The 57,671-nt window shown below is 50.6% G+C and carries 54 protein-coding genes, 1 tRNA gene and 2 pseudogenes (2 of these 57 cut by a window edge); 28 read left to right on the forward strand and 29 right to left on the reverse strand.

Annotated elements, in window-relative coordinates; translation table 11 throughout:
- Positions 1–604, reverse strand: the 5' portion of a protein-coding gene (locus JQN59_RS00285; protein ID WP_048216372.1) for a LysR substrate-binding domain-containing protein. The gene continues 341 nt to the left of window position 1, outside the view; only the first 604 of its 945 coding nucleotides appear in the window; it begins with the start codon at positions 602–604; its stop codon lies beyond the left edge, outside the window.
- Positions 605–750: 146 nt separating this feature from the next.
- On the opposite strand from JQN59_RS00285, the gene JQN59_RS00290 reads away from it, so the two are divergent.
- Entirely contained in the window at positions 751–1,527 is a 777-nt protein-coding gene (locus tag JQN59_RS00290; protein ID WP_149607907.1) for an SDR family NAD(P)-dependent oxidoreductase, read from the forward strand.
- Positions 1,528–1,566: 39 nt separating this feature from the next.
- Here the strand turns inward: JQN59_RS00290 and JQN59_RS00295 are convergent, their stop codons facing one another.
- Positions 1,567–1,857, reverse strand: coding sequence for a putative quinol monooxygenase (locus JQN59_RS00295; protein WP_162623446.1), 291 nt, complete (start codon positions 1,855–1,857; stop codon positions 1,567–1,569).
- A 16-nt stretch (positions 1,858–1,873) separates the two neighbouring features.
- Complete coding sequence (locus JQN59_RS00300; RefSeq protein WP_128316843.1) at positions 1,874–2,881, reverse strand: zinc-binding alcohol dehydrogenase family protein; 1,008 nt, start codon at positions 2,879–2,881, stop codon at positions 1,874–1,876.
- A gap of 104 nt (positions 2,882–2,985) precedes the next feature.
- Between JQN59_RS00300 and JQN59_RS00305 the strand changes: the two genes are divergently transcribed.
- Positions 2,986–3,888, forward strand: coding sequence for a LysR family transcriptional regulator (locus JQN59_RS00305; RefSeq protein ID WP_048215260.1), 903 nt, complete (start codon positions 2,986–2,988; stop codon positions 3,886–3,888).
- A gap of 36 nt (positions 3,889–3,924) precedes the next feature.
- Here JQN59_RS00305 and JQN59_RS00310 read toward each other — a convergent pair whose 3' ends face one another.
- From JQN59_RS00310 to JQN59_RS00320, 3 genes are all read right to left on the reverse strand, one after another.
- Positions 3,925–5,421, reverse strand: a complete 1,497-nt coding sequence (locus JQN59_RS00310) for a C69 family dipeptidase (RefSeq protein WP_149607906.1) — start codon at positions 5,419–5,421, stop codon at positions 3,925–3,927.
- Between the two features lie 342 nt (positions 5,422–5,763).
- On the reverse strand, positions 5,764–6,228 hold the full coding sequence (locus JQN59_RS00315; RefSeq protein WP_003827183.1) for a hypothetical protein: 465 nt from the start codon (positions 6,226–6,228) through the stop codon (positions 5,764–5,766).
- Positions 6,225–6,998 carry a winged helix-turn-helix domain-containing protein gene (locus JQN59_RS00320; protein WP_149607905.1) on the reverse strand — a complete coding sequence of 258 codons (774 nt, stop codon included), beginning with the start codon at positions 6,996–6,998 and terminating at the stop codon, positions 6,225–6,227. Before JQN59_RS00320 ends, JQN59_RS00315 begins: the two co-directional genes overlap by 4 nt.
- Before the next feature lie 577 nt (positions 6,999–7,575).
- Between JQN59_RS00320 and JQN59_RS00325 the strand changes: the two genes are divergently transcribed.
- Together JQN59_RS00325 and misL are read left to right on the forward strand one after the other, a co-directional pair.
- Positions 7,576–8,193: a helix-turn-helix transcriptional regulator gene (locus JQN59_RS00325; protein WP_149607904.1), complete on the forward strand. Its 618-nt coding sequence runs from the start codon at positions 7,576–7,578 to the stop codon at positions 8,191–8,193.
- 74 nt (positions 8,194–8,267) lie between these two features.
- Positions 8,268–11,072 (forward strand): intestinal colonization autotransporter adhesin MisL, encoded by a 2,805-nt coding sequence (gene misL, locus JQN59_RS00330; RefSeq protein WP_149607903.1) that lies wholly within the window; start codon positions 8,268–8,270, stop codon positions 11,070–11,072.
- Between the two features lie 137 nt (positions 11,073–11,209).
- Here the strand turns inward: misL and JQN59_RS27205 are convergent.
- Positions 11,210–11,362: pseudogene (locus JQN59_RS27205) on the reverse strand (SymE family type I addiction module toxin); the annotation flags it as partial.
- A 106-nt stretch (positions 11,363–11,468) separates the two neighbouring features.
- Positions 11,469–11,563 (reverse strand) — tRNA-Sec (locus JQN59_RS00335).
- 290 nt (positions 11,564–11,853) lie between these two features.
- Here JQN59_RS00335 and JQN59_RS00340 point away from each other — a divergent pair.
- From JQN59_RS00340 to JQN59_RS00380, 9 genes are all read left to right on the forward strand, one after another.
- Positions 11,854–13,236, forward strand: a complete 1,383-nt coding sequence (locus JQN59_RS00340; RefSeq protein ID WP_048215282.1) for a glycoside-pentoside-hexuronide family transporter — start codon at positions 11,854–11,856, stop codon at positions 13,234–13,236.
- A 10-nt stretch (positions 13,237–13,246) separates the two neighbouring features.
- Positions 13,247–15,565, forward strand: a complete 2,319-nt coding sequence (gene yicI, locus JQN59_RS00345) for an alpha-xylosidase (RefSeq protein WP_149607902.1) — start codon at positions 13,247–13,249, stop codon at positions 15,563–15,565.
- 456 nt (positions 15,566–16,021) lie between these two features.
- Complete coding sequence (locus JQN59_RS00350) at positions 16,022–17,575, forward strand: BglG family transcription antiterminator (protein ID WP_048215284.1); 1,554 nt, start codon at positions 16,022–16,024, stop codon at positions 17,573–17,575.
- A gap of 26 nt (positions 17,576–17,601) precedes the next feature.
- Positions 17,602–18,072, forward strand: coding sequence for a PTS sugar transporter subunit IIA (locus JQN59_RS00355; protein WP_128316420.1), 471 nt, complete (start codon positions 17,602–17,604; stop codon positions 18,070–18,072).
- 19 nt (positions 18,073–18,091) lie between these two features.
- The gene (locus JQN59_RS00360) at positions 18,092–18,412 is read left to right on the forward strand and encodes a PTS fructose transporter subunit IIB (RefSeq protein WP_003827230.1); all 321 of its coding nucleotides are present in this window, start codon (positions 18,092–18,094) and stop codon (positions 18,410–18,412) included.
- A 26-nt stretch (positions 18,413–18,438) separates the two neighbouring features.
- Positions 18,439–19,530, forward strand: coding sequence for a PTS fructose transporter subunit IIC (locus JQN59_RS00365; RefSeq protein ID WP_003827232.1), 1,092 nt, complete (start codon positions 18,439–18,441; stop codon positions 19,528–19,530).
- 11 nt (positions 19,531–19,541) lie between these two features.
- Positions 19,542–20,393, forward strand: a complete 852-nt coding sequence (locus tag JQN59_RS00370; protein ID WP_136391343.1) for a class II fructose-bisphosphate aldolase — start codon at positions 19,542–19,544, stop codon at positions 20,391–20,393.
- An 80-nt stretch (positions 20,394–20,473) separates the two neighbouring features.
- Positions 20,474–21,334 (forward strand): ketose-bisphosphate aldolase, encoded by an 861-nt coding sequence (locus JQN59_RS00375; RefSeq protein WP_003827236.1) that lies wholly within the window; start codon positions 20,474–20,476, stop codon positions 21,332–21,334.
- Positions 21,335–21,383: 49 nt separating this feature from the next.
- Entirely contained in the window at positions 21,384–22,061 is a 678-nt protein-coding gene (locus JQN59_RS00380) for a D-lyxose/D-mannose family sugar isomerase (RefSeq protein WP_149607901.1), read from the forward strand.
- 42 nt (positions 22,062–22,103) lie between these two features.
- On the opposite strand, the gene JQN59_RS00385 is transcribed toward JQN59_RS00380, so the two are convergent.
- On the reverse strand, positions 22,104–23,813 hold the full coding sequence (locus JQN59_RS00385) for an AsmA family protein (RefSeq protein ID WP_149607900.1): 1,710 nt from the start codon (positions 23,811–23,813) through the stop codon (positions 22,104–22,106).
- A gap of 121 nt (positions 23,814–23,934) precedes the next feature.
- The gene (gene xanP / locus JQN59_RS00390; RefSeq protein WP_003024026.1) at positions 23,935–25,326 is read right to left on the reverse strand and encodes a xanthine/proton symporter XanP; all 1,392 of its coding nucleotides are present in this window, start codon (positions 25,324–25,326) and stop codon (positions 23,935–23,937) included.
- Positions 25,327–25,551: 225 nt separating this feature from the next.
- On the opposite strand from xanP, the gene gltS reads away from it, so the two are divergent.
- Positions 25,552–26,757, forward strand: coding sequence for a sodium/glutamate symporter (gene gltS / locus JQN59_RS00395; RefSeq protein ID WP_003024029.1), 1,206 nt, complete (start codon positions 25,552–25,554; stop codon positions 26,755–26,757).
- Between the two features lie 42 nt (positions 26,758–26,799).
- Here gltS and recG read toward each other — a convergent pair whose 3' ends face one another.
- Genes recG through gmk form a run of 5 tightly spaced genes read right to left on the reverse strand, consistent with a single transcriptional unit; the run spans position 26,800 to position 32,667 of the window.
- Positions 26,800–28,881 (reverse strand): ATP-dependent DNA helicase RecG, encoded by a 2,082-nt coding sequence (gene recG / locus JQN59_RS00400; RefSeq protein WP_149607899.1) that lies wholly within the window; start codon positions 28,879–28,881, stop codon positions 26,800–26,802.
- Positions 28,882–28,886: 5 nt separating this feature from the next.
- Complete coding sequence (gene trmH / locus JQN59_RS00405; RefSeq protein WP_032945382.1) at positions 28,887–29,576, reverse strand: tRNA (guanosine(18)-2'-O)-methyltransferase TrmH; 690 nt, start codon at positions 29,574–29,576, stop codon at positions 28,887–28,889.
- Between the two features lie 4 nt (positions 29,577–29,580).
- On the reverse strand, positions 29,581–31,695 hold the full coding sequence (gene spoT, locus JQN59_RS00410) for a bifunctional GTP diphosphokinase/guanosine-3',5'-bis pyrophosphate 3'-pyrophosphohydrolase (protein WP_003024038.1): 2,115 nt from the start codon (positions 31,693–31,695) through the stop codon (positions 29,581–29,583).
- Positions 31,696–31,713: 18 nt separating this feature from the next.
- The gene (rpoZ, locus tag JQN59_RS00415; protein WP_000135058.1) at positions 31,714–31,989 is read right to left on the reverse strand and encodes a DNA-directed RNA polymerase subunit omega; all 276 of its coding nucleotides are present in this window, start codon (positions 31,987–31,989) and stop codon (positions 31,714–31,716) included.
- Positions 31,990–32,043: 54 nt separating this feature from the next.
- Positions 32,044–32,667, reverse strand: a complete 624-nt coding sequence (gene gmk, locus JQN59_RS00420) for a guanylate kinase (protein WP_003024042.1) — start codon at positions 32,665–32,667, stop codon at positions 32,044–32,046.
- A 261-nt stretch (positions 32,668–32,928) separates the two neighbouring features.
- On the opposite strand from gmk, the gene ligB reads away from it, so the two are divergent.
- The gene (gene ligB, locus JQN59_RS00425; protein WP_149607898.1) at positions 32,929–34,608 is read left to right on the forward strand and encodes an NAD-dependent DNA ligase LigB; all 1,680 of its coding nucleotides are present in this window, start codon (positions 32,929–32,931) and stop codon (positions 34,606–34,608) included.
- Here ligB and JQN59_RS00430 read toward each other — a convergent pair.
- The gene (locus JQN59_RS00430; RefSeq protein WP_003024049.1) at positions 34,605–35,222 is read right to left on the reverse strand and encodes a trimeric intracellular cation channel family protein; all 618 of its coding nucleotides are present in this window, start codon (positions 35,220–35,222) and stop codon (positions 34,605–34,607) included. The genes ligB and JQN59_RS00430 overlap by 4 nt on opposite strands.
- Positions 35,223–35,682: 460 nt before the next feature.
- On the opposite strand from JQN59_RS00430, the pseudogene JQN59_RS26855 reads away from it, so the two are divergent.
- Positions 35,683–35,934, forward strand: a pseudogene (locus JQN59_RS26855) (hypothetical protein); the annotation flags it as partial.
- Positions 35,935–35,947: 13 nt separating this feature from the next.
- Complete coding sequence (locus JQN59_RS00435; RefSeq protein ID WP_149607897.1) at positions 35,948–36,388, forward strand: hypothetical protein; 441 nt, start codon at positions 35,948–35,950, stop codon at positions 36,386–36,388.
- Positions 36,389–36,490: 102 nt separating this feature from the next.
- Here the strand turns inward: JQN59_RS00435 and JQN59_RS00440 are convergent, their stop codons facing one another.
- A complete protein-coding gene (locus JQN59_RS00440; RefSeq protein ID WP_003024052.1) occupies positions 36,491–37,354 on the reverse strand; it encodes a YicC/YloC family endoribonuclease in 864 nt (287 codons plus the stop codon).
- A 125-nt stretch (positions 37,355–37,479) separates the two neighbouring features.
- On the opposite strand from JQN59_RS00440, the gene rph reads away from it, so the two are divergent.
- Together rph and pyrE are read left to right on the forward strand one after the other, a co-directional pair.
- Entirely contained in the window at positions 37,480–38,196 is a 717-nt protein-coding gene (gene rph / locus JQN59_RS00445; RefSeq protein ID WP_003024054.1) for a ribonuclease PH, read from the forward strand.
- Between the two features lie 65 nt (positions 38,197–38,261).
- The gene (gene pyrE, locus JQN59_RS00450; RefSeq protein ID WP_020996052.1) at positions 38,262–38,903 is read left to right on the forward strand and encodes an orotate phosphoribosyltransferase; all 642 of its coding nucleotides are present in this window, start codon (positions 38,262–38,264) and stop codon (positions 38,901–38,903) included.
- 67 nt (positions 38,904–38,970) lie between these two features.
- Here pyrE and slmA read toward each other — a convergent pair whose 3' ends face one another.
- From slmA to coaBC, 3 genes are all read right to left on the reverse strand, one after another.
- Entirely contained in the window at positions 38,971–39,567 is a 597-nt protein-coding gene (slmA, locus tag JQN59_RS00455) for a nucleoid occlusion factor SlmA (protein ID WP_003827257.1), read from the reverse strand.
- A gap of 116 nt (positions 39,568–39,683) precedes the next feature.
- Positions 39,684–40,142, reverse strand: a complete 459-nt coding sequence (dut, locus tag JQN59_RS00460; protein ID WP_003827259.1) for a dUTP diphosphatase — start codon at positions 40,140–40,142, stop codon at positions 39,684–39,686.
- Positions 40,120–41,340 (reverse strand): bifunctional phosphopantothenoylcysteine decarboxylase/phosphopantothenate--cysteine ligase CoaBC, encoded by a 1,221-nt coding sequence (coaBC, locus tag JQN59_RS00465; protein WP_149607925.1) that lies wholly within the window; start codon positions 41,338–41,340, stop codon positions 40,120–40,122. The genes dut and coaBC overlap by 23 nt, the downstream gene beginning before the upstream one ends.
- A 171-nt stretch (positions 41,341–41,511) precedes the next feature.
- Here coaBC and radC point away from each other — a divergent pair, with 171 nt between their 5' ends.
- From radC to mutM, 4 genes are all read left to right on the forward strand, one after another.
- Positions 41,512–42,177: a RadC family protein gene (gene radC / locus JQN59_RS00470; RefSeq protein WP_048227329.1), complete on the forward strand. Its 666-nt coding sequence runs from the start codon at positions 41,512–41,514 to the stop codon at positions 42,175–42,177.
- A gap of 276 nt (positions 42,178–42,453) precedes the next feature.
- On the forward strand, positions 42,454–42,690 hold the full coding sequence (gene rpmB, locus JQN59_RS00475) for a 50S ribosomal protein L28 (protein ID WP_003024071.1): 237 nt from the start codon (positions 42,454–42,456) through the stop codon (positions 42,688–42,690).
- Positions 42,691–42,710: 20 nt separating this feature from the next.
- Entirely contained in the window at positions 42,711–42,878 is a 168-nt protein-coding gene (rpmG, locus tag JQN59_RS00480) for a 50S ribosomal protein L33 (RefSeq protein WP_003024094.1), read from the forward strand.
- 99 nt (positions 42,879–42,977) lie between these two features.
- Complete coding sequence (gene mutM, locus JQN59_RS00485; RefSeq protein ID WP_003827288.1) at positions 42,978–43,787, forward strand: bifunctional DNA-formamidopyrimidine glycosylase/DNA-(apurinic or apyrimidinic site) lyase; 810 nt, start codon at positions 42,978–42,980, stop codon at positions 43,785–43,787.
- A gap of 38 nt (positions 43,788–43,825) precedes the next feature.
- On the opposite strand, the gene coaD is transcribed toward mutM, so the two are convergent.
- Both coaD and waaA read right to left on the reverse strand, forming a co-directional pair.
- Positions 43,826–44,305, reverse strand: coding sequence for a pantetheine-phosphate adenylyltransferase (gene coaD / locus JQN59_RS00490; RefSeq protein WP_003024099.1), 480 nt, complete (start codon positions 44,303–44,305; stop codon positions 43,826–43,828).
- An 8-nt stretch (positions 44,306–44,313) separates the two neighbouring features.
- Entirely contained in the window at positions 44,314–45,591 is a 1,278-nt protein-coding gene (waaA, locus tag JQN59_RS00495; RefSeq protein WP_048215295.1) for a lipid IV(A) 3-deoxy-D-manno-octulosonic acid transferase, read from the reverse strand.
- 424 nt (positions 45,592–46,015) lie between these two features.
- On the opposite strand from waaA, the gene JQN59_RS00500 reads away from it, so the two are divergent.
- From JQN59_RS00500 to JQN59_RS00515, 4 genes are read left to right on the forward strand one after another with little or no spacing between them, the layout of a single operon-like run.
- Positions 46,016–47,140, forward strand: coding sequence for a glycosyltransferase family 4 protein (locus JQN59_RS00500; protein WP_149607896.1), 1,125 nt, complete (start codon positions 46,016–46,018; stop codon positions 47,138–47,140).
- A complete protein-coding gene (gene rfaP / locus JQN59_RS00505; RefSeq protein WP_048215298.1) occupies positions 47,133–47,930 on the forward strand; it encodes a lipopolysaccharide core heptose(I) kinase RfaP in 798 nt (265 codons plus the stop codon). Before JQN59_RS00500 ends, rfaP begins: the two co-directional genes overlap by 8 nt.
- Positions 47,931–47,960: 30 nt before the next feature.
- On the forward strand, positions 47,961–48,980 hold the full coding sequence (locus JQN59_RS00510) for a glycosyltransferase family 8 protein (protein WP_137377631.1): 1,020 nt from the start codon (positions 47,961–47,963) through the stop codon (positions 48,978–48,980).
- A 48-nt stretch (positions 48,981–49,028) separates the two neighbouring features.
- A complete protein-coding gene (locus tag JQN59_RS00515) occupies positions 49,029–50,036 on the forward strand; it encodes a glycosyltransferase family 8 protein (protein WP_149607895.1) in 1,008 nt (335 codons plus the stop codon).
- 28 nt (positions 50,037–50,064) lie between these two features.
- On the opposite strand, the gene JQN59_RS00520 is transcribed toward JQN59_RS00515, so the two are convergent.
- The 7 genes from JQN59_RS00520 to rfaD are packed head-to-tail and all read right to left on the reverse strand — an operon-like array spanning position 50,065 to position 57,333.
- Positions 50,065–51,009: a glycosyltransferase family 8 protein gene (locus tag JQN59_RS00520; protein WP_149607894.1), complete on the reverse strand. Its 945-nt coding sequence runs from the start codon at positions 51,007–51,009 to the stop codon at positions 50,065–50,067.
- A complete protein-coding gene (gene rfaQ / locus JQN59_RS00525) occupies positions 51,010–52,065 on the reverse strand; it encodes a lipopolysaccharide core heptosyltransferase RfaQ (RefSeq protein WP_149607893.1) in 1,056 nt (351 codons plus the stop codon).
- A gap of 1 nt (position 52,066) precedes the next feature.
- A complete protein-coding gene (locus tag JQN59_RS00530; RefSeq protein ID WP_149607892.1) occupies positions 52,067–53,080 on the reverse strand; it encodes a glycosyltransferase family 2 protein in 1,014 nt (337 codons plus the stop codon).
- Positions 53,073–54,356, reverse strand: a complete 1,284-nt coding sequence (locus tag JQN59_RS00535) for an O-antigen ligase family protein (protein WP_188110106.1) — start codon at positions 54,354–54,356, stop codon at positions 53,073–53,075. Before JQN59_RS00535 ends, JQN59_RS00530 begins: the two co-directional genes overlap by 8 nt.
- Before the next feature lie 16 nt (positions 54,357–54,372).
- Positions 54,373–55,341, reverse strand: a complete 969-nt coding sequence (rfaC, locus tag JQN59_RS00540) for a lipopolysaccharide heptosyltransferase RfaC (RefSeq protein WP_103014674.1) — start codon at positions 55,339–55,341, stop codon at positions 54,373–54,375.
- A gap of 3 nt (positions 55,342–55,344) precedes the next feature.
- Positions 55,345–56,391, reverse strand: a complete 1,047-nt coding sequence (gene rfaF / locus JQN59_RS00545; RefSeq protein WP_048215305.1) for an ADP-heptose--LPS heptosyltransferase RfaF — start codon at positions 56,389–56,391, stop codon at positions 55,345–55,347.
- A 9-nt stretch (positions 56,392–56,400) separates the two neighbouring features.
- Positions 56,401–57,333, reverse strand: a complete 933-nt coding sequence (gene rfaD, locus JQN59_RS00550) for an ADP-glyceromanno-heptose 6-epimerase (RefSeq protein WP_149607891.1) — start codon at positions 57,331–57,333, stop codon at positions 56,401–56,403.
- Positions 57,334–57,547: 214 nt separating this feature from the next.
- On the opposite strand from rfaD, the gene kbl reads away from it, so the two are divergent.
- On the forward strand, positions 57,548–57,671 hold the beginning of the coding sequence (kbl, locus tag JQN59_RS00555; RefSeq protein ID WP_003827313.1) for a glycine C-acetyltransferase. 1,073 nt of this gene lie beyond the right edge of the window; only the first 124 of its 1,197 coding nucleotides appear in the window; its start codon is at positions 57,548–57,550; the stop codon falls past the right edge of the window.

Below are 57,671 nucleotides of genomic sequence, written 5' to 3' on the forward strand. Positions count from 1 at the left end.
CGCCGGGGTGGGGAGTGTCATCATGGATAAGCTTCTGTGCGGCCAACCATTCTCCACAGGAAATTTTATCTACTGGCACAATACGCGGGCTACAAACCAGAACCGCTTCTTCATCCATCAGCCAGGTTTTATTTACCCCAGGCCAGTCGCCTTTACCGCAACGTACGCCCAGATCCGCTTCGCCATGAGCAACATCCATCAGCTTTTCCGTCACGTTCAAGCGTAATTCTATGTTTTCATGCGCTTGTGAGAAGCGATTGAGGCGGCTCATCAGCCAGTTCATCACCAGTACCTGAGAGGCCGTGATGATCACCACCGAGCGTGCTCGCCGACCGCGTAACTTGTTCAGCCCAGATTCCAGACTATCCAGTCCCTGGGTTATCTCGCGCAACGCGTCCTGTGCTTCGCTGACCAGCGTGAGACGCTCTTTGCCTGAACGAGTACGATGCAGCAGCGGGTGGCCAACCCAGTCTTCCAGCGCACGAACCAGTTGCCCAACGGCAGCCGGAGTGACCCCCAGTTCCTGCGCCGCACCAGTAAAACTGCCGTGGCGGGCTGTGGCCTCAAAAGCGTGTAACCATTTAAGCCGATTAAGTGAGCGCATTAGGTCATTTCCCGTTTTGTGAATATCTTCAGTATATGCCATCGAGATAGATTTTCTTTCTCGGTTCGCTATTTCTTCTCATTCGTCAGCGCCTCAGGGTAGTGGCATTGTTAGCGCATTAATGAATACTTGAAACGAGGCTAGCGATGAACACATTATTTGTCGGCAAAAAACTGTTAGTGGTGGGCGGTACCAGTGGTATCGGATTTGAAACCGCAAAACTGATCCTCCAGGGTGGTGGTCGAGTGGTGCTGGTTGGCAATCGTGCCGAGAAAGCGGAACGGGCCCATCAGGCGTTGGCGGAGCTGGGTGACGTCTCTGTCATTGTGGCGGATCTGATGTCAGAAGCGGGCGTTAAGCAGGTGATGGCAACGGTAAATGCTGAGCACATAGACATCAACCTGTTAGTAAATGCAGCTGGGGTTTTCTTCCCAAAACCTTTCACTGATCATGAAGTTGAAGATTATGAACTGTACATGAGCCTCAACCGCGCGACGTTTTTTATCACCCGCGATGTCGTGCGTAATATGGTGGCGGCTAACATCCAGGGTGCCATCGTGAATATTGGTTCGATGTGGGCACAACAGGCAATTGGCGCAACACCTTCTTCAGCGTACTCAATGGCAAAAGCGGGACTGCATGCATTAACTAAAAATCTGGCCATCGAGCTGGGGGCAAATGGGATCCGCGTCAATGCCGTTTCGCCAGCAGTCGTGCATACACCTATCTACGAAGGATTTATCCCGAAAGAAGACGTACAAGGTGTGATGAGCAGCTTTGACAGCTTCCATCCGATTGGTCGGGTTGGTACGCCGCGTGATGTGGCTGAATCCGTCGCCTTCCTGTTGTCAGACAAAGCGCAATGGGTAACTGGCGCTATCTGGGATGTGGATGGCGGTGTTATGGCCGGACGTAATGGCTGATGGAAATCCCCCGCATAGCTGCGGGGGAGCGTCGAGACATTAAGGCTCAATCGGCGTCAGATAATCCAGCCGTAGCGGTTCGGCTAGCAGATCGTTCATTTGTAGAATGAACGCCTGGAAATGTGGCAGAGCGATATGCTCATCCAGACCGGCCTGACCGCGCCAGGATTCGCGCACGTAGAACACATCCGGCGTGTCGCGTAACTGGAACAGGGCATATTCAATATTGCCCGGCTCCCGGCGCGTGGGCAGCAGCAGAGCTTGTAGCGCCTGTTTCAGTGCGTCGATTTTCCCCGGTTTGGCTTTCAGTACCGCAATAATTGAAATCACGTCAGAATCAGACATGTTAAAACCCCTCCAGCACGATCTTGCCAACCGAGCGGCCGGTTTCAATTTGCGTGTGGGCTTTTTGCAGATTTGCCGCGGTAATCGCGCCAAAATGTTCGCCCAGCGTGGTACGAAGGGTGCTGTCGTCGATCAGCTGCGCCACGCGGGTCAGTAACTGATGCTGCGCAATGATGTCGTGGGTTGTGAACATCGAACGGGTAAACATAAACTCCCAATGCAGCGAAATGCTTTTGGCCTTCAGCGGGCGCGCATCGAGAGTTTGCGGATCGTCAATCAGCGCCAGTTTGCCCTGCGGCGCCAGTGCGGCAATAATTTGCGAATAGTGCTGCTCGGTATTGTTCAGGCTGGCAACGTGCGTCACCTCTTTAATGCCTATCCGTGCCAGCTCTTCCGTCAACGGCTTGCTGTGGTCAATCACATGATGAGCGCCCGCTTCACGTACCCATTTCTGGCTCTGCGGACGTGATGCGGTACCGATGACGGTCATTTTGGTCAGCTTACTGGCCAGTTGTGTCAGAATAGAACCGACGCCGCCAGCCGCGCCAACAATCAATAACACATCATCTTCATTGCCATTTTCCTCAACGCCCAGACGGTCGAACAGCATTTCCCAGGCGGTGATAGCGGTCAGTGGCAGCGCCGCAGCAGAAGCATTATCCAGTGTTTTTGGCTTCAGCGCGGTAATACGTTCATCAACCAGCTGAAATTCACTGTTACTGCCAGCGCGGCCGAGCGCTCCGGCGTACCAGACTTCATCGCCGGGTGCGAACAGGGTGACGGCTTCGCCCACGGACTTCACCACGCCAACGGCATCCCAGCCCAGCACACGCGGCACATCAGCGTTAAAACCTTCGCGGACCTTGGTATCAACGGGGTTGACGGAAATGGCTTTCACTTCAACCAGCAGATCGTGCCCGGTAGCAACTGGCATGGGCAGGTCAATCTCTTGTAAAAATTCAATGTTATTGCCGTCGGTCGCGGCGCTGGTAATGGCGATGGCTTTCATATTCTCTCCGGTCACAGGAATCAGTTGAATAATTCGATGGTAAACCGGTAACAGAACGGGAAAAATAGCCCTATGGCGACAGGACTTATACTCGGGGAGTGAAAATGTTCCGGCTTGAAGATCTCACGTTGTTTGTCCGCGCCGCGGCGCTGAATAGTTTTAGTGATGCTGCGCGCGAAGTCGGCGTTCAACCTGCTCAGGTCAGTTCAGCTATCAAGCGCCTGGAGTCTACGTTGGCTATCCGCTTGTTCGCTCGCTCCACGCGCAGCCTGCGCCTGACGCCAGAAGGTGAAGTCTGGTTACCCTATGCCCGCCAGATGCTGGATGTAATGCATGCCGGGCTGCAAAAAATTCAGACCCCGGAAGATGAAGTGTCAGGCACGCTGCAAATCGCCGTGCCTTCGGATCTCGGTCGTAACCTGCTGCTACCGGTCTTTCAGTCGTTTCGACGCCGCTATCCCGCGCTGCGCCTGCGGATTTTTTTCTCCGACCAGGTAACGGATGTCTTTAAAGACCCCGTCGATGTTGCGTTTCGCTATGGCAACACCGAAGACGCGTCCTACATTGCGCTGCCGGTTGCACCGGGTAACCGACGCGTGCTGGTGGCATCACCGGAATGGGTTGAGCAAAACGGCGCGCCGCAAAAACTGGATGATTTAACACAGCTCAACGCCATGACTTTCGTATTACGCGGCCGCCTGCACGATCGCTGGACGTTTACGCGCAACGGCGAGGTCAGCAGTGTGCAGGTTAACGGCACCATTATGAGTGACGATGCGGAAGTGATCCGGCGCCTGGCGATTGCCGGAGAAGGTGTGGCGTACAAGTCGTGGCTGGATGTCAGCGAGGATGTGCGTGACGGTCGATTACAACTGCTGATGCCGGATTATCAGGGAGAGAAAGTCCCGCTGAATATGATTTGCCCGCATCGGAAACAGCTTTCAACCGCGGTACGCCTTCTGCACGAGGCGGTGAAGGCACGGTGTGAAATGCTGGCGCAAAGCTAATAAGCGCTTTACGCCAGAATACTATCGCGTCGTTACTCAGTCTTTTTTCGTTGCATTCGCAAAGAAAATATCAGACTGAATGTCTTTAGTGCGGATGGTAAAGAGCTGATTAGTCAGATCTTCCGTCAGCTTCTCGGCGTCGGCCATGATGCGCAGGTTGAAGTCATTCAGCATCTTATCCGCGGCGGGTTTATCGGTTTTCGCCATCTTCAGATACTCTGCTTCGACCTCTTTTTGCTCCTTCGCCACTTTGTCTTCCCACGCTTTGTAGGCTTTTTTGACGATTGGCGCGAGCTTCGGATAATCGGTCATCGTCAGCGTTTGTAATTTACGATATTTCCAGTAGATAGACTGATCGTCCGCTTTATCGGTACCCATCGTGTAGTTAGCCGGATACGCTTTCAGGCCGCTGTAGTACGGAACAAAGGCGGTGAGGTCAGCCATGCCCAGGCCAATGTAGGTCGTTTCACCAATCTCTTTTGGCAACCACGGACGGACCTGCATGACGTGCGCTTCATAGGTACGGAAAACGCTGACCGGACGCCATGGCTCTTTGCCGTTCAGACCGTTGGTGTACGGGTCATGGCTGGTCCCTTCATAGTGACTACGCAACACGGCTTTTACATCGTCCAGCGTCATTTTCTTCTCTGGCGTCATGAAGACCGAGAATTCGCGCCCTTTGGCCATATCCTGATTTACGGAAGGATTGAATTCTTTCTGGATGGTCCATACACGAGGGTCGTTATACGTGCGGTCACGCTCGTCATCACGGGTATAGGCTTTGGAGAAGTTGAATTTACCGTCTTTCGCCGGATCGTACAGTCCTTTTTCAGTCGCAAATTGAATCAGGTTTTTTGACGCCATCATGTCCGGATTTTTAGGATCGTAATCCTGTAAGCGGCCCTGATTACCGGTGGCAAAATACTGGTTATTCGGCAGACGCTGCGCCATCCACTGGTGGCCGCTACCGGTTTCCAGGTACCAGATCTCGTTATCGTCGACGACGGCAACGCCAAAACCTTCGCCTGCGCCGACGGTCTCAACGATATGGCCCAACAGCGCCACAGCTTCACGTGCGGTTTTACTTTGTGACAGCAGAATATCCGGGATATCGTCTTCGGTGATCCCTTTATCCTCAACGTACGGGTCGGCGGCCAGTGCTTTCGGTGAGGCAAAAATGGATTCTGTACCGCTCACGCCGACACCCAGCTCGTTAAATCCGGTCGCGCCGTGCAGTTGGGTTTTCCAGTTTGGGACAGTGGTATAACGCAGAGAGTTTTTCGGCAGTGGCCAGGTAAAATCATTCGCACCATTATGTGCTTTGGTGCTGTATACCCCGGTCTGATTTTGCTTTGCCGGATGAATGACAAAATGCTGTGCTTTCAGAGCATCGCTGTCTGCGCTACGGGCGACCAGCATGGAGCCGTCCGCTGATGCTTCGTTGCCGACCAGCAGGGTCGTACAAGCAAAACCTGATGAAACAACGGCCAAATTTATAGAAAGTGCAATCAGGCACTTTTTAAAAGTAAACATTACGTATCCCTCATATGTACGCCAAAAATACACCGGAAACACACCGTTTCCTGAAATGCGATAACGCCTGAACGCTCAGACATTGCTCGCGAGAGAGATAAACGCCCCTGCCCACGTCTTCTCCAAATATCCATCCGTAGGTTGAAGTCTTCTGGGCAAAATATAACGCCCATTTCGCTTAATTATTACGCAACGGATATTATGATATTCAGGATGTTTCCTGATTCGCGATGAAGAATAGCAATGGGTTATGTGTGGATTCAGTGACCCATGTCGCGTAAGTCAATGATGACAAATGTGAATTTCATTGAGGGGCCGTGCTTTTTATTTCCGGATATGACGTTACCTTTTGCGGCAATACAGCGAGGGCACATTGGAGCTGGCAAAAATCCATGCACCTTTATACTCCTCCATGACCAGGCTCAGGCTTCGTCCGCTTTGGCGGTAAAATCCAGGTAATGTGTCGTTAATATCCGCTTCATCAGCGGTGTCAGCGAAGGTTTTGACGACCTGCATCGCCTGTAGCACTCGGGCATCGCGCTTTTGGGTGTAGTTAAAATAGATGTTCCTGCTAATGTCTGAGGTATTACGCCCGTACAGTTTGCCGGTAATAGTGGCCAGGCCTTCACTGTTGTACATCCGAAACGATAACGTACCGGTAAAGCGGTTGCTGCCAATATTCCATTCCATGTTACCGATGCAATTCAGCGGTTTGTCGGCATAGCGTGAATGCCATAACCATCCGCCTGAACCGAGCACAGTAACCAGCCCGGCCACGAGCACTATAAGGTGGCGTGTTTTTTTCATTGCCCGCGCATCCAGTAATAATGAGTAGTACAAAATGCGTTAGCATCCACCCGTGCATCTTTATCACAGACAAATGCCACGATCCTTTCCGCTTTGCTGTAACCGGTAAGAAATACGTGCTTGTTGTTTTCACAGAGATAGGGATGTAACTGCATCAGATTGAAATAGCCTTGCTGGTCGTGTTCATTTGGTGAGTAATAGATTTTGCAATTTTGCCGCGATGGCGTCTGCATGGAAGCCTGGACAAATTTACTAAACGGCATAACAGGGCGCGTTTGATACCACACCAGCCAGATGATCAACGTGGCAATCACGACACTGGCGCTAAATAAAACCTCAAACCAGGGTATCTGCGTCGTTTGTTGTGGTGTCGAAGGAATTATCTTTGCGGGGGTGATTTCTTCAATAACCGGCGACGGGGAAACTTCACTCTGTTGAAGCGTTATTGTCTCTACTTGCGTATTCTCATTTAATCTGAGCCCGCGTCGGGAAATAGTTTTCACCGTATCACGAGGTAACCCCACGTCCGCCAGCGCGTTTCGTAGCGTCAGAATAGCCTGGTAAAATGTGTTGGTGGTGGTCACATTATTTCTTTCACCCCAACCAATTGTCATCAACGTGTTCTGGGAAACAATGTCACTTGCGTGAGTAATTAAATAGAGAAAACAGAGCGAGGCAGGGAGCTGGAGCTGAATTGCTCGCCCGGTCTGACGATTGACCAGACTTTTGCTATCAGGATTAAATTCGACCAACTGATTGATAAGGTACAATTGCCCAGCCCTCAGTAACCAAAACGAATCACAGCGTGCGCTAACGCATCCTTTAAATTTTACATCCAAATCGAAAATGCGCCTCACTCTTTGTTCATGAACGAAGATAAGAATTTCACCAATTCATTAAAACATCTTTAAATACAATATGTTAGCGATCTTATTTCTTAGGTGAGAATTAACTAAGGTTAAATAATGAGAATTCATTACAGTTTTATCTGAATTATCTTTATATTTGTCCACAACATGACAAGGGTGATTGAGTTATCAGAATTACGTAATTAGTAAGTAACTTTTATGCAGGTTGTTTTTTAGCAAATAGTGCTTTTTTACTGTTTATCTTAGAGTCTGAATTTATGCATAAAATTCCTAAAGCATAGGTTGTTATTCTGAGATAAAGCGTAAATAAGCTTAGCGCAATCGTATTACTCACAGCCCATACATATTAGTGCATCAGGAGTTTATTACATTTTATTAGCGCCACTGTTATTAACTGACAAGGAACGTACAACGTGTTGGATTGACACATTTATTTACCAATGAAATATTTATGGAAAAATAACAGGAGTCATTTTTGATGAAGAGATCACCGTCACAGACTGTTCGTTGCATAAGCTGTGAATTATCCTGTCAATTATTTCCGGATACTGCGGTTCGCGCCAGTTACTGCCACCGTGCCGCTTTTGCGATCTGGCCTGAGGGAAATGGTTTTCTGCAAAAAGGAATTATTGAAAAGCTTCTTCTTAATAATCAAAACCATTTGTCGCGTGGGTTTATTTTTGTGGACTTTTCTTTCCCGAATCTGCGCTTGTTTGCCGACCCGCAATGGGTTGACCGGTTTGCCTACAGCGGTATGCATATTGTGTTGATAGCAGACAGGAACCTGGCGCCGTTAGCCAACTACTGGCTGTCCAAAAGCAATAAAATACAAGGGATTATATATTCTGATGATGATGACGAAGTTCAACATCAGAAAATTAGGCGACTCTTTACTGGTCATCTCGCTAACAGCAAACGTGGACGCTCACTTAACTATACTGAAATGATATTACTGAAGCGTTTTGTGTCAGGGAAAAGTATTCAGCAAATTACCAAAATAGATAATATCGATATTAAGAAAATATATGTCTACAAGCTCAGGCTTGAAGATAAGTTAGGCCATAGTATTCATCAAATATTGTCGAATATTTTATAACGTTTTTTTGAATTTTATTATTTCACATCCTTGCGATGTGGTGGACGCTCTACGCCTGAAAGCAGGAGGCTAATATGCCAAATCCCAAATCTTATTCTCGTATTGCCATAGCGGTTTCAGCCGCATTAACCTCTATGGTATTTTCAGCTCAAGCGGCATGGGTTGACGTTGATAGTCTACCCTCCACCGGACTGGTTAGCAGTCTGCCCCCGGAATTGCAGGCAATAATTCCAGCGCAGGCAAATGCCAGTTTCGCTAAAACCAGCGCCATGCCGAATTATGTTTATCAATGGAGTGCGGGCACGATTCCCGTTTATGGCAATGGATTAACGATTAATGGACCCGGCGCTGAAGCTTTTGAGCACTCTGTTACCGTTATTCAGAACAGTACAACGGGTAGTCCGGGCGTTATTTTTGGGGATGACCTGACGATTCGCACGCAGTCGAAGAATGCCGCCAATAATGGTAAAGATGTTGACGGTATCCGCACGCACGGGGCCAATACGCCGGATAACCCGGTCTTTATCATCACCGGGGATCGCACCAGTATTTATGTGGACGGTCAGGATGGTGACGGTATTAACGCAGGTTACAACTCCTATAGCCAGGGTTGGAAGGGCTCGGCCAGCATTTACGTCGGCGACGATCTGTATATTCAAACCACCGGTTCCCAGGGACGTGGTATCACAGCAAACGCGATGAAAGACGCCACGCAGGCCAAAAATACAATTGTGGTCGGCGATCGGGCACACATTGTGACGACAGGTGACAGTTCAGAGGGTCTTCGCACCGGGCAGAGCGGTTCCTCGATACTGCTTGGCAATGACGCCACCATTGAGACTTCGGGTGCTTCTTCAACGGGGATTTATGCCGCCTCATCGTCCAAAACGGAACTGGGCAACAACGCGACGATTACGGTCAACGGCGTCAGCGCACATGCGGTTTATTCCACCAACGCGACCGTGAATCTCGGTGAAAACGCAACGATCAACGTGAACAGTTCGGCGAAAGCGGCGTCATACAGCAAAGCGCCACGCGGCCTGTATGCGACTTCACGCGGGGCGATAAACCTGGCAGGCGGTGCCGCCATTACCATGGCGGGCGATCATAGCAACGAAAGTTATGCCATCAGCACTGAAACGGGCGGCATCGTAGACGGTTCTACTGGCGGGCGTTTTCTTATCGACGGCGATCTTCATGCCGCTGGCGCGACTGCTGCAACCAGCAGCCTGCCGCAGCAAAACAGTACCATTAAGCTCAACATGACCGACAACTCGTTGTGGAGCGGGGCGTCATACATCACCAGCGCCACTGCCGGGACGGGCGTTATCTCGCTGCAAATGAGCGACGCGACCTGGAACATGACTAACAGCTCAACGCTCACCGACCTGACGCTGAACGGCGGGTCAGTGGTGAACTTTGGGCATGCTGACGGCGAACCGTGGCAGACGCTTACCATCAATGAAGATTTTACCGGGAACGGCGGCAAACTGGTTTTCAATACTGTCCTGAATGACGATACCTCCGAAACCGACAAGCTGAAAGTGCTCGGCAACACTGCGGGTAATGCGTTTGTGGCGGTGAATAACATTGGCGGAACCGGGGCGCAGACCATTGAAGGTATTGAGATCATCGAAGTGGCCGGTAATTCTGACGGTACTTTTGAGAAAGCGGGCCGTATTGTTGCCGGAGCGTACGACTATAACGTGGTGCAGAAAGGCAGTAATTGGTATCTGACCAGCTTTATTCCTGCTCCGCCGGATCCGGAAGACCCGGACCCCGTCGATCCGCATGACCCTGACCCTGTTGATCCGGACCCGGTTGACCCTATTGATCCAGACCCGGTCGATCCTGTAGACCCGATTATCCCTGAGCCGGAAGAACCTGTTGCGCCTCCTGTCACTGAGCAGCAATACCGTCCGGAAGCAGGCAGTTATCTGGCGAACAACTATGCGGCTAACACGCTGTTTATGACCCGACTGCACGATCGTCTGGGTGAAACGCAGTACGTCGATATGCTGACAGGCGAGAAGAAAGTTACCAGCCTGTGGATGCGTAACGTTGGGGCGCATACCCGCTTCAAAGACGGTAGCGGGCAGTTGAAAACCCAAAGCAACAGCTATGTGATGCAGCTAGGCGGCGACCTGGCGCAGTGGAGTAGCGACGGTCTTGACCGCTGGCACCTCGGCGCGATGGCCGGTTATGCCAACAGCCAGAACCGCACGCAGTCCAGCCTGACCGGCTACCATTCACGTGGCCAGGTCACCGGTTACAGCGTGGGGTTGTACGGCACATGGTATGCCAATGACGCCGACAAGACCGGCACCTACGTAGATACCTGGGCGCTGTATAACTGGTTTGATAACAAAGTGATGGGCCAGGAGCAGGCAGCAGAGAAATACAAATCCAGCGGGATAACCGCTTCGGTTGAAGCCGGTTACAGTTTCAAACTGGGTGAAAGCGAGCGCAACAGCTACTGGCTGCAACCGAAAGCGCAGGTGGTATGGATGGACGTGCAAGCCGACAGTCACCGCGAAGCGAACGGTACCCGCGTGAAGGACAACACCGATGGCAACCTGATGACCCGTCTGGGCGTGAAAGCCTTTATTAATGGTCACAACGCCATCGACGACGGTAAATCTCGCGAGTTCCAGCCGTTTGTTGAAGCCAACTGGATCCACAACACACAGACGACCAGCGTGAAGATGGACGATGTTAGCAACGACATGCGCGGCACCAAAAACATCGGCGAGCTGAAAGTCGGCGTTGAAGGTCAAATCACTCCGCGACTCAACGTGTGGAGCAACGTGGCCCAACAGGTTGGCGACAAAGGCTACAGCGATACCCGCGGTATGCTCGGGGTGAAATATAACTTCTGATGCATCACAGGTAATAGAAAGCCGCTGAATAATCGATCGGCGGCTTTGTTTTTTGGGGGAATCGTAGGCCGGATAAGCGCAAGCGCCATCCGGCACCTGGTTAAGCTGTAAGTAATGCTTGCAGGTTCAGCCTTGCTTCACTGAAGAGTCGCCAGCGTGCTCTCAATTCTATTCAGCTTCTGATTGGCCTCTTTCAGCTCATCCTGCAATCGTTGCTACTGTTCGCCATAGACCATCAGGACGATACAGCCGTTCATCACTTTTACGCTAATCTGTTGCCCGGTATCAAACCAACTGCGCGTAGTTACCTGCCGGAAAGGATAATTTCGGACGAGAATCATGAAAGCCTTTTGAGCAGAGAATATATGGCAAATGACTGGAATAAGATAGGAACTTTGGCGGAAGATCACAGGAGTCGAACCTGCCCGGGACCGCTGGCGGCCCCAACTGGATTTGAAGTCCAGCCACCTCACCGGAGATGACGATCTTCCGCGCCTCGATTGCTACATGGAGGCGGGGCGCATTATAGCTACTTCCAAACGTTTCCACACCCCCTCACTCACTTTTTTAACTTCCGTTTCTCCATACCATGACCAGTTTCAAATAAATCCCCGCAAAATCCATTACTTACACTTAGACACATTTTTTGACGCTACTCTGATCACAGAAAACAAGAATCGTAATTTGATAACGAGATATCGGAATACCCGCGCTCACAGGGATGGTTTACAAGAACTGTAACCGGTATCAGTGCGTGTGAAAGTGCTAACAAGGATGCGTAATGAAAAGTGAGATTTTGTCCGTTAAAGAGAAGATTGGCTACGGCATGGGCGATGCTGCCAGCCACATCATCTTTGATAACGTTATGTTATATATGATGTTCTTCTATACCGATATTTTTGGTATCCCGGCCGGTTTTGTCGGCACGATGTTCTTACTGGCTCGCGCGCTGGATGCTATCTCAGACCCTTGCATGGGACTGCTCGCCGACCGCACCCGTTCACGCTGGGGGAAATTCCGCCCATGGGTGCTGTTTGGTGCTCTGCCATTTGGTCTGGTCTGTGTGCTCGCCTACAGCACGCCGGATCTCAGCCTGCACGGCAAAATGATTTATGCCGCAATCACCTACACGCTGCTGACCCTGCTTTATACCGTGGTGAATATTCCCTACTGCGCGCTGGGCGGTGTGATAACCAATGACCCAACGCAGCGTATCTCCCTGCAGTCATGGCGCTTTGTGCTGGCGACGGCGGGCGGCATGCTCTCCACCGTGCTGATGATGCCGCTGGTGAATCTGATTGGCGGTGAAAATAAAGCGCTGGGCTTCCAGGGCGGGATTGCCGTGCTTTCGGTTGTGGCGTTCCTGATGCTGGCGTTTTGCTTCTTTACTACCAAAGAACGTGTGGAAGCGCCGCCGAGCAGCAACTCAATGCGTGAAGACCTGCGCGACATCTGGCAGAACGACCAATGGCGTATCGTCGGCCTGCTGACCATCCTCAACATCCTTGCCGTCTGCGTTCGCGGCGGGGCGATGATGTATTACGTCACCTGGATTCTGGGTACCCCGGAAGTGTTTGTCGCCTTCCTCACCACCTATTGCGTCGGCAATCTTATCGGCTCTGCGCTGGCAAAACCGCTGACTGACTGGAAATGCAAAGTCAGCGTCTTCTGGTGGACGAACGCCCTGCTGGCGGTCGTCAGTCTGGCAATGTTCTTCGTGCCGATGCACGCCAACCTCACCATGTTCGCCTTCATCTTCGTGATTGGCGTACTGCATCAGCTCGTGACGCCAATCCAGTGGGTGATGATGTCCGACACCGTTGATTACGGCGAGTGGTGTAACGGAAAACGTCTGACGGGGATCAGCTTCGCGGGCACGCTGTTCGTGCTCAAGCTGGGTCTGGCGCTCGGCGGGGCGATGATCGGCTGGATGCTGGCGGGCGGCGGTTACGATGCCGCAGCGAAAACCCAGAACAGCGCCACCATTAGCATCATTATCGCATTGTTCACGATTGTCCCGGCTATTTGTTACCTGTTGAGTGCCGTGATTGCCAAACGCTTTTATACCCTGAAAACGCCGTATCTGACGGAAATCATGAGTCAGCTGGCTCAGGGTGCGCACCGCAATCAGCAGGATTTTTCGACGAAAGAATTACAGAACTAAGGAACCAACGATGAAAATTAGCGACGGAAACTGGCTGACGCAGCCTGGCCTGAATTTAACTCACCCGATTCAGGTATTCGAGGTCGAACAGCAGGGTAACGAGATGATTGTCTACGTTGCGCCGCGCGATGTGCGTGAACGTACCTGGCAACTGGATACTCCACTCTTCACCCTGCGCTTTTTCTCGCCGCAGGAAGGCGTGGTTGGGGTGCGTATGGAACACTTCCAGGGCGCGTTAGATAACGGTCCGCACTATCCGCTGAACGTGCTGCAGGACGTCAACGTAGAGATACAAAACACCGCTGAATTTGCCGAACTGAAAAGCGGTAATTTGAGCGTGCGGGTCACTAAAGGCGAGTTCTGGTCGCTGGATTTCCTGCGTAGCGGCGAACGTATTACCGGCAGCCAGCTGAAAAATAACGGCTACGTGCAGGACACCAACAGCGGGAAAAACTATATGTTTGAACGCCTGGATCTGGGCGTTGGCGAAACGGTGTACGGTCTGGGTGAGCGCTTTACTGCGCTGGTACGTAACGGCCAGACGGTGGAAACATGGAACCGCGATGGCGGCACCAGTACCGAGCAGTCTTACAAGAACATCCCGTTTTATCTCACCAACCGTGGTTACGGCGTACTGGTAAACCATCCGCAGTGCGTGTCGTTTGAAATTGGCTCTGAGAAAGTGTCAAAAGTGCAGTTCAGCGTTGAAAGCGAGTATCTGGAATATTTCGTCATCGACGGCCCTACGCCGAAAGCGGTGCTGGATCGCTATACCCGCTTTACCGGTCGTCCGGCGCTGCCGCCAGCCTGGTCATTCGGTTTGTGGCTGACTACATCGTTCACCACTAATTACGATGAAGCGACGGTGAACAGTTTTATCGACGGGATGGCCGAGCGCAATCTGCCGCTGCACGTCTTCCATTTCGACTGCTTCTGGATGAAAGCCTTCCAGTGGTGCGACTTTGAGTGGGATCCGGTGACCTTCCCTGACCCGGAAGGTATGATCCGCCGCCTGAAAGATAAAGGGCTGAAGGTCTGCGTATGGATAAACCCCTATATCGGCCAGAAATCCCCGCTGTTCAATGAACTGAAAGAGAAAGGTTATCTGCTCAAGCGCCCGGACGGCTCCCTGTGGCAATGGGATAAATGGCAGCCGGGCCTGGCGATTTATGACTTTACCAATCCTGAAGCCTGCGAGTGGTATGCCAACAAGTTGAAAGGTCTGGTGGATATCGGCGTTGATTGCTTCAAAACTGACTTTGGTGAACGCATTCCTACTGACGTTCAGTGGTTTGACGGTGCCGATCCGCAGAAAATGCACAACCATTATGCGTACATCTACAACGAACTGGTATGGAACGTGCTGAAAGAGACCGTCGGTGAAGAAGAGGCAGTGCTGTTCGCCCGTTCGGCCTCAGTGGGTGCGCAACAGTTCCCGGTGCACTGGGGCGGCGACTGCTACGCCAACTATGAATCAATGGCCGAAAGCCTGCGTGGCGGCTTGTCCATCGGCCTGTCCGGCTTTGGCTTCTGGAGTCACGATATTGGCGGCTTTGAGAATACCGCCCCGGCGCACGTCTACAAGCGCTGGTGTGCGTTTGGGCTGCTCTCCAGCCACAGCCGCCTGCACGGTAGTAAATCCTACCGTGTGCCATGGGCGTACGATGATGAATCCTGCGATGTGGTGCGCTACTTCACTGAGCAGAAATGCCGCATGATGCCGTACCTGTATCGCGAAGCAGCGCGCGCCAATGAGCTCGGAACACCGATGATGCGCGCAATGATGCTGGAGTTCCCGGACGATCCGGCATGTGATTATCTCGACCGCCAGTACATGCTGGGCGATAGCGTGATGGTTGCGCCGGTGTTTAGCGAGGCGGGTGATGTGCAGTTCTATCTGCCGGAAGGGAACTGGACGCATCTGTGGCGTAACGACGAGGTGGCGGGCAGCCGCTGGCATAAGCAGCAGCATGACTTCCTGAGTCTGCCGGTTTATGTGCGCGACAATACACTGCTGGCGCTGGGCTGCAATAACCAGAAGCCGGACTACGCCTGGCACGAACGGACGGCGTTCCAGCTGTTCCATCTGCAGGAGGGTCGGGAGGCGATTTGTGAAGTCCCGGCGGCTGACGGTTCGGTTATCTTCACGCTGAAGGCGACGCGCACGGGTAATACCATCACCGTGCAAGGAAGTGGCGAAGCGCGTAACTGGACGCTGTGTCTGCGTAATATTACGCAGGTTAGCGGCGTGAAGGGCGGCTCATCTGTGGGCAGTGAGTGGGGAACGGTTGTCACGCCGGATGCGGATATGCTGACGATTACCCTGTAAGTAAATCTCAACGTGGGCTGGATGGCGATGCAATGCGTTTTATCCGGCCCACGCTGCGAGCAGCATTCCAGATCTGAAAATCCAAAACATCCTGAATTAAATTTTTATCTCCCCATATTTGCGAGCGATATCACTCTGAATCCCGCGAAAAATGTGATCTGCGCCGTAAATATCTCACTATTTCTCGTTTTTGTCTTATTTCTGTCCGGAATACAGGACACGATTTAGTATTGTTGGCGCATCGTAGTCCTCTTATATTTATCATCACGGATTACACGTGGAGCATAAATGCTTCTTTATAACCTAAATAATTCGAGTTGCAGGAAGGCGGCGACGCAGCGAATCCCCTGAATGTACATAAGTACGTGACTGGGGTGAGCGAGGAAAGCCAACGCACATGCAGCTTGAAGTATGACGGGTATAGATATTTAATCTGGTATGTAATAAGGGTAAATAATGCAAATGATTACCTCGCGACAAAACAGATTATTAAAATTTCTTCTATCTAAGAAGGAATATGTCACGCTGCTGAAAATTGCCGAATATTTATCTGTTTCAGAGAAAACTGTGCAGCGCGATCTGCGCTTACTGGAACCATGGTTATCAGAATGGAAAATAGCCATCGATAAACGTGCTGGTGCTGGGGTGATATTAAGTGCTGATAATATTACAGACCTTTTATATATGGACCAGTTATTAGGAACGGAGGGTGATGATGCTGACGGCATGATGAATAATTCACGGCGAGTCAAGATAGCCTCACAATTATTAAGCGAAACGCCGCATGAAACGTCGATCAGTAAATTATCCGAACGTTATTTTATTAGTAGCGCATCGATTGTTAACGATCTGAAAGTAATTGAATCCTGGATTACCCCACTGGGCCTGTCGTTGATTCGCAGTCAGAGCGGCACGCACATCGAAGGCAGCGAGAGCGGTGTGCGCCAGGCGATGGCATCGTTGATTAACGGTGTGATTAACCATAATGAACCCGGCAGCGTGATTTATTCACGCCTGGATCCGGGCAGTTATAAAGCGTTAGTGCATTACTTTGGCGAAGAAGACGTTTTATTTGTCCAGACGTTATTGCAGGAAATGGAGAACGACCTGTGCTGGTCGCTCGGCGAGCCTTATTACGTCAATATCTTTACCCATATTCTGATCATGATGTACCGCATCACGCGGGGCAATGCGCTTCCGAGAAAAGAAGAGAGCATCTCTACCTGTGATGAGAACATATTTTCCATTGCCAGTCGCATGATTCAGCATATCGAAAAACGCATTGCCCACCCGCTGCCGGAAGACGAAGTCTGGTTTATATATCAATACATTATCTCCTCGGGTGTGGTGATTGAAGAGCATAATGACGTGAGTGTGATTGGCCATATGCACTCCAGCGACGAAGCGCGTTTGATTACCCATCGGTTGATTGCCACCTTCGCCGAGATGGTCGACAGCGATCTTAGCCAGGACACGGCGCTGTATGACGGATTGCTGATCCACATTAAGCCGCTGATTAACCGACTGAACTACCAGATCCGCATTCGTAATCCGCTGCTGGAGGATATCAAAGGCGAGTTGCAGGACGTGTGGCGTCTGACCCAGTGTGCGGTGAATCGGGTGTTTAGCGGTTGGGGCGAGCGGGCCGTGTCGGAAGATGAAGTGGGATATTTAACCGTGCATTTTCAGGCCGCAATGGAGCGTCAGATAGCGCGTAAACGCGTACTACTGGTCTGTTCAACGGGTATCGGCACTTCTCACTTACTCAAAAGCCGTATTCTGCGCGCCTTTCCGGACTGGACTATCGTCGGCGTGGTGTCGGCAGGCAGCCTGCCCTCTGTACTGACGGACGATATTGAACTGGTGGTATCGACGATTAATTTACCCGCGGTTGCCATGCCGGTCGTGTATGTCACTGCCTTCTTCAATGATGCGGATATTAAGCGGGTAACAGAAACGGTTATTACGGAAAAATTACATCGGGCGACGTCGCTGGTCGTTGAAAATTAATGTCTGAACTCCATGAGGTATGATTGATGGACATCACGAAAATACTCAATACAAATCGCGTTATTTTGGACATGAAGGCTACAAGCAAAACGGAGGCTATTGAGGAACTGACGGATATTCTGCAAAAAGATGGAGCAATTAGCTGTCGCGAAACGTTTATTCAGGATGTCTGGCAACGTGAGTCAGAAGGCTCGACCGGCTTCGAAAACCATATTGCGATCCCGCACGGGAAATCCTCGGCGGTGGTCAATACCACGCTGGCGATTGGGCGTACCCGCGAGGATATTCCCTGGGAAACCCTGGATGGCAGCAATGTACGGTGCATTATTCTGTTTGCCGTACGTCTTGAAGATCAAAACACCACCCATATTCGTCTGCTTTCGCAGGTTGCTGGCGCGTTGGCAGATGACGACATTATTGAACAACTATTAGTTGAAAGTAGTCCACAAAAAATTATTGAGCTTTTTAGCCAATATGCTGAATCCAATGTCTGCTAAATAAAATGTGGAGCATGTTATGAATATTGTTTGTGTTGCCGCCTGTACGGCGGGTATTGCGCACACCTATATTGCCCGTGAGAAGTTAATTAAAGGTGCCAAAGCGCTTGGTCATAATATAAAGGTTGAAACCCAGGGCACCATTGGCACAGAAAACGAACTGCTGACAGAGGATATTTCTGCGGCTGATGTCGTAATTCTTGCTGTCGATGTAAAAATAAAAGGGGAGGAGCGATTTTCAAACAAACGCATTGTTCGAGTAAAAACTGAAATCGTCATAAAATCGCCCATTCAGTTTCTTGAAAAGGTCGAAAAATCATTAGTTAATAATAACCAGTAGCGATCCTCATTCTGGAGGGGTTTCACATGAGTGAAAATAAAATTCCGCTATCTCAGGAAATAAAAAAACATTTATTAACGGGAATTTCGTGGATGATCCCGTTAATTGTCGCCGCCGGGATCTGTATTGCTCTCGGGCAAATACTTGGCGGCACTAACGTCGGTGAAAAAACAGGAACCATTCCCTGGATGCTCAACCAGATTGGCGGCTGGGGGATGGGGTTAATCGTACCGCTGATTAGTGCGGCGATTGCGTACTCAATTGCTGACCGTCCGGGATTCGCGCCGGGCCTGATTGTCGGCTTCGTCTGCGGAGAAATTCATACCGGTTTTATCGGCGGGATGCTGGGCGGATTTCTGGTCGGTTATACCGTCCTGCTGCTCAAGCGCTATATCCGTTTGCCGCAGTCGATGCAGGGGTTGATGCCCATCATGGTGCTGCCGGTACTGAGTACCGTTATCGGCGGCCTGTTGATGATGACGCTGATTGGCAAGCCGATTGCCTGGCTGCAGGACGCGTTGATTCATCTGCTGGAGTCCATGCAGGGCGGATCCCGCTTTCTGATGGGCGCTATCCTCGGTGCGATGGCGACATTCGACTTCGGTGGGCCAGTGAATAAAACCATGTCGCTGTTTGCTGACGGCATGCTGGTCAGCGGCGTGTACGGTCCGGAAGCGGTGAAGTTTGTTGGTTCGATGATCCCTCCATTTGGCATTACGCTCTCTTTCCTGCTGACGCGTCACAAGTACACCCGTGCGGAACGTGAGGCGCTGAAGGCCGCATTCCCGATGGGGATCTGCATGATTACCGAAGGGGTTATTCCGATTGCGGCGCGCGACCTGCTGCGCGTAGTGGGCTCCTGCGTGGTGGCCTCGGCGATTGCGGGTGGCCTGATTATGGTGTGGGGTGTCGAAAGCCCGGTACCGCACGGCGGCATGTTTGTGGTTCCGCTCTTTACGCATCCGCTGCTGTTTTGCCTGGCGCTGGGGATCGGTACGGTGATTTGCGGCGTCATGCTGTCGCTGTGGAAGAAACCGGTAACCGAGCGTGATGAAGAGTTTGACGAACTCAGCGATCAAAAGCTGAAAGACGAAGAAATCACCTTCACCCTGGAATAACCGGAGGCCGTATGTTTGCCGATATGAAAAGCATGGTGACCAAAGCCTGGCGCGAGCAGTACGCGCTGCTGGCCATCAACTGTATGAACCTGGAAAGCGCCCGCGCAGCGGTGCGAGTGGCGGAGGAACACCGTGCGCCCATCATTCTGAATTTGTATCAGGGGCATCTGGAGCATTTTCCAGCCCCGATAGCGGCGGCGGTGGTCAAAACGCTGGCAGAGGAAGCCTCGGTACCGGTCGCGCTGGCGCTGGATCATGGAAAAGATCCTGTACGCATTCGCCAGGCTTTTCGCGCCGGATTCAGCGGCTTAATGATCGACGCCTCCGCCTTTGCGCTGGAGGAGAACATCCGCCAGACCCGGGCGGTGGTTGAGCTTGCAGCCAGCTTTTCTCTGTGCGTGGAAGGCGAGCTGGGTCATTTGGCCGATGCTCCGTGCTATGACCACGCCGCTAACGCTGATTTGATGACCCAGGCCGCCGACGTGGAACCCTTCATCCAACAGACCGGGATCGATTTGCTGGCGGTGTCGGTGGGTACGGCACACGGCATGTACGCGCCGGGCATCACTCCTGCTATTGATTTCCAGCGGCTGGAGGAAATAGCCCGGTTATCAACGGTGCCGCTGGCGCTGCATGGCGGCAGCGGGACGCCGTTTGACCAGCTACAGCGCTGCCCGATGTTTGGTGTCGCCAAGATAAACGTTGGTGCGGCGGTTTTCGAAGCCGGAAAGGCTGCGCTACTGCATACCCTGTGTCGCGACACATCCGGTGAACTCGTTGATGCCCTGGCCCTGATGGAACAGGCCTGCGAGGAAGCCATTATTCCATACCTGCAGGCCAGCGGCGCTATCGGCAAAGCCTGATTCATTTTCTGTAACGCCTTCTATGCCTCTGCGATGACGCACTGGCAGGGCTTTCTACACCCTGAAACTGGAGAATTAACATGTTAGTTTCGATGAAAGAATTGCTGCAACCTACCCGTCAGCACGGTTTTGCCATCGGCGCATTCAACGTGGCGGACAGCTGCTTTGTACGCGCAGTAGTGGAAGAAGCGGAAGCGACCAATACCCCGGCGATTATCTCCATTCACCCCAGCGAACATGATTTTGTCGGCGATGCGTTTTTTAGCTACGTCCGTGATATCACCATGCGTAGCCCGGTTCCCTTTACTCTGCATCTGGACCACGGCGCTTCGGTTGAGCATGTCCTGCGGGCGATTCAGTGTGGGTTTACCTCGGTGATGATTGATGGCTCGTTGCTGCCATATGAAGAGAACGTGGCGCTGACCCGCGAAGTGGTCAAATTGGCGCATGCGGTAGGTGTTTCGGTGGAAGGGGAGTTGGGAACGATTGGCCAGACCGGGACGTCAGTGGAAGGCGGCGTGTCGAAGGTTACTTATACCGATCCTGCTCAGGCAGAGGATTTTATCGCCCGAACCGGTGCAGACACGCTGGCGGTGGCGATTGGAACCGCGCACGGGATCTACCCGAAAGGGATGCAGCCTGAGCTGCAAATGAACATCCTGCGCGACATCGCCGGGCGTGTGGATATTCCGCTGGTGCTGCACGGTGGTTCCGCGAACCCGGATGCGGAAATTGCCGAATCCGTGACGCTGGGCGTTGGCAAAATCAACATTTCCAGCGATATGAAATACGCCTACTTCCAGAAAGTCCGCGAAATCCTGGCGAAAGAAACCTGGTGGGACCCGAACGTAATCTATCCGGAAGCCATTAGCGCCGCGCGGGACGTGATCCGCCACAAAATGAAACTGTTCGGTTCAACCGGCAAAGCATCACTTTACTAACGGCATGCAGGCGGGGCGACCCGCCTCTTTCGCAACAAGGAAAAGTGCAATGAAGCGTTCACACATTAATTATGCCGTCGATAAAGCGCATGCCATAGCTGAGACTTTTCGGGTCTGTCTGCCTGATTTCGCGTATTTTACGGTCGATGCCTGGCGGCAACAGGATCAAACTCTGTGGCGTGAAGTGCGTGATCTCCAGTTGGGCTGGGATATTACCGACTTCGGGCACGGAGATTTTGCGCAAACGGGGCTGACGTTACTAACGTTGCGCAATGGTCTGATGGGGTCAGCGGATTACCCCAAACCGTATGCCGAAAAGATGCTGCAAATTCAGCAGGATCAGCAAACGTCATGGCATTTTCATCGCCATAAAATGGAAGATATCGTTAATCGCGGCGGCGGTGATTTATGTATGCAGCTGGCGTGGGTCACGCCTGATGATGAGTATGACGCCCGACGCGTTGTTGAGGTTAGCGTGGATGGTCAGCGGCGTACAGTTAACGCTGGCGAGACGCTGGTATTGAAACCGGGACAAGGAGTGTGCCTGCCACCGCGCTTGTATCATCGCTTTTGGGCGGAGAAGGCGTTCGTGCTGGGCTGGGAAATCTCGATGGTCAATGACGACCAGCATGACAATCACTTTCTGGAACCTGGCGGTCGCTTCCCGGTGATTGAAGAAGACGAGCCGGTGAAGTGGCTGCTGTGCAGTGAATATATTCGTTTATGAGCGTGAGTAGGCCCGGTAAGCGAAGCGTCACCGGGCAATAAATCATTGTGCAGGTGGTGGTGCAGTGACTTCACTCCCCGAAACCACGCCCGCCTGCATAGTTTGCGTTACCTGCTGTTTCTCCACGTTCACCGCATGTAACTGACCGTTGACCGTTGGCTTGAGAGGCGCATCGGCCTGAATATTGCCGCTGGCAGTAAGCTGGATGTTGCCATCCCCGGAAAGCGGCAGTGCGGGCCAGCCCCACTGCTGCAGGATCGTCATTGGCACGCCGCGCCCGTTCAGGCTGACCTGCGTCTGGCGCTGAGGTAGCTGCGAAATGCTGGCGGTGGTCTCCAGCAGTCCTTTTTCCGTATAGGCGCTCAGTTCGCTGATATTGATGGTGCTGCTGTTTGCCGTTAGCGCCAGAGAAGGACGACGCACATCCGTACGGTTAAAGGTAGCGGCAGCGGCGTTGAGGGTGGCGCTACCGCTCCAGATCCCCCACTGATTGTTCTGTACCAGCCCGAGGTTAGCGCCGTAGCCGTCCAGCGCGGTGAGCTGCCACGGGAAATTCGGGTCGATATCTATCACCAGATTGCGGCTGGCGCTGAATTTCTTCAGCGTCAGGCTGTTTAGCCACGCTGGCAGGGGTTTCATCCACAGCTGCTTCCAGTTTTCCGGCAGCGTGTATTCCAGACCAGCAATCGCGGCATCGTCAAGGACCAGCGCTTTGTTGCTGCGCATCCAGTTTCCGGATGTTCTGACCATACCGCCTTCCCAGCGGGTGGTGAACTGGCGCAGCGCAATGCCCTGCGGTGAGAACTCGGCGTTCAGAATCGGGTCGAAGAAGTGCAGAGAGCCGTAAATAAACTCGCTGGCGTTCATCGACAATTTTCCTTCCTGAGTTTGCCAGTCGTCCTTACTGAAGGTCATGTTGCGCAAGCTCAGATCGAGATCCGTCACCGCCCAGTCGGGGCCTTGCAGACGGGCATCCGTCACTTCCAGACGACCAATTTGCAGGGAAGGAATAGTGCTTAACGGGGCAAAAAAGTCGGCCAGCGATTTGTCGCTTTGCAGCCGGATATCGTTCAGGCGCAGATTCTCCACAACCCAACTTCCGTCTGCATTGCGTTGCGCCACGCCGGTTAATGCCCCACGCGCCACGTCAGCGCCAATATTGCTTAGCGTCACCCGGTCATGGTCGATGCTGCCTTCAATCAAGACGTTGGTAGTTGGAACATCGTTGAGCGTCAACGAACTGGCGCTGAGCTGAATTTGCGCTTTGCTCCCGAGAATTTTACCTGCCTCAGGGCTCCAGGGAATGACGCCGCCGTTAACGCGCTGGGCGCTGAGGTTCCACTCGCTGCCGGGGCTGTTAAGCGCCATATCCTGCAATTGCAGGCGATCGGCCTGGAACGGTAGCGGCGCGGTTTGCTGGGAAAGATTCAGTGTGCCGTTTTGCAACAAAATGGTGTCTACGTGCAGCGGGTCGGTGATTTGGCGGCTACTCAGCCCAATATCGACCGTTTTAGCGACCAGCGTTGCGGGCTGACCATCCCGGCCAAAGGTGACGTTTTCCAGCAGAATATGGGAAGGGGAGGAAAACCGGTGATCGATGGCATCAAACGCCAGATGGTAGCTGCTGTTCTCCGAAACCCAGGCGCTGACGTGCTCTGCCCCCCAGCGGGTTTGCAGTAGAAAATAAAGGCCGAGAATCGCCACTGCAAGGGCGATCAGCACGTAAAGAAGCAGCTTTCCAATAAATTTCATGGTCTTCCATCCCGCGAAGTGCACATAGTCAAGTTATGCACGATTTAGGCGTAATGCTCAAGGCGGGAATGGTGAAAGAGCGTTACAGCGGCGTTGATTCAGAACCAACGCCGCATTTTGCTTATTGCTTTTCTGGCGGGAATACCAGATTCAGAACGATTGCGGTAATACCGCCAGCGGCGATACCGGAAGAGAGCAGGTTTTTCACCCAATCCGGGGCGAACTGGAGAATCAGCGGCTGCTGGGAAACACCCAGACCAACGGCCAGCGACAGCGCGATAATCAGAATCGCGCGGCGGTTCAACGGCTCGCGGGACACGATACGCACACCGGATGCTGCGATAGTACCGAACATCACCAGTGTTGCGCCGCCCAGTACCGGCTCAGGAATATGCTGTACAAAACCGCTGACTGCCGGGAACAGGCCCAGCGCGATTAACATCAGCGCCACCACAAAACCAACGTAGCGGCTGGCAACGCCTGTTAACTGAATCACCCCGTTGTTCTGGCCAAAACAGGAGTTCGGGAAGGTGTTGAACACGGCGGAAACAAACGAGTTCAGACCGTTCGCCAGCACACCGCCTTTCAGGCGCTTCATATACAGCGGACCCGAAACCGGCTGCTCGGAGACATCAGAAGTGGCCGTAATATCGCCGATGGTTTCCAGTGAGGTAATCATAAAGACCAGCATCAGCGGCAGCAGTAAACTCCAGTCGATGCCCAGGCCATAATACAGCGGCGTTGGCACCATCAGCAGGTCCTGGCTTACCGGTGCGGTATTTTGCGGCAGCATGTCCATAAACCAGGCCAGCAGATAGCCTGCCGCCATCGCAATCACCAATGACGCAACGCGCAGGTACGGGTTGCGTTGACGGTTAAGCAGGATGATTAGCGCCAGCACCACGCCTGCCAACAGTAAATTCTTCGGCGCACCAAAGGTGTTGTCGCTCATTGCGGCATAGCCACCGCCAATCGATGTCAGACCTACCTGAATCAGCGACAGGCCGATAATCATCACCACCACCCCTGAGACCAGCGGAGTAATAATACGACGCGCCAGGTGCAGGACACGCGAGATAACCATCTCGGTGCAGCTTGCCAGCATCAGCGTACCGAACAGCGCCGCCATCATGGTTGGGACATCTGCGCCACCGGTTTTTAGCGCCGTACCGCCCATAATCAGTGGCGCAACAAAGTTAAAGCTGGTGCCCTGAATGGATAGCAGCCCTGAGCCGACCGGCCCCCAGGCTTTGATCTGAATGATAGAAGCCACGCCGGAGGCGAACAGCGACATACTGATAATGTGTTGAGTATCCTGAGCCGGTAAACCAAGCGCCTGGCAAATTAACAGAGCAGGGGTGATCACCGCGACGAACATGGCCAGCAGATGCTGGCAGGCGGCAAACAGGGTCTGGGCTAACGGGGGGCGATCTTCAAGACGGTAAATCAGTTCACTGTTGTGAGTCTGCGCAACCGGTTGCGCATTTGTTGACTCTACGGCGTTAACGGACATCAGAGGCAATCCCATGGTGGAAAAGCGGTGATTTTATCTGACCAGGGCAGAAAAGCAAACGTTTGCTAGCAGGTATTCTTAATATTTAAAACGGATAAACAAACATTTTTATATAACTTTTCATCATTTTCTGCTTAAAATCCACTCCGAAAACTCAATAAGAGCTAAAAATCGGTCTGGAATGCATCGTGCGTGATTGTGCTAAACGCACTAATGGAGCTGTAAATGTTTTATCTCGATACGTTATCAACGCTGGTTGCGGCAACCCTTGTGTTGCTGCTGGGACGTAAGCTCGTCCAGTCTGTTTCCTTCCTGAAAAAATACACCATTCCCGAACCCGTTGCTGGCGGATTGCTGGTGGCGATTGCGCTGCTGGTGCTGAAAAAAAGCATGGGTTGGGAAGTGAATTTCGATATGACCCTGCGCGATCCGTTGATGCTGGCCTTCTTCGCCACTATCGGTCTGAACGCCAATATCGCCAGTTTGCGTGCCGGTGGCCGCGTGGTGGGTATCTTTCTGATTGTGGTTGTTGGCCTGTTGCTGATGCAAAACGCCATCGGTATTGGTATGGCGACCCTGCTGGGTCTGGACCCGCTGATGGGTCTGATCGCTGGCTCGATCACCCTCTCTGGTGGACACGGAACCGGGGCCGCGTGGAGCAAGCTGTTTATTGAACGTTATGGCTTCACCAATGCAACTGAAGTGGCAATGGCTTGCGCAACGTTTGGTCTGGTGCTGGGCGGGCTGATTGGCGGCCCGGTGGCACGCTATCTGGTCAAACACTCCACCACGCCAGACGGTATGCCGGACGATCAGGCCGTGCCGACCGCATTTGAAAAGCCGGACGTTGGGCGCATGATCACTTCGCTGGTGCTGATTGAAACCATTGCTCTGATCGCTATCTGTCTGACGGTGGGTAAAATCGTTGCGCAAATGCTGGTTGGAACAGTGCTGGAATTGCCGACCTTCGTCTGCGTCCTGTTTGTTGGGGTGATCCTCAGTAACGGTCTGGCGCTACTGGGTTTTTATCGGGTGTTCGAACGTGCAGTTTCGGTGCTGGGTAACGTAAGTCTGTCGCTGTTCCTGGCGATGGCGTTGATGAGCCTGAAATTGTGGGAACTGGCTTCACTGGCCTTGCCGATGCTGGCAATCCTGGTTGTGCAGACTATTTTCATGGCGCTGTACGCGATATTCGTCACCTGGCGCATGATGGGTAAGAACTACGATGCCGCCGTGCTGGCAGCCGGACACTGTGGTTTTGGTCTCGGCGCGACGCCGACGGCGATTGCCAACATGCAGGCGATTACCGAACGTTTTGGACCATCCCATATGGCGTTTCTGGTGGTGCCGATGGTGGGGGCGTTCTTTATCGATATCGTCAACGCGCTGGTGATTAAGCTGTATCTGCTGTTACCGATTTTCGCGCAATAACGGCTGTGCGGCGGGATAACATCCGCCGCCGCTATGAATTAACTACGCGTTGGAGTAGCGTTCGGTTTCCGGCATCCAGCGCTCTATCAGTGCCGCGGCCTGTTGCGGATAACGTTCGTGAATATGGCGGGCAATGCGCTGAACTTCCGGGATAATCGCCTGATCGCGCAGTAAATCTGCGACCTTGAATTCTGCCGTTCCGGTCTGGCGAGTACCTAACAGCTCGCCGGGACCGCGAATCTCTAAATCTTTTTGCGCAATTACGAACCCGTCGTTGCTGTCTCGCAGAACCTGCAGGCGTTTCTGCGCGGTTTTAGACAGCGGTGATTTGTAGAGCAGAACGCAGTGGGAGGCCACCGCGCCACGGCCTACGCGACCACGCAACTGGTGCAACTGGGCCAGACCTAAGCGTTCCGGGTTTTCAATAATCATCAGGCTGGCGTTTGGCACGTCCACGCCCACTTCAATCACCGTGGTGGCAACCAGCAGATGCAGTTCACCCTGCTTAAAGGCCGCCATTACTGACTGCTTCTCGGCGGGCTTCATGCGCCCGTGTACCAGGCCAATATTGAGTTCTGGCAGCGCCAGTTTAAGCTCTTCCCACGTCGCTTCTGCCGCCTGAGCTTCCAACAAGTCAGACTCTTCAATCAGCGTACAGACCCAGTATGCTTGACGTCCTTCGTGGGTACAGGCGTTGCGCACGCGATCAATAATATCGCTGCGGCGGGTATCCGGAATGGCGACCGTAGTGACCGGCGTACGCCCCGGAGGGAGTTCGTCAATGACCGACGTGTCGAGGTCAGCATAGGCCGTCATCGCCAGGGTACGTGGAATCGGCGTGGCGGTCATGATTAGCTGGTGTGGGTGGAAACCCTGCTGCTGACCTTTCTCCCACAGCGCCAGACGCTGATGTACGCCGAAGCGGTGCTGTTCGTCGATGATAACCAGCGCCAGCCCGTTGAACTGCACCTGTTCCTGGAAAATCGCGTGCGTGCCGACAATCATCTGCACCTGACCGCTGGCAATAGCTTCCTGTTGCGCCAGACGCGCTTTGCCTTTCTGCTTGCCCGCCAGCCAGCCCACTTCAACGCCCAGTGGCGCGAACCAGTTGCGGAAGTTATTCGCATGCTGTTCAGCCAATAGTTCGGTAGGAGCCATTAGCGCAACCTGCTTACCATGTGCGATAGCCCGCAGCGCGGCCAGCGCGGCAACCAGCGTTTTACCGGAGCCGACATCACCCTGTACCAGGCGCATCATCGGCACATCCAGTGCCATATCGCGTTCAATCTCAGCGGTAACACGGGCCTGTGCGCCAGTAGGTTTGAACGGCAATGCTGCCAGCAGCTTATCTTTTAGCGCGTTGTTAGCACTTAACGGCTGGGCGTGAAAACGCTGTGCCCCGGCACGTAGTGCCAGCATGCTGAGATTATGTGCCAGCAGTTCTTCGAGAATCAGACGTCGCTGCGCCGGATGTTGTCCGGTTTCCAGATCGCTGAGTTGCAGCGACGGTGGGGGGCGGTGCAATGTGCGCAGTGCTTCGGGTAGGCTCATCATGCCCTGTAACAGCTCTGGCGGCAGCAGTTCGGCAATGGCGCAGGTATCGAGCAGATCCAGTGCCTGATCGGTCAGCTTGCGCAGCGTGGCCTGCTTCACACCTTCGGTGGTTGGATATACTGGTGTGAGTGTTTCCTGCAATTCTGGCGTGCTGAGATCGCCTTGTACGCGGTATTCCGGGTGAATCATCTCTGCGCCGTATTTCCCGCGTTTGGCTTCGCCGTAGGCCAGTACCCTACGCCCGGTAGCAAGGCTGTTTTTCATCGCTGCGCTGAAGTTGAAAAAGCGCATGGTGAGAATCCCCGAGCCATCGCTGATTTGACAGGTCATCATCCGGCGACCGCCGAAGGTGATATTGCAGTTCAGCACTTCGCCTTCAACGGTGGCATAGACACCCGGCAGCAGTTCGCCAATTGGGTATAGATGGGTACGGTCTTCGTAACGCAAAGGGAGGTGGAGCAGGAGGTCCTGCACGGTGTGCAGGCCAATTTTAGCCAGTTTACTGCTTTGCGCTGCGCCAACGCCGGTCAGAGAGTTGAGTGGGATGGCATCCAGTAAACGGCCTTTCATCGCGTTTATCTCGCAGATTGCATAGTGGCCCACCACGTTGCATCGGCTTCAATTTCGCCCTGCGTGTTTACGTGAGGGTAGGGAAGACCTTTGCGCTTAGCGACATTCGCCAGCACCGGATAACCGCCTTCAAACAGTAATCGCTGCTGCTCTTCTTGTGGCAGCATGCTGTTTTCTCGTCGGTACATCCCCGCGTTTTGCCGCTGGCGCTGTGCTTCGTACAGAATCAGCGCGGAGGCGACAGAAACGTTCAGTGACTGCACCATGCCAGTCATGGGAATGATGATGTCCTGATCAGCCAGATCCAACGCTTCCTGAGTGATGCCGGTTTTCTCCTGGCCCATCAGGATGCAGGTGGGGCGCGTGTAATCAATCTCGCGAAAATCCACGGCTTTATCTGACAGATGGGTTGCCAGGACCTGCATGCCCCGGCTTTTTAAATGTGTGACCGCATCGCCAATGGTAAGGTGAGTTTTCACCTGCACCCAACTGTTGCTGCCTGCGGCAGAAGAGGCCATGGTGCGCATACGGCTACCCGGCCAGACGGCGTGGACTTCATGCACGCCGACCGCATCTGCAGTACGAATAATCGCAGAAACGTTATGAGGTTTGTGAACCTGCTCCATGCAGACGGTCAGATCGGGCTGACGACGTGCGAGCATCTCGCGGATACGTGCATAGCGCTGTTCATTCATAAGACTAGTTTCGGTTACGGGTGACTTTTATCACGTCCGGCATGACGCGGATTTTACGCATGATATTCGCCAGGTGCACACGATCGCGAGCGGTCAGGCGAATAAAGGCGCTATAAACGCGGCCATCTTTCTCTTCCGTATTCAGACTTTGAATATTGGAGGTGGTCGTGTTGATTGCCGCCGTCAGGTTCGCCAGAGCACCCTGGTGGTTAAACATATCCACCTTAATCTCGGTGATGAATTCCTGCTCCGTCTCTTTATCCCATTCCACCGCCATAAACTTCTCTGGCTCTTTCTGGTAGCCACGAATATTACGGCAGGACTCATGGTGGATCACCAGACCTTTACCCGGACTGACGTGGGCAATGATTGGATCGCCTGGAATTGGACGACAGCATTTCGCGAAGGTGATCAGCACGCCGTCAGCGCCTTTGATCGGCAGATGACCATGGCCAGATTGTGCTGGTACGTTCGCTGTTGCTTCGCCTTGCTGGAGGTTTTTCGCTACCACCACGCTCATGGCATTACCCAGACCGATTTCTGCGAGCAGATCGTCAAGCGTGGCGAGCTTCATACGCTCAAGCTCACGCTGGATGCTCTCTGGGGGGATCTCAGCCAGTTTACGGCTACCGCCCAGGGCATGGTTGAGCAGTCGACGACCCAGACTGACGGAATCATCGCGCTTGAGGTTTTTCAACAGTTGGCGAATCTTGGCGCGCGCTTTCGAACTGACGACGAAGTTTAGCCACGCTGCGTTCGGACGTGCGCCCGGCGCGGTGATAATCTCAACGGTCTGGCCGCTAAAGAGCGGTTGTGAAAGCGGGTAAGGCTGTCTGTCGACGCGCGCGCCGACGCAGGCGTGACCGATATCGGTATGCACGGCGTAGGCGAAGTCGACAGGCGTTGCACCAGCGGGCAGTTCGACAATTCGCCCTTCCGGTGTGAAAACATAAATCTCATCCGGGAAGAGATCAGATTTGACGCTTTCAATAAATTCAAACGAGCTACCGGCGCTCTGCTGCAGTTCCAGCAAGCTTTGCATCCAGCGCTGAGCGCGGATTTGCGCAGTGGTGCTGCTTTCGCCGCCGTGCTCTTTGTAAGCCCAGTGCGCTGCGACACCCATTTCTGCCATCTGGTCCATGTCTTCAGTACGAATCTGTACTTCAACCGGGACGCCATGAGGGCCGATCATTGAGGTGTGCAAAGACTGATATCCGTTCGCTTTCGGAATGGCGATATAGTCTTTCACGCGACCAGGGCGTGGTTTGTACAGGCTGTGCATCTGGCCGAGTACGCGATAGCAGGTATCGGAATCATGAACGATGACGCGAAATGCGTAGATATCCATGATGGAGTGAAAACGCTGCTCTTTGAGCACCATTTTGCAGTAAATAGAGTACAGGTGCTTCTCACGCCCGCTTACGCGACACGGAATACCTGCCTCCTGCAAACGCCCTTCGATTTCAGAGAGGATTTTTTGGATCATCTCTTTGCGGTTGCCGCGAGCGGCTTTAACCACTTCTTTAATCACGCGATAGCGGTTTGGGTACAGCGCTTCAAAACCCAGCTCTTCCAGCTCGGTTTTAATGTGATGAATACCTAAACGGTGTGCCAGCGGACTATAGATTTCGAGAGTTTCACGGGCGATGCGGCGACGCTTGTCCGGGCGTAATGAGCCCAGCGTGCGCATGTTGTGGGTGCGGTCGGCAAGTTTGATGAGAATGACGCGGATATCCTGCACCATCGCCATAATCATTTTGCGAAAGTTTTCAGCTTGCGCCTCTTTCTTATCGCGAAACTTAAGCTTATCAAGCTTCGATACCCCTTCTACCAGCTCTGCAACGCTTTTACCAAAAAGCTGTTCCATGTCCTGATAGGTGGCTGGGGTATCTTCAATCACGTCATGCAGCAGCGCAGCCATCAGCGTTTCGTAGTCGAGTTTCATCTCGGCCAGAATGCAGGCTACCGCTACCGGGTGCGTGATATAGGGTTCACCGCTTGAACGTGTCTGGCCCTCGTGAGCGTCACGTGCAACGAGATACGCCTGCCGAAGACGCTTAATCTGGTCTTCCGGCAGGTAGTTTTGAATCAGTTGATTCAGGCTTTCAAACAGATACAAGGGCGACCCGCTTTGTGATTAACGACGACCTTCAGCAATAGCGGTAACGGCTTGTAATTCAGCGGCTTCCTGCTCTTGCTGTTCCTGGCGCTCACGCACGTCGAGGATCTGGTTGTTGATCAGACCTTCTTCGATTTCGCGCAGCGCGATAACGGTAGTTTTATCGTTTTCTTCTGGTACGAGCGGATCCTTTCCGCCTACCTGCATCTGACGAGCGCGACGCGCGGCGACCAGTACCAGGTCAAAACGGTTACCAATTTTCTCTACAGCGTCCTGAACAGTTACGCGTGCCATACTTAAAATGCTCCACAGGTGAAGAAATGACTGGGCATGATACTGAATGTGGGTTCAGTCTGCCAACAGTTTGCTGATTAAAGCGTCATGACGCTGCTTTTGGCGGCTCATGCGCAGACGTTCGGCGCGAATGATGGTTTTCAAATCGCCAAGGGCGGTGTCGAAATCATCATTCACAATAAGATAATCATATTCGGCGTAATGGCTCATTTCTGCAACAGCTTGCGCCATACGTTTCGCGATCACGTCTTCGCTATCCTGACCGCGGCCACGCAGGCGGCGGTCCAGCTCAATCTTAGACGGTGGCAAAATAAAAATACTGCGCGCATGCGGCATTTTTTCACGAATTTGCTGCGCACCTTGCCAGTCGATATCTAAAAAGACGTCTACGCCGGATGCTAATACTTGCTCAATGGTTTCACGCGAGGTGCCGTAGTAATTACCGAAAACCTCCGCGTGTTCCAGGAACGCGTCTCTGCCAATCATGGTTCTGAATTCATCATGGTTCACAAAGAAATAGTGTTCACCGTGCACTTCCCCCGGGCGCGGTGCGCGCGTGGTGTGCGAAACAGAAACCTGGGTGTCATACAACGGTTGGGTCTTTAATAAAGCCTGAATCAGGCTGGATTTACCCGCGCCACTGGGGGCAGAAACAATATAAAGCGTGCCTTGAGCCATGAGTATCTTAATGTATGTGATTGTCGAAAGAGAGCCTACATACGGGCTTATTATACACGTAGCCGCTATGTGACGTAGCCCTTGTCACACTTTTTGCGCATGTTTATTGCGTTTTGCGTACCAGTTTCCTGTTTTATCGATGATTTGCAGCAATACATGCAAATGTCCGGAAAGCTGTTCGCAGGATGAATTTTTGCCGCTCTGTTTCTATTTCACTTCGCGCTATACCTGCCGGGAAACGTATCGTTCAGCGGAGATAGCATGGGATTATGGAAATGCATAGGGCTGGTTTTACTGGTGTGGCATTTACCTGCGTGGGCGGTATGCCCCGTCTGGTCGCCTGCCAGGGCAAACGAGGAAATTTCACGACTACAGCAGCAGATTACACAGTGGAATGACAGTTACTGGAAACAAGGGGAAAGTGCCGTAGACGACGGCGTTTATGACCAGCTCAATGCGCAACTCATCCAGTGGCAGCGCTGTTTTGGCGATGAAGTCCCACCAGATCTGTCTGTGCCCCCAATAAGTGGCACCGTCTCGCATCCAGTTCCCCATACGGGCGTTCGAAAACTAGCTGATAAGCAAGCGCTACAGCAATGGATGCTCGCTCGCAGCGATCTCTGGGTGCAACCGAAGGTGGATGGCGTGGCGGTGACGTTAGTCTATCGCAATGGCAATCTGGTACGGGCGATTAGCCGTGGTAATGGCCTGAAAGGCGAAGACTGGACGCAAAAGGTTCTGCAGATCCCTTCCGTACCACATTCCACCAAGGGGAAACTCGCTAACAGTACGTTGCAGGGTGAGATATTTTTGCAGCAAGAGGGGCATATTCAGAAGCAGATAGGGGGAATGAACGCCCGCTCGAAGGTTGCTGGATTAATGATGCGCCAGGGCAATCCGGAAATGTTACGCTCGCTGGCAATTTTTATCTGGGCCTGGCCTGATGGTCCGGCGGTCATGCCTGAAAGACTGGAGCAGCTCACGGCTGCCGGGTTCAGTTACACGCAACGCTATACTCAGGCCGTGAAGAATGCGGATGACGTCGAAAAGTCGCGCGCCAGGTGGTGGAGTTCAGCATTACCTTTTGTGACGGATGGTGTCGTGGTGCGAACGGCAAAAGAACCACGGGCACAGTATTGGCTACCCGGACAGGGGGACTGGCTGGCTGCGTGGAAATATCCTCCCGTGACGAGGGTATCTGAGGTAACGGGTATTCAGTTCTCCGTTGGTAAAAGCGGGAAAATTGCGGTGGTTGCATTGCTGACTCCCGTCATGCTGGATGATAAACGCGTACAGCGCGTCAATATTGGCTCCGTCCGACGCTGGAATGAATGGGATATCGCGCCTGGCGATCAGATTCTGGTGAGCCTGGCCGGACAAGGGATACCCCGTATAGACGAGGTGGTCTGGCGCAGCACTCAGCGTACTAAGCCAATACCCCCCGAGGGGCGCTTCAATTCACTAACCTGTTTTTATGCTACAGCGGAGTGCCAGGAACAGTTTGTTGCCAGACTGGTCTGGCTGGGCGGTAAAGAAGTGCTGGGGCTGGAGGGTATCGGCGAGGCAGGATGGCGTGACCTTCATCAGGCGTATCACTTTGAACATATCTTTTCCTGGCTCGGATTAACTCAGGAGCAGCTCCAGTCCACATTAGGCGTAAGCAAAGGGGAGAAGATGTGGCATCAGTTCAACCTGTCGCGCCATCTTCCGTTCACACGTTGGGTTATTGCCATGGGAATACCGTTAACACAGGCAACCCTGAATGCCAGTCGGGATGCTTCGTGGCAACAATTGCAGGACCGTGATGAGCAAAGCTGGCGGCAGCTCCCTTTAATGGGGGAACGCCGGGCACGACAGATCATTCAGTGGCTGGAGACCAGGGAGGTCATAGCGCTGAGCAACTGGCTGGCTGCTCAGCGGATCGCGGGCTTTATGCCTTAATGGCCTTCATGGCGATAGTAAAATACCGGTAGCCCTAACTTCAGGCGCAGCGCCAGCAGTCGGGCGGTAAAGCCGAAGAGCAGAGTAGAAATAACCACTACATCATGACTGGAGACATAATGCTGTAGCACGATGTACAACACAGCAGCGGCGAATGATACGCCAGCATACAGCTCTTTCTGGAACACTAACGGGATGCGTTTGCAGAACATGTCGCGTAACACGCCACCGAAGACGCCGGTCGTGACCGCAGCGACCACGGCGATAATCGGTCCATGGCCCATATCCAGTGCCACCTGAGCACCGATAATAGAAAAGACCACAAGGCCCAGCGCATCCAGTACGAGGAATATTTTGCGCAGATAGGGCATGACGGGAGCAATAATGGTGGTGAGTACCGCAGCGGTCGCCACGATAATGACGTATTCAGGGTGCTTTACCCAGCCAAGAGGATAGTGGCCGAGAAGAATATCGCGTACCGATCCGCCGCCAATGGCCGTCGCGGTGGCAATGATGATGACGCCAAATGTATCCATACGACGACGCCCAGCAGCAAGCGCACCGGTCATGGCTTCGGCAGTAATACCAATTAAATATAAAACGTGTAACAGCATGTATTCCCCCTGATTTGCTGGGGGCTAAGGTTAACGATTTGTGCGCCTTGTCACGATTGAGATTTTCTAAGGTGAAGTTATTTTAATAACTACAGCTAATGATGATTTGGCGAAAATGCCATATGATATGCGATATCACGATATTAATGATGCTGATAAAAGATGAGAAAATATAATGCGTAGTGGGAAGTTATAAACATGCTCATCGGAAAAAACGCGTAGCGCCGCCGTTTACTGGCGAGCCACGTATGATATTTCATCAAACTATCCCCCCGACCATAGGACAAGTTGACACTCCAGAAGCCATTAGGGACGTCATCCTGAGTAAACTCTGATATGCAGCGGCTTCTATTCTGAAAAATGGTTCCCCTCAGCTATCGCCTCTATGCGTGTAGGCGCATTTACAGCAAAATTTTCAGCATTAAGTGAGTCGGAGTGATAGACATGAGCGTAAGATAGTAACCCATTCCCGCTATTGCAGCCCGTCAGCAAAGAGGAAGCCCTCAGACGTTGGGATTATTATGGTCCAATCGGCTCTTTTAAAAACACCTCATTCCAACCGATTTTATTTCCCGATCCGATGAAATCAGCTTTAGCTCTTCCTGTAAAGGGTGTTTTACCCTCATTCATGAGAACAGTGATACCTTACAGCGACTTCAGTTCTGGTAACGTTAAAATAGTTTCCAGAGATGGAACGGTCGTTAACTGGTAAAAAAGGGAAACATATGAAACAGGCAGTCATAATAGTGCTGATGGTAATAGCTATATGCAGCTCTTATTTCTGGCCTAATATTAAAATGAGACTTGCAGGTAACGCACAATATTCAGAGTTTGATAAAGCCAAATATGATTATTACACTCCCCAAGTTTTAAAAAAAATGCCGAGAATATCCCAAGTGTATGACTTTAATTATACGAACATTTCTGGCCCTAAGGCTGATGTATGGAGTGTGACGTTCTATAATACCAAGGATACGTGGAAAATTAGTGAATATCTCTCAATGGCGGGCTATGAAAAACAGGAAAAATGCGATATAGAGGCAGAATGCTGGCGCCTCAGGGGATCTGATGAAGTACTGACAGTTGTGAATATGAACAGCAGCAACGCTGTTCGGGTTGATATTCTGAAGAGTCTTTATAACGACAAATATATGCCAGATAAATAATTACTCCAATTTTATATCAATCAGCACTTATTGGCGGTAGGGATAGCCCGCATTTAGCAGGCTATCCTGTGCTTTACGATAGCATAGGTATGGTACGCAAAATTACTCGATATTCTGAATCTGCTCGCGCATTTGCTCGATCAGTACCTTCAGTTCAATCGCGGAATTCGTCACTTCGGCATTGATAGACTTCGATGCCAGAGTGTTCGACTCACGGTTGAATTCCTGCATCATGAAGTCCAGACGACGGCCAACCGCCTCTTTTTTCTTCAGAATGTTGTAGGTTTCTTTGACGTGAGCTTCCAGGCGATCCAGTTCTTCCGCCACATCGATACGCTGCGCCATCAGCACCAGCTCTTGCTCAAGGCGGTTATTCTCCAACTGCACCTGGGCGTCTTCCAGTTTGGCTACCAGACGCTCGCGCTGCCATTGCAGGATTTCCGGCATATGAGCACGCACTTTTGTGACTTCAGCACTGACGCCTTCCAGACGCTGCTCGATCAGCGCCTTCAGCGCCTGACCTTCGGTTTCACGCGCAACGATGAAGTCATCCAGCGTACCGTCAAGCGCGGCGAGGATTTCGGCGGCAATGGCGTCCAGATCCTGCTCCTGGGCAGCCATTACGCCAGGCCAGCGCAGGATATCAACTGGGTTGATTTCACCTTCATCGCTCTGCATTTTGACCCAGTTAGCAGCGCTAACGAGCTGTTTAGCGAGTTTTTCATTCAGAATCAGCTCGCCTTGCGCGCTGGCATCAGGCTCAAAACGCAGCGTACATTCGACTTTACCGCGCGTCAGACGCGTGCGAATACGTTCGCGAACAACGGGTTCGAGACTACGGAACTGCTCCGGCAGGCGAAAATAAGTTTCCAGATAACGCTGGTTTACCGAGCGCATTTCCCAGGTGGCGCTACCCCATTCACCCTTGATTTCACGCCGGGCGTAGGCGGTCATGCTGCGGATCATAGACGTTCCTGTTTTTAAAGATGAGATGGGAGGATTATAGCCATCCGCGTCTTGTCAGGATAGGAATAACAGTCGGAAGTCCGTATAATGCGCAGCCACATTCGTTTCAAGCCGGAGATTTTATCATGCGTCCAGCAGGTCGTAGTGCCAATCAGGTGCGTCCCGTCACCCTGACCCGTAATTATACAAAACACGCTGAAGGCTCCGTGCTGGTCGAATTTGGTGATACCAAAGTGCTGTGTACCGCTTCTATTGATGAAGGCGTCCCACGTTTTTTGAAAGGTCAGGGCCAGGGCTGGATCACCGCAGAATATGGCATGCTGCCACGCGCCACGCACACCCGTAACGCCCGTGAAGCGGCGAAAGGTAAGCAGGGCGGTCGTACCATGGAAATCCAGCGTCTGATCGCCCGCGCGCTGCGCGCAGCTGTTGATCTGAAAACGCTCGGCGAATTCACAATTACGCTGGACTGCGATGTTATTCAGGCCGATGGCGGTACGCGCACCGCATCAATTACCGGCGCATGCGTTGCGTTGGCTGATGCGCTGAACAAGCTGGTGGCGAGCGGTAAGCTGAAAACTAACCCGATGAAAGGGATGGTCGCCGCGGTTTCCGTGGGCATTGTGAACGGTGAAGCACTCTGTGACCTTGAGTACGTTGAAGACTCTGCTGCTGAAACCGACATGAACGTAGTGATGACTGAGGACGGTCGCATTATAGAGGTTCAGGGTACGGCGGAAGGCGAACCGTTCAGCCATGAAGAACTTCTCACCCTACTGGCATTGGCCCGAGGGGGAATCGAATCCATTGTAGCGACGCAGAAGGCGGCGTTAGAAAATTGATTTTAAAGGCGACTGATGAGTCGCCTTTTTTTTGTCTGTAATAAAGTGAGATGAGGAGCGAATCCATGAAACCGTATCAGCGCCAGTTTATTGAGTTTGCGCTTAGCAAGCAGGTACTAAAGTTTGGCGAATTTACGCTGAAATCCGGGCGCAAAAGCCCCTATTTCTTCAACGCCGGGCTGTTTAATACCGGGCGCGACCTGGCACTGTTAGGCCGTTTTTATGCCGAAGCGCTGGTGGATTCCGGTATTGAGTTCGATTTGCTGTTTGGCCCTGCCTACAAAGGTATTCCGATTGCGACCACAACGGCCGTTGCGCTGGCGGAACACCACGATAAAGATATGCCGTACTGCTTTAACCGCAAAGAGGCGAAGACCCATGGCGAAGGCGGTAATCTGGTAGGTAGCGCACTTGAGGGGCGTGTCATGCTGGTAGATGATGTTATCACCGCAGGTACGGCTATTCGTGAGTCGATGGAGATTATTCAGGCGAATGGCGCCACTCTGGCGGGGGTACTGATTTCTCTCGATCGTCAGGAACGCGGTCGCGGCGAGATTTCCGCGATTCAGGAAGTGGAACGCGATTATGGCTGCAAGGTGATTTCTATCATTACCCTGAAAGATCTGATTGCGTATCTGGAAGAGAAGCCAGAGATGGCGGAGCATCTGGTGGCAGTACGGGCCTATCGCGAAGCGTACGGCGTTTAAGAACTGCCGGATGGCGCTGCGCTTGTCCGGCCTACGTAACCCCCGTAGGCCGGACAAGACAAAATCGCTACTGCAATTGAGCTGCAACCAACGGCCAGCGGGTGTCAAAATCATCCGTTGGGCGGTATTTAAATTCGCTACGTACAAACCGGGACAGCATACCTTCGCAGAAAGCCAGTAACTGGCTGGCCAGCAGCGTTTCATCCACGGTGTAGCCTTCACCTTCACGCATTCTTTTTTCTCGCAGAACCTGGCGCAACTGCGCTTCAATGCGCTCAAAAAGTTGGTTAATGCGACCTTGCAGACGGTCTTGCTCGAACATCAACGCGTGTCCGGTCAGAATTCGTGTCAGGCCTGGATTACGCTCACCAAACCCTAAAATCAGCAGAACGATCAGACGCAGACGCGCGTTGGTGTCTTTTTCATCTTTCAAAATCAGATTGATACGCGTAATCAGACTATCTTCGATAAACTCAATCAGGCTATCGAACATACGGGTCTTGCTGGGGAAATGGCGATACAATGCCGCTTCGGATACGCCAACTGAGGCTGCCAGCTTTGCTGTGGTGATGCGTTGGCTACCATCGCTGGACTCAAGCATCAGTGCCAGAGACTGAAGTATTTCTTCGCGACGATTCCTTTTCGCAGTTTGCTTTTCTACCATGTTACAAAATACCCCTGAAAATAAGCTCTTGCCAGGCAGGCATCCACACAGCGACCGCAAACTGTTGTTTGCGGTGTGTTATTGCGTTATTACGCTATGGGATGCTTTTCTGCGGGTTACTTGCGCCCGGAATGGCCGAAGCCACCTTCGCCACGATCGGTGGCTTCAAACTCTTCCACCAGATTAAATTCAGCCTGCACGACCGGTACAAATACCATCTGCGCGATACGTTCGCCCGGCTCAATAGTGAAGCTGTCCTGACCACGGTTCCAGACGGACACCATCAGTTGGCCCTGGTAGTCGGAATCAATCAAACCAACCAGATTGCCCAGCACGATACCGTGCTTATGGCCCAGCCCGGAGCGCGGGAGCATTACCGCTGCCAGAGAAGGATCGGCAATGTGGATAGCTAACCCGGTTGGCACCAGCGTTGTTGCGCCCGGCGCCAGCTCTACGGCGTCATCAAGACAAGCACGCAGGTCAAGTCCGGCAGAACCAGAAGTGGCGTACGTCGGGAGCGGAAATTGTTGCCCTACGCGCGGGTCCAGAATCTTAACGTCGATTTTTTTCATCATAACGGGTCACGATCTCGTCGAGTAATAATTGGCCCAGGAGTTCTTTACGCTCAAGCGGTAAGACTTTGTCTCCATCCTGCCAAAAAAGGTGTAATGCGTTGCTATCGCTGTTAAACCCTTGAGTTGACAGCGAAACGTCGTTCGCACAGATCACATCAAGGTTTTTGCGGATGCGTTTTTGCCGGGCATATTCTTCCACATTATTTGTTTCGGCGGCAAACCCAACGACAAAAGGACGGTTAGCATCCAGTGCGGCAACACCGGCGATAATGTCCGGGTTTTTGACCATTTTTACTGTTAATTCATCACCCTGCGTCGCTTGTTTTTTTATTTTTTCGTGGGCGACAGTTTCAGCGCGATAATCAGCGACTGCAGCGCAACCGATAAAAATATGCTGTTGTTGAACCGCAGATTGCACAGCGGCTTCCATTTCCAGCGCGGTCATCACATCAACCCGCTGAACAAATGGTGGTGTGGATAACGAAACCGGACCCGATACCAGTGTGACGTTTGCACCGCGCTTTGCGGCAGCGGCCGCGATCGCAAACCCCATCTTCCCGGAACTGTGGTTGGAAATATAACGCACGGGATCAAGCGGTTCACGCGTCGGGCCCGCCGTAATCATGATCTTGAGATGTTGCAGATCGTTGACAGGTGAAAAATGTTCTGCCGCCATATCCACAATCGTTAACGGATCCAGCATACGTCCAGGGCCGATATCACCACATGCCTGACTACCGCTGTCAGGACCCCAAATGAGCAAATCGCGTGAGGCAAGAATACCCAGATTGTGCTGGGTCGCGGCAGCGCGATACATCTGCTGGTTCATGGCTGGCAGTACAGCAACAGGAGCAGGCGTTGCCAGACAAATCGTTGACACCAGGTCGTTGGCCATACCTGCGGCGACACGAGCAATCAGGTCTGCTGTAGCGGGTGCCAGGATGACCAAATCGGCCCATTTTCCCAGCTCAATGTGGCCCATCGCGGCTTCGGCTGCGGGGTCAAGCAGGCTGTCGGAAACGGGATAACCTGAAACCGCCTGTAAACTCAGGGGAGTAATAAATGCTTTTGCCGCTTCGGTCATCGCCACGCGGACGTCAGCGCCGCGTTCCCGTAAACGACGCACCAACTCAGGGGTCTTGTACGCAGCAATACCGCCACTGACGCCAAGTACGATTTTTTTACCGGCCAGGCTCATCATGATCTTTCCTGTTGGGTTTCACCAGAAGGCGGATATTTTATCACAATCCGCAATTTGTCGTGCTTTTGACCGTACTCCACTTTGCGAGGCGCTACGAAGAAGTGAAAACAGCACGTCGATTCACCGTCGGTGTTATGCCACTATGCGGACGCGAGAGGAGGGAGAAGCATGGAAAATACAGGAAGTATGATGCCCCGGGAAAAGCTGTTGGCGCAGGGGGCCAGTTCTCTGACCGATGTTGAGCTTTTGGCTCTTTTTTTACGTACCGGCATGCAGGGTAAAGATGTGCTTACGCTGGCGAAAGAGATGCTTCAGCATTTTGAGTCGCTGTATGGTCTGCTGTCTGCTGATTACATGGATTTTAGCTATGTTCAGGGAATCGGTATCGCGAAGTACGCACAGTTGAAGGGGATTGCGGAGCTGGCAAGACGCTACTACAACGTGCGAATGATAGAGGAGCGGGCTCTACTTAGTCCGGAAATGGCGCGTGAATTTCTGCAAAGCCAGCTTTCGCAAGAGGAACGCGAGATCTTTCTGGTGATCTTTATGGATTCTCAACATCGCGTGATTAAACACAGCAAACTTTTTTCCGGTACGCTTAGCCATGTCGAGGTACATCCGAGAGAAATTGTCCGTGAAGCGATAAAAATGAATGCTTCTGCGGTGATCCTTGCGCATAATCACCCTTCGGGGTGTGCAGAGCCCAGTAAAGCAGATAAACTCATCACCGAGCGTGTTGTGAAATGCTGTCAGTTCATGGATATCCGGGTGCTTGATCATCTGGTCATTGGGCGCGGAGAGTACGTTTCTTTTGCGGAACGCGGTTGGATTTAACGCACTTTACGCGATCCATCGGGATCTTTGTCTGTTCGGGACTTGAGCACATCGCTGACTCAGCGTATACTACGCCACCTTTGAGAATCTCGGGTTTGGCATTTGGGCCTGGCAATCGAGAGTTCGCAAATACGCAAAATCATTCTTGTTGCGTCCAATGACGAGGCAACATTGAAAGATTAAGTGTATTGAACTGCGATAACCGGGCTGAGAAGCCTGACGAGGCGCCAATACCCCATACGAAGCTCGAGCTAATTTGATTTTTGGAGAATAGACATGTCCCGAGTCTGCCAAGTTACTGGCAAGCGTCCGGTGACCGGTAACAACCGTTCCCACGCACTGAACGCGACTAAACGCCGTTTCCTGCCTAACCTGCACTCTCACCGTTTTTGGGTTGAGAGCGAGAAGCGTTTTGTCACCCTGCGTGTATCTGCTAAAGGTATGCGTGTTATTGATAAGAAAGGCATCGAAACAGTTCTGTCTGAACTGCGTGCCCGTGGCGAAAAGTACTAAGTACTAAGAGGAAATAAATCATGGCTAAAGGTATTCGTGAGAAAATCAAGCTGGTTTCTTCTGCTGGTACTGGTCACTTCTATACCACTACGAAGAACAAACGTACTAAGCCGGAAAAACTGGAACTGAAAAAGTTCGATCCAGTTGTTCGTCAGCACGTTTTATACAAAGAAGCGAAAATCAAATAATTTTCGTTTTGATGTAAAGAAAAACCCTGCCTCGGCGGGGTTTTTTGTTTTTCTGGCCGTCCCCATATTAATGAGACCTGACATACCGCCGGAGATACTATGCCTGAATTACCTGAAGTCGAAACCAGCCGCCGTGGTATTGAGCCGCATCTGGTGGGGGCAACGATTATGCACGCGACGGTGCGTAACGGTCGTTTGCGTTGGCCAGTATCTGAGGAAATCTATCGTCTGAGTGATCAACCTGTCCTCAGCGTACAGCGGCGCGCGAAATACCTGCTGCTAGAACTGGCGGATGGCTGGATAATCATTCATCTGGGGATGTCGGGTAGCTTGCGTATCCTTCCTGAAGAGCTTCCGGCAGACAAGCACGACCACGTTGACTTAGTGATGAGCAACGGCAAAGTTCTGCGTTATACCGATCCCCGTCGCTTTGGCGCCTGGCTGTGGACTAAAGAACTGGATGGACATAATGTCCTCGCTCATCTTGGCCCTGAGCCGCTGAGCGACGATTTCAACGCCAATTATCTACAGCAGAAATGTGCGAAGAAGAAAACGGCGATTAAACCCTGGCTGATGGATAACAAGCTGGTGGTGGGTGTGGGTAATATCTACGCCAGCGAGTCGCTATTTGCGGCTGGGATTCATCCTGACCGTCTTGCGTCATCATTGTCGAAAGATGAGTGTGAATTGCTGGTACGCGTTATTAAGGCGGTGTTGCTGCGTTCTATCGAGCAGGGCGGGACGACGCTGAAGGACTTTCTGCAAAGTGACGGTAAGCCTGGCTATTTTGCCCAGGAGCTGCAGGTCTATGGGAGAGAAGGTGAACCTTGCCGCGCATGTGGCGCACCGATTGTTGCGACAAAACACGCCCAGCGTACAACGTTCTATTGTCGTCGCTGTCAGAAATAGTTTCATTGCTGGCCGGATGCTGCATCCGGCCAGGTGCATTACTTCAGTTTACTCATTAACGCCTGATGGACGTTTTCCGGTAAAAAGTGCGTCACGTCACCCTGGTGGCGGGCAACTTCTTTCACCAGTGACGATGAGATAAATGACCACTCTTTAGATGGCATCAGAAAAACGCTTTCCAGCTGTGGCATGAGGTGGCGGTTCATATGAGCCAGCTGCATTTCATACTCAAAATCGGCTACCGCGCGCAGGCCACGGATCAGAATGTTCGCCTGATTATCACGGGCAAAGTTTGCCATCAGATCGCTGAATCCCAGCACTTCCACATTGCCAAGATGCGCCGTTGCCTGTTGTGCCAGCTCAACGCGCTCTTCCAGAGTAAACATCGGCTTTTTACTGGGGCTTGCGGCAATCGCCAGAATCACGTGATCAAACATGCTTGTCGCACGCGTCACGATATCGAGGTGGCCGTTAGTAATAGGATCAAAGGTTCCTGGATAAATCGCCCGTTTTTGCATGACTTGCCTCAATGCGTTTTGGGTGGCAGGTAAGGTTCCAGCAGTTGCAGCAGACGCTGTAGAGCGCCCTGATTTTGATACAGAACTTCAACTGCGTGACGGCCATAAAAATTACGATAATCTGCATCGGTCAGTAAGGAAGAGACCTCTTTCACCAGCGTAGCTGCGTCGGTGACGGTGATCAATCCGCTTGCCTGTTCGAGACGGGCGCAAATATCTTTAAAATTAAACGTATGTGGTCCCATCAACACCGGAATAGCATGCGCTGCCGCTTCCAGCGGGTTGTGTCCACCACGTTCAACCAGTGAACCGCCGACAAAAGCAAGGTCGGCAATGCCATACAGCAACATCAGCTCACCCATGGTATCGCCGATCACAACCTGAGTACCTGATGATGGAACTTCACCCGAAGAACGAGTGGTATAGCTTAGTCCAGCCTGGCGTACGAGGTTAATGGCATCCGGGAACCGTTCTGGATGTCTGGGAACCAGAATCAATAAAAGATTCGGGAACTGATTTAATAACGCCTGATGGGCGGCAATGATGATGCTTTCTTCGCCGTCGTGGGTGCTGGTTGCAATCCATACCGGGCGGTGAGGCGCCCATTGACGACGTAATGTCACCGCTTTTGCGGCCAGTTGCGGTGTTACGGATATATCAAACTTCAGGCTGCCAGTAACGGTGACTTGATTGCTTCTGGCGCCAAGCGTAATAAAACGTGCGCCATCTTCTTCGTTTTGTGCGGCAATCAACGTAATTCGACGCAGTAGTCTGCCAACAAATTTACCTAATTTCGCATAACCAGCGGCTGAACGAGCAGAAAGACGTGCGTTGGCAATGACCAGAGGAATGTGGCGCTTATGGAGTGCCGCGATCAGATTTGGCCACAGCTCGGTTTCCATAATTAACACCAGTTTGGGGTCAACTTTATTCAGAAAACGGTTCAGGGCATCCGGTAAATCGTATGGTAAATAAATGTGCTGAACGTCAGTACCAAAAGCAGATTGTACGCGCTCGGAACCGGTTGGCGTCATGGTGGTTACCGTGATCGGCAAGTCGGGATAACGATGTCGCAGAGCGCGAACTAATGGGATTGCAGCCAGCGTTTCGCCCACAGAAACCGAATGAAGCATGATGCCGCCAGGTTTTAGCGGGCGGCGATAAAAGCCGTAGCGTTCGCCCCAGCGTTTACGGTAGGCCGGAGCCTTACGTCCGCGCACCCAAAGCCGTATCCAGATCAAAGGCTGAATAAGGTAGAAAAGGGCGGTGTAAAGCAATTCGAGCATAATGGTAGCTGACTTATGAATGTGCTGGGGATTCTATGTATTTAACTATGGCTTTACCATCATTTTTATCCAGGTTGTATCAAAACGATGGAATTGATGAGGGACCGATTTCGCTGATGGCTATTTCAAAAATGCACATGGCCGCATTTATATGTCTTAACCTCTTGTGCGGTGTACGTTTTCTGATGAACTGGTGTCTTTTTTATCTGTATGTTTTTCATGGTTTATTTTGTATTTTGTTCAAAAAATATTCATTTCGGAATGCGTGATAATAAATGATATACTACTGCGCAATTTCAGGTAGCTAGCGGGCAGAAACGTTTCGAAAGCACAGAAAGTCATCTTTGGATGCTTTAGGCAAGGATTACACGATTCTGATGCTTCAAACCTGACATGCCTGGCGACGCGATGCGGATATTAATGCATGAATATTGCTTTTTGTTTGTACAAGTATTTTCCCTATGGTGGGTTACAACGTGATTTCTTGCGGGTAGCGCTGACGGTTGCTTCTCGTGGCCATCATGTTCAGGTATTTACCCAGTCATGGCAGGGCGAGCGTCCGAAAGGGCTGGAGATTATACTCGTCCCCGTCACATCCAGAACGAATCATGGGAAAAACGAGCAATATTATCAGTGGGTTCAGAATTATTTAACTCAACATCCCGTCGATCGTGTCGTTGGTTTTAATAAAATGCCTGGGTTGGATGTGTATTACGCTGCGGACGTTTGCTATGCAGAAAAGGTCGCCCGCGAGAAAGGCTTTTTCTACAAATTGACTAGCAGGTACCGACACTATTCTGCATTTGAACAAGCTGTATTTCAGCGGGGTGCCGGCACTACGCTTTTGATGTTAACCGATAAGCAAATTGGTGACTTCAAACATCATTACCAAACTGAGAGCCAGCGTTTTTGTATCCTGCCACCAGGAATCTATCCTGACCGAAAGTACAGCCAACAACCTGAAAACAGCCGGCAGGTTGTCAGAGAAAAAAACGGTATTGGTCTCGATCAGTACTTACTCTTACAGGTAGGTTCCGATTTCAAACGCAAAGGCGTGCCAAGAACATTACAGGCGTTGGCTTCTTTGCCTGATGTCATCCGCCACCGCACGCGATTGATGGTTGTTGGTCAGGATAAGGCCGATCGCTATCGCGCTCAGGCTCGTCAATTGGGGGTTGAAGAACAAGTGCAGTTCTTCTCGGGGCGAGACGATGTCGCAGAATTGATGTCTGCTGCTGATTTATTACTTCACCCCGCTGTACAGGAAGCTGCCGGTATTGTCTTGCTAGAAGCTGTAGTTGCCGGGCTACCGGTATTAACTACCGAAGTTTGCGGCTATGCGGGTTATATCAACGCCGCACAATGTGGGGTGGTGATTCCTGAACCTTTTGAGCAGGAAAATCTGAATACTGTACTTTTCGATGCGCTGCAAAATAATGAGCAGAGAAGTTGTTGGGCCGGAAACGCGCGGCATTTTGCTGATACAGAAGATCTCTACAGACTGGCAGATAAAGCTGCAGATATCATTTTAGGTCCTAAGAATGATTGAATTAAAAGAACCATTTGCCACGCAGTGGCAAGGAAAAGACCCGTTTACTGAAGTCACTAAGCTGGATGGTGAGGTTTTTCGCGCTCTGGAAACACGGCGTACCCTACGTTTTGAGATGATGGGAAAGGGTTATTTTCTTAAATATCATCATGGAACCACGCTTAAAGAAGTGGTGAAGAACCTTATATCTCTGCGTATGCCTGTACTGGGTGCCGACCGTGAGTGGCTGGCGATTCACCGCTTAAAAGAACTGAATGTTGATACTATGACAGGGGTTGCATTTGGTCAAAAAGGTCTGAATCCGTTAGAGCGAACCTCGTTTATCATCACTGAGGACCTTTCTCCCGCCATCAGCCTTGAAGATTTTTGTGCCGGGTGGGGAGTTGAGCGTCCTGATTTTGTATTAAAACGGACCATTATTACCCGTGTGGCAGAAATGGTGGGTAAAATGCATCGGGGTGGAGTAAATCATCGGGATTGCTATATTTGCCATTTTTTACTCCAACAACCGATGCCAGAAAATATTGCGGATATCAAACTTTCCGTAATCGATCTGCATCGTGCACAAATTCGTCAACATGTACCGCGCCGCTGGCGAGACAAGGACTTGATCGGACTCTATTTCTCTTCACTTGAGATCGGTCTGACGTCCAGAGATATCTACCGTTTTTTACGTGTCTATTTTTCGATGCCACTACGTGAAATCTTTCGTCAGGAAGTCAGGTTGTTTGAACAGGCTGTCACAAAAGCGCAAAAAATAAGACGAAGAACAATAAGAAAAGCGCTATAAATCACATATAAAGTTTGAGGCCATTTTATTATGAACATTGATTTCCAGAAGCTAGTTATTCAAAAACACGTCATAGACAGCTCTACGCATGAGAAGAGTAAAAAACTAAGTGTTGCGTATGGTGTCGACCGTAATTTTTTATTTGGTTCTGGCATTTCAATGACCTCAGTATTAGTGAATAACCCTGATATTGATATTCACTTTTATATAGCAACAGACTATATAGATGACGATTATCTGGAGAGTGTAAAACGCCTGACCCAAATGTATAGTACGACTGTGACGGTTCTTGTGTTCGATAACGCGGTATTTCGTGAACTACCGAGTACGAAATCATGGACTTATGCGATGTACTATCGTTATCTTGCATTTGAATATTTAAGTACGGAGCTAAGCTCTGTACTGTATCTTGATGCCGATGTTATCTGTAAAGGTTCATTGCAAGAGCTTACGGAGATTAATTTCTGTGGGGAATATGCGGCTGTCATCAATGATATCGATGATGTGCGTATTAAATCCGGCAACAGGCTCGGCATTCCTGAACTGAGTAACGGTTACTTTAACTCTGGCGTGGTATTTGCCAATCTCGAAGTGTGGCGTGAACAGCAGTTGTTGACTAAAGCATTTTCCATTTTAGACAAACGTCAAAAAGAGCTTCTTTATTTTGATCAGGATGTGCTGAACATCTTGTTTGTCGGTAATGTTATTTTCCTGAGAAGAGATTTTAACTGTATTTATGGTGTGGATCAGGAATTGAAAAATAAGAATGATAAACTATATCAGAATTTCATCACCGATAATACGGTATTAATACACTATGTCGGTGTTACTAAGCCATGGCATTCATGGGCCAAATACCCGGTAGCCAAGTTTTTTATAGATGCCTATAAAAAATCAGCATGGGCGGAAAAATCTTTATTAAATGCAAATACGGCAAAACTATATAAACGCAAGTCACGGCATGAAAGGGCACAACGTAAATATATCCGTTCGGTGCTTAGTCATGTAATGTATATAAAAAATAAACTACATAACGCACGGTCACACTAGTTAGTTGTGCATATAATTGTCAGATAGCATATTGAAAAGGTGTAGTACATGAATTTTGATTGTCATCAGTCTATCAAGGATACCATTGAGTTCTTTGGTGCTCCAAAAGAACAAAACCCACAGCTCAATATCGCCTGGGGGGTTGATCAGAACTTTATGTTTGGCGCGGCGGTTTCGATGTCGTCCGTTTTACTACATAATCAAGATATCAATATTCATTTTCATCTTTTTACTGATTATATTGACTCAGACTATCAGCAAAAATTAGAAATATTAGCAAAGCAGTATTCAACGAATATAACTGTTTATGTGATGAATGCTGAAGGATTAAAGGTTTTGCCATGCGGGAATGCGTGGTCTTATGCGACCTATTTTAGGTTTATTGCATTTGAGTATCTTAGTGAAAAAATTGATAATTTATTATATATAGATGCCGATGTGGTATGTAAAGGGTCGTTGATTGAATTAACAAAAATTCAGTTTGAGCATCATGTGGCTGCAGTTATTCAAGATATTGATGACAGTCGTTCATATGCTGCCACTCGACTTAACGTTCCGGAATTTGTTGAGCAATATTTTAATGCTGGTGTTATTTTTGCTAATTTAAAGAAGTGGAAGGAACAACAGTTTTTCGCTAAAGCATTTTCTATTCTGTTGGACAAAACCAAGAAATTTGCGTTTCTTGATCAGGATGTTTTGAATATTATGTTTTTAGGGAAAACCATTTTTCTACCTAGAATCTACGATGCAATATATGGCATTAAACAAGAGTTAAAGAGTAAAGACACTTCTCGATATAAAGAATACATCACCAATGACACTATTCTTATTCATTATGTTGGTGTAACTAAACCCTGGAATTCATGGGCTAACTATCCTTCAGCACAGTACTTTGTTGAAGCCTGGAAGGCTTCTCCGTGGGCGACAGTTCCACTGCTACCTGCCAGAACGCCAAAACAGTACAAAAAGAAGTCACGCCATGAAAGGTTACAAGGGAAGTATTTCGCCTCAGTAATCAGTTATATTGGTTATTTGCGTGAAAAATTAAAAAAATAATAAAAAACTCCCGTAAGGGAGTTTTTTATTAACGTAATTTAGTCTTAAGGTATTTCATATACCATTTGAGAGAGGCATAGTAATTTCCCTTTTGGGCTTCCTGACGTGAGTAAACACGATAATCAGTAGGCCTCATACGTGGAGCATAAGACCGTAGTTCAGTATTTCGCCATGGCGTGAAATGATGGTAGAAAAGATAAAGTTGCTGTGAAAGCCCAGTGTGTTCTTTATACCAGGGTTTCCTTCCACCGGTGAAATGGATAATACGTGGTAGAGTATCTTTTTGAAAAAAGAAGGTCTCTTTCTGTTGTTCAGTAAACCAGTTAAATAAAAAATTCCATTTGTTATCAATAAATTTAATATTGCCATTAATAGCAATGTTCAGAGCATCTTGATCCGGATAAGGGAGATGTTTGACCCGATCGAACAATATTTGGTTGGCTTTTATTTCAATATTATGTTCAGTCCATTTCTTGATATTAATATACATAAAACCGGAGTTGAAATAAAAATCTGTCGTTAAATTTAATCGTCTCGCATTTTTGTTGCTACTATTATCAAGCGAATCATGACTGACAGCACAAATAACTTCACTAATGTCAATGTTATTAATTTCATGAATGCTGTCGAAGCACAGTGTGTCTGCATCTAAATAGATAAAAGACTCTACCTTATCCCTAAGCAGTCGTGGGACCGCTAATCGCATATAGATTGAACGGTTCAGGTGTTTGATTGCAAAGTCATTGTTATACTTTTCAATCTCTTCCTTATCGATATTGATAACCTGAATTTTATCACTGGTAGAACGTAGTTTATTGATTTCTTCATCTGTAACGTCATAGACAAAGACGAAGAATGACAGATCTTGCCCCGGGTTGTTCATTATGACAGACATAATGGACACTGCTACATATTCCAGATAATTGGCATCTGTACAGTAAGCAATGTTAATAACGTTTTTTTTGCTGTCCATTTATGCTTTCTCATTACCTTTTATATTGTCACTATCATGAAGTACCTTATCGATAGCGTCAATCACAGCTTGCTCCGGTATCCATGTTAGATATTTTTTAGATCTGTCGAGTTTATCTCGAGAAGGCATCGGATGATAATCGCCAGCCCAAATCAATAAAGCTTTATCCGACCATGGCTTCCACTGTTGATAATTGGTGGCACCAAACAGGCAGACCTGTGGTGTCTTTAGCGCCGCTGCCATATGCATAGGAGCAGAATCGACGCCAATGTACAGAACTGCATGATCGATCAATGCAGCCAACTGCAAAAAGGTGGTTTTACCTGCCAGCGTCAGATCAGGGGAAGATTGACACAGTTCAGCAATGCGCTGAACCTGCTGCTGCTCACTTAGCGCTGGCCCACAGGTAAGATAAACATGCAGACCACGCCGATGAAGGTGGTCTATAACATGCGCGAATTTTTCATCGTCCCAGCATTTAAACTCTTGTCTGGCAGTGGGTTGAATAACGACATATTTTTGTGAAGGCAATTCCGGGAGTAGGGTAACTAAATGTTGATAGTCGTCAGGGCGATAACAAAGAGACATCTCTTTCTTCAGTTCTGTTTCGCTAAACCCGATACCTTTTAGAATAGATAAATTTTGTTCAACAATATGTGTTCCAATGGATGGCGTTACTCGCGTAAAAAGTCGGTTCCACTGATCTTTTTCGCGCTCAAAAGCAATTGAAGGGCAACGCAAAGACGCTATAAGAGCGCCGATCGGCCATTGTTCGGTGAGGTTAACGATCAGGTCGTAGTGATTTTTTTTCAGTTGTTTACGTACTGAAAGGTAATTTTTCACTGTTGACAGCAGGCCTTGCTTTTTCTCAATCAGATAAAAATTATTGATATCTTTATGGGCAGCTAAGATTGCTTTGGTATCTTTATAGAGCAACAGATCGATCTTAGCTTGTGGATAACGTGCCCGAATGCTGGCAATGACAGGCGTAGTTAGCAGAACATCCCCATAAAACTTGAGCTTGCAAATAAGAATCCGGTCAACTTTTTCAAACATGTTAAAATCCCTTTCGCAAGAATAAGCTTTTGCAAGCAGATATTATCTTATATCTTGTTTCAGAAATAGAACGATCGATATGGGGATATTTCATCTTCAGAATTATTTTCTTCTTAACGATTTTCGTATCGCAGCATGCAAGTGCATTCTGAATGTCATTTAGCATACTCTCGCTATAGCGATAATAGCCTTTTTTCTTGCGTAAAAGTTTACGTCCTTCGAGAAAGCAATTGATAATCATAAATGTCGCAACAGTACGCTTGGACCTATTTTCATTAATATAGTTATACATTTTTCGCATAGCAAAGAAGATGCTGTCAGCGTCACTATCAATAATGTTCTCGGTAATACTTTTATCGTTTACTCGGTAGTAATATAACTTATTCTCGATTTTTAGAATCTTATGGCATTTAAAATACTGGAATGGGCAAAAAATCATGTCTTCGTAGCGACGATGTTCCTCGAACTTATCGCTACCAATGATATTGCGGTGAAAGATTTTTGTCATCAGATGCCATTGCCCTGCCTTGAATGTTGGTAATAGAGGGGCGTAATTGTCATCTGATAAGATTATTTCGCGCTGGGTAATGTTGTTTTCCATTTTTGGCGCGTTCTTATACAAATTGTTTATATCTCGAGTTAAGTTAAATTCGATGATGTCATATTTTTCGTCTCTTAACTTAGGCAAGAGAATTGTAAAATAATTCTGGCAGACAATATCATCACTGTCTACAAAACCAATATATTTCCCTGTCGCATGAGCAAGACCAACATTACGGGTGATTGCAACACCCTGATTTTTTTGACTTATATATTTAACATTATGACAATCTTTTTCACGGTAAAACGCATTTATACGCTCTTCGGTTAAATCCGTAGAGCCATCATTAACAATTATTATCTCCACATCATCAGTGATGCTCTGATGTATAGACGCCAACGTCGCTGTGATGAGTTCAGCGTTGTTGTATGTAGGTATAATAATGCTCAGTAAATAACCGGAAGCGTTAACCATGGCATCGTTCTCTTGTTGGACTCGAGCTCAGTACTGCTGCTACACATAACGCCAGCACGCTGCTCAGGGCTTCACCTTTGGCATATAATAATAAATCACTCAAGCCATAGACTGCGATAGCGCCTGAGACGACGAACAACAGAGGACTACGTTGCCAGTAAGCTATTAAAAACATGGCAGTATAGAGCAAGAGTAGCACAACAACACCAGGGATGCCTTTTAGTGAGAAGGTATCAACTATTTCGTTATGCAGGTGGACGTTAATGAACTCAAGTGCCCCTTGCAGCGAGGTGTCCTGCACCGCAAGTCGCTGAATTTCTGCTCCGCGTTGTTCGAGTGACTGTCCCCAGTGGTGCACTTTCCCGGCTTCAATACCTGCCCGTTGCATCGCCAGTCTCGCGCCGATAGAAGTATTACTATTGTTTTGATTATAAGAGTGCAGATCAACCAGGAAGTTCTGATAGCGGCTTTCAATGATTGGTTTTAAGGGGATTGCAGCAGCCCCCACCAGTATTACAAAACCCAGCAGTGCCCTTAATAGCATAGTGCGGTTGTGACGATAGTACATCAGGAATAGGCCGACACTCAGGATCGGGTATACCAAAATAGCAGCTCGAGTTTGCGTTGTGATGATGACTGCCAGCGATATCAAAAAATGTAACAGATAGAGTGCAACGGTGTGTTTTAGACGCAGATTAATAATGGCCTGAGAGGCTAATAATGCAATTAGCGTCAGAGCGTAGGCTGTGCCGGTTTGGTGTTCAAAGCCCAGCGCAACACGGTAGGTCATAATATCTGGTGCCCCGGCGACCTCGTAGCCTGCGAAAAGATACAGGCCTATTGCTGTAAGAATCGTCCAGATACTGGTGATGCGAGTTTTGTTGGCACATGGCTCTCGCGATGCCAAAGCGGTCATAACCAGTGCGGCAAAAATCATCACTTTGCCACCGTTCTGGTATGACCTATAGGCTCCGGTAAAAGCAGATCCTGGCTGTTTAAATATTTCTACCCAAATAATCTGGAGTAAACCGAAGAGCAACAACATAACAGGTAAAACCAGGTTTTGTTTGTTACTGCACACATGTTTTATATTTTTTCCTATAAGCGGTAGAGATAGCGCCGTGGAGAAAATAAATACCTTCAGTGCTTCATCTGGATTGACCAGCACCATCGCAAGCGTTGCCAGGATCCCAGCGTAAAATAAGAAGTATATAAAATCGAATGGATTATTTTGTATACTACAAATAAAACGAGAAAACATGTGTTGGCGAAGCATGGTTCATCTCTTAAAGTTAAAGCAAATTATTATCAACTAGCGATATGTTGACTAAGTTAGCATCAAGATCCTGCAATTTTCCGGAATGGCTTTGCTGTGTGTATTGATTCTTCCCATATCCCCCAATCAGTCCGGGATCCGTTGGGCCATACAACGTAATATTAGGGCGATCCAACGCGGCGGTTAAATGGCTCAATCCTGTATCAACCGACACCACAAACTTTGCCCCCGCCAGAATGCGAGCCACATCTTCCAGACTCATTCGCGGCAGGACATCAACGTAGGGAAACCCTTCTGCCAGCCTTTTGGCGCGCTCTTCTTCATGAGGAGCACCCCAGGGGAGTTTAATACGGATGCCCGTATTATTTAACAGGCCAATCAGCTCCCGCCAGTTGGCTTCTGGCCAGTGCTTATCATCACGTGTCGTGGCGTGCAGAAATACAGCATACTGGCCTGCATCAGCCTTATGTTCATTCATAAAATGCTGCGCAATCGCGTAATCACCCTGCAACTGCGGTTTAGCATACCCCAGACTTTTGGCGAACAATTCACGCGTACGTTCTACCGCGTGCTGCTGTTTGGCTATGTGATGTTTGCGATTATAAAACAGACTCGCCAGCGGTTCGCGGGCTGTGCTCCAGTCCATACCATGCTTGATGCCACGTGCCAGACGTGTCACCAACGCGGCGCTTTTAACTAAACCCTGAGCATCGATTATTGCGTCATAATGCTGTAAACGTACCGCATCGTGAAACGCTTTACGCTCGGCTTTAATCGGTGCTGAAAACCAGGCTTTACGCCAGCGACGGATCGCTACTGGAATAACCCGGTCAACAGCTGAATGCCAGGAGGGGATTTGAGCGAACCCTTCTTCCACCACCCAATCAAATTGAATACCCGGAATAGCCTGCTGCGCATCGGTTAATGCGGGCAACGTATGCAGTACATCGCCCATAGACGACGTTTTAACGATCAGAACCCGCATCCGTCAGGCTTCCTCTTGTAACAACAGGTCGTTGAGTTCTTCCAGTACGCGCTGGGGTGTGATGTCAATCAGGCTCTGGTGATAGCCTTCTGCCGCATCGCCCTTACGCACTTTGTGATACCCCGTAATCAGGCGAATGACACGTGCCTTGTGGGAAAGCGGAGGCGTAAAATCCGGGCTGCTTGGACCATACAATGCGACCAGTGGACGGTTCAGTGCTGCGGCCACGTGCATTAATCCAGAATCGTTGGTGACGACCGCTTTGCAGGCGGCGAGCAGAATGACGGCCTGTTCCAGCTGTGTTTCGCCCGCCAGATTACGGCACCAGGCTTGCTGTTCAGTGCTCAGCGTTGCCAGGATCTCATTGCCAGCTTCATGGTCTTTTGCTGAGCCAAACAGCACAATCTGATGGCCTTCATCGATCAACTGCTTCGCCAACTCTGCGTAGTGGTAATGTGGCCAGCGTTTCGCTGGACCAAATTCCGCACCCGGGCAAAAGCCGATGATGGGACGTTCGGCTGAAAGGGAGAACTGGCTACAGGTTAGCGATTTTTCACCTTCGCTGACCTGCAACTGCGGCCATAACAGAGGCTGCGGCAAATCTTTGGCCGTCAGCATCACGCCTTTGTCATAAGCCAGAGCCACATAACGCTCGACCATCAGCGGCCATGCGTCTTTATCCAGTACGCGCGCATCGTTTAGCAGGCCGTAGCGCATCTCGCCACGCCAACCGGTACGATGGGGAATACCCGCAAAGAACGGCACCAAAGCGGATTTAAACGAGTTAGGCAGCACATAAGCGCGGTCATAGCGCTTCTCACGCAGGCTGTGGCCGAGTTTACGGCGCTCGCCGATCTCCAGCGCGCCGTGCCCCAGCGGCATGGCGATAGCTTCATTAACTTCAGGCATGCGCGACAATAACGGACGGCACCAGGCAGGTGCCATCACATCGATTATCGCTTGGGGATAACGCGCCTTGAGCGTGCGATAGAGACTTTGCGACATCATCATGTCGCCCACCCATGACGGGCCGATCACCAGTATTTTCATGCTAACTTCTTACGCGTCGCGGTTCAGCCAGACCATATATTCCGTGACGCCTTCGGCGACGGTTTTAAACGGCTTGTCATAGCCCGCTGCGCGCAGGTTCGTCAGATCTGCCTGGGTAAATGCCTGGTAGCGGCCTTTCAGTTTTTCCGGGAATGGAATGTACTCAATGCTGCCTTTTTTGTGGTACGCCAGCGTAGCATCGGCAACGGCCTGGAAAGATTCCGCACGACCTGTACCGAGGTTAAAGATGCCGGAAACCCCGTTTTCCAGGAACCACAGGTTTACCGCAGCCACGTCGCCTACGTAAACGAAATCACGTTTGAAGTTTTCACTGCCTTCAAACAGTTTTGGCGTTTCGCCATTGTTAAGCTGGGTGTTGAGGTGGAAAGCAACGCTTGCCATGCTGCCTTTGTGGCCTTCACGCGGTCCGTAGACGTTGAAATAGCGGAAGCCAACAATCTGTGAATTGGCTTCTGGCAGGATCTGACGCACGTACTCGTCGAACAGGAATTTTGAGTAGCCGTAGACGTTCAGCGGTTTCTCATATTCACGGGATTCGATGAAATCAGAAGTGCGACCGCCGTAGGTGGCGGCAGAGGACGCGTACAGGAACGGGATTTCACGCTCCAGGCAGTAGTGCAGTAGCTCTTTGGAGTATTGATAGTTGTTGTCCATCATATACTTGCCGTCCCACTCGGTGGTGGAAGAGCATGCGCCTTCGTGGAAAATCGCTTCGATATCGCCGAAATCTTCCCCGGCCATAATCTGGATCAGGAAGTCTTCCTTGTCCATGTAGTCAGCAATATTCAGATCCACCAGGTTAACAAACTTGGTGCCGTCTTTCAGGTTGTCCACCACCAGGATGTCGGTGATGCCTTTATCATTCAGGGACTTAACGATGTTGCTGCCGATAAAGCCCGCGCCGCCGGTAACGATGATCATAAATGTAACCTTCGAATTATGGAGTCAGAGACAATCTCAGACACGAATACTTCTATCATATCACTACATGGCTTAGGCTTCAGCCATTCACCGATAAGCCGTGCGGGTACACGTGATTTATGCTTCATTTTGAAGAAGTGATGATGCGTCATCTCGTATCAACGTATAGCTTTGGGTAATATGTGCTGAAATTTGCCCAGTCTGGAGAATTGAAATGCGTGGGGATTTTTACAAACAGTTAACGAACGATCTCGAAACCGCACGTGCGGAAGGATTGTTTAAAGAAGAACGCATTATTACATCTGCCCAGCAGGCGGATATCACCGTGGCGGATGGAA

The sequence above is a fragment of the Citrobacter sp. B72 genome (genome assembly GCF_016894305.1).
Lineage (GTDB): Bacteria > Pseudomonadota > Gammaproteobacteria > Enterobacterales > Enterobacteriaceae > Citrobacter > Citrobacter portucalensis.

What these genes read in the sequence shown, in the direction of transcription:
- JQN59_RS00290 (WP_149607907.1), top strand. Translation starts at nt 751, where the DNA reads ATGAACACATTATTTGTCGGCAAAAAACTGTTAGTGGTGGGCGGTACC.
- JQN59_RS00300 (WP_128316843.1), bottom strand. Translation starts at nt 2,881, where the DNA reads ATGAAAGCCATCGCCATTACCAGCGCCGCGACCGACGGCAATAACATT.
- JQN59_RS00305 (WP_048215260.1), top strand. Translation starts at nt 2,986, where the DNA reads ATGTTCCGGCTTGAAGATCTCACGTTGTTTGTCCGCGCCGCGGCGCTG.
- JQN59_RS00310 (WP_149607906.1), bottom strand. Translation starts at nt 5,421, where the DNA reads ATGTTTACTTTTAAAAAGTGCCTGATTGCACTTTCTATAAATTTGGCC.
- JQN59_RS00315 (WP_003827183.1), bottom strand. Translation starts at nt 6,228, where the DNA reads ATGAAAAAAACACGCCACCTTATAGTGCTCGTGGCCGGGCTGGTTACT.
- JQN59_RS00325 (WP_149607904.1), top strand. Translation starts at nt 7,576, where the DNA reads ATGAAGAGATCACCGTCACAGACTGTTCGTTGCATAAGCTGTGAATTA.
- misL (WP_149607903.1), top strand. Translation starts at nt 8,268, where the DNA reads ATGCCAAATCCCAAATCTTATTCTCGTATTGCCATAGCGGTTTCAGCC.
- JQN59_RS00340 (WP_048215282.1), top strand. Translation starts at nt 11,854, where the DNA reads ATGAAAAGTGAGATTTTGTCCGTTAAAGAGAAGATTGGCTACGGCATG.
- yicI (WP_149607902.1), top strand. Translation starts at nt 13,247, where the DNA reads ATGAAAATTAGCGACGGAAACTGGCTGACGCAGCCTGGCCTGAATTTA.
- JQN59_RS00350 (WP_048215284.1), top strand. Translation starts at nt 16,022, where the DNA reads ATGCAAATGATTACCTCGCGACAAAACAGATTATTAAAATTTCTTCTA.
- JQN59_RS00355 (WP_128316420.1), top strand. Translation starts at nt 17,602, where the DNA reads ATGGACATCACGAAAATACTCAATACAAATCGCGTTATTTTGGACATG.
- JQN59_RS00360 (WP_003827230.1), top strand. Translation starts at nt 18,092, where the DNA reads ATGAATATTGTTTGTGTTGCCGCCTGTACGGCGGGTATTGCGCACACC.
- JQN59_RS00365 (WP_003827232.1), top strand. Translation starts at nt 18,439, where the DNA reads ATGAGTGAAAATAAAATTCCGCTATCTCAGGAAATAAAAAAACATTTA.
- JQN59_RS00370 (WP_136391343.1), top strand. Translation starts at nt 19,542, where the DNA reads ATGTTTGCCGATATGAAAAGCATGGTGACCAAAGCCTGGCGCGAGCAG.
- JQN59_RS00375 (WP_003827236.1), top strand. Translation starts at nt 20,474, where the DNA reads ATGTTAGTTTCGATGAAAGAATTGCTGCAACCTACCCGTCAGCACGGT.
- JQN59_RS00380 (WP_149607901.1), top strand. Translation starts at nt 21,384, where the DNA reads ATGAAGCGTTCACACATTAATTATGCCGTCGATAAAGCGCATGCCATA.
- JQN59_RS00385 (WP_149607900.1), bottom strand. Translation starts at nt 23,813, where the DNA reads ATGAAATTTATTGGAAAGCTGCTTCTTTACGTGCTGATCGCCCTTGCA.
- xanP (WP_003024026.1), bottom strand. Translation starts at nt 25,326, where the DNA reads ATGTCCGTTAACGCCGTAGAGTCAACAAATGCGCAACCGGTTGCGCAG.
- gltS (WP_003024029.1), top strand. Translation starts at nt 25,552, where the DNA reads ATGTTTTATCTCGATACGTTATCAACGCTGGTTGCGGCAACCCTTGTG.
- recG (WP_149607899.1), bottom strand. Translation starts at nt 28,881, where the DNA reads ATGAAAGGCCGTTTACTGGATGCCATCCCACTCAACTCTCTGACCGGC.
- trmH (WP_032945382.1), bottom strand. Translation starts at nt 29,576, where the DNA reads ATGAATGAACAGCGCTATGCACGTATCCGCGAGATGCTCGCACGTCGT.
- rpoZ (WP_000135058.1), bottom strand. Translation starts at nt 31,989, where the DNA reads ATGGCACGCGTAACTGTTCAGGACGCTGTAGAGAAAATTGGTAACCGT.
- gmk (WP_003024042.1), bottom strand. Translation starts at nt 32,667, where the DNA reads ATGGCTCAAGGCACGCTTTATATTGTTTCTGCCCCCAGTGGCGCGGGT.
- ligB (WP_149607898.1), top strand. Translation starts at nt 32,929, where the DNA reads ATGGGATTATGGAAATGCATAGGGCTGGTTTTACTGGTGTGGCATTTA.
- JQN59_RS00430 (WP_003024049.1), bottom strand. Translation starts at nt 35,222, where the DNA reads ATGCTGTTACACGTTTTATATTTAATTGGTATTACTGCCGAAGCCATG.
- JQN59_RS00435 (WP_149607897.1), top strand. Translation starts at nt 35,948, where the DNA reads ATGAAACAGGCAGTCATAATAGTGCTGATGGTAATAGCTATATGCAGC.
- JQN59_RS00440 (WP_003024052.1), bottom strand. Translation starts at nt 37,354, where the DNA reads ATGATCCGCAGCATGACCGCCTACGCCCGGCGTGAAATCAAGGGTGAA.
- rph (WP_003024054.1), top strand. Translation starts at nt 37,480, where the DNA reads ATGCGTCCAGCAGGTCGTAGTGCCAATCAGGTGCGTCCCGTCACCCTG.
- pyrE (WP_020996052.1), top strand. Translation starts at nt 38,262, where the DNA reads ATGAAACCGTATCAGCGCCAGTTTATTGAGTTTGCGCTTAGCAAGCAG.
- slmA (WP_003827257.1), bottom strand. Translation starts at nt 39,567, where the DNA reads ATGGTAGAAAAGCAAACTGCGAAAAGGAATCGTCGCGAAGAAATACTT.
- dut (WP_003827259.1), bottom strand. Translation starts at nt 40,142, where the DNA reads ATGATGAAAAAAATCGACGTTAAGATTCTGGACCCGCGCGTAGGGCAA.
- coaBC (WP_149607925.1), bottom strand. Translation starts at nt 41,340, where the DNA reads ATGAGCCTGGCCGGTAAAAAAATCGTACTTGGCGTCAGTGGCGGTATT.
- radC (WP_048227329.1), top strand. Translation starts at nt 41,512, where the DNA reads ATGGAAAATACAGGAAGTATGATGCCCCGGGAAAAGCTGTTGGCGCAG.
- rpmB (WP_003024071.1), top strand. Translation starts at nt 42,454, where the DNA reads ATGTCCCGAGTCTGCCAAGTTACTGGCAAGCGTCCGGTGACCGGTAAC.
- rpmG (WP_003024094.1), top strand. Translation starts at nt 42,711, where the DNA reads ATGGCTAAAGGTATTCGTGAGAAAATCAAGCTGGTTTCTTCTGCTGGT.
- mutM (WP_003827288.1), top strand. Translation starts at nt 42,978, where the DNA reads ATGCCTGAATTACCTGAAGTCGAAACCAGCCGCCGTGGTATTGAGCCG.
- coaD (WP_003024099.1), bottom strand. Translation starts at nt 44,305, where the DNA reads ATGCAAAAACGGGCGATTTATCCAGGAACCTTTGATCCTATTACTAAC.
- waaA (WP_048215295.1), bottom strand. Translation starts at nt 45,591, where the DNA reads ATGCTCGAATTGCTTTACACCGCCCTTTTCTACCTTATTCAGCCTTTG.
- JQN59_RS00500 (WP_149607896.1), top strand. Translation starts at nt 46,016, where the DNA reads ATGAATATTGCTTTTTGTTTGTACAAGTATTTTCCCTATGGTGGGTTA.
- rfaP (WP_048215298.1), top strand. Translation starts at nt 47,133, where the DNA reads ATGATTGAATTAAAAGAACCATTTGCCACGCAGTGGCAAGGAAAAGAC.
- JQN59_RS00510 (WP_137377631.1), top strand. Translation starts at nt 47,961, where the DNA reads ATGAACATTGATTTCCAGAAGCTAGTTATTCAAAAACACGTCATAGAC.
- JQN59_RS00515 (WP_149607895.1), top strand. Translation starts at nt 49,029, where the DNA reads ATGAATTTTGATTGTCATCAGTCTATCAAGGATACCATTGAGTTCTTT.
- JQN59_RS00520 (WP_149607894.1), bottom strand. Translation starts at nt 51,009, where the DNA reads ATGGACAGCAAAAAAAACGTTATTAACATTGCTTACTGTACAGATGCC.
- rfaQ (WP_149607893.1), bottom strand. Translation starts at nt 52,065, where the DNA reads ATGTTTGAAAAAGTTGACCGGATTCTTATTTGCAAGCTCAAGTTTTAT.
- JQN59_RS00530 (WP_149607892.1), bottom strand. Translation starts at nt 53,080, where the DNA reads ATGGTTAACGCTTCCGGTTATTTACTGAGCATTATTATACCTACATAC.
- JQN59_RS00535 (WP_188110106.1), bottom strand. Translation starts at nt 54,356, where the DNA reads ATGCTTCGCCAACACATGTTTTCTCGTTTTATTTGTAGTATACAAAAT.
- rfaC (WP_103014674.1), bottom strand. Translation starts at nt 55,341, where the DNA reads ATGCGGGTTCTGATCGTTAAAACGTCGTCTATGGGCGATGTACTGCAT.
- rfaF (WP_048215305.1), bottom strand. Translation starts at nt 56,391, where the DNA reads ATGAAAATACTGGTGATCGGCCCGTCATGGGTGGGCGACATGATGATG.
- rfaD (WP_149607891.1), bottom strand. Translation starts at nt 57,333, where the DNA reads ATGATCATCGTTACCGGCGGCGCGGGCTTTATCGGCAGCAACATCGTT.